Source organism: Paraburkholderia sp. J63 (genome assembly GCF_905220245.1).
Taxonomy (GTDB): domain Bacteria; phylum Pseudomonadota; class Gammaproteobacteria; order Burkholderiales; family Burkholderiaceae; genus Paraburkholderia.
On sequence record NZ_CAJMZF010000043.1, the window covers coordinates 1 to 57,671 of the forward strand.

The following is a 57,671-nucleotide window of genomic DNA, read 5'->3' on the forward strand; positions in this document are numbered from 1 at the left end:
AATGTAATGTTTATGCACAAAAATGCTTGTAGGTATTTACCCCGAAATTACTGGTGGCGCGACGAATGACGGTCCTTGCCTAGCGGCTGGATTTCAGTGCAACGGAGCGGGCCATTTGCGGGTTCATCGTGGGCGTGAGAGAGGTCACGCTGGATGCGGACGAGTACATCAAGTTTGGGCCCGCGGTCGCACACATCCTTGGTCCGGCAAATCACGACGAGATGTCCGGCACGTTTTACGCGCGTTTCCTCGTGAAAGACACCGATGCCAGCGTCCTGTCTGCGCCAGGCTTACCGGCAGTTTGCCCTCGACACTGACGGCACCTTCGTCGATGACGCCACCGACTGGCTGCTCATGATGAAGTTTGCCGAAGTGAATGGGTCGGGCGGCGAATCCCGTCTGATGCATATTGACGACCGGGCAGAGCGGGACCAGTTCGTTGCAGATCCGCTTGGCGCCAAGCCGTTCGTCTACAAGGCTCCGGCTTCGGAAAACGTCGAACAGCGTATCGAGCGACCTGCCTTTTTCACTGCGAGTATCCGGGTATAACGTGGCAGACCTTGCAGGCATCGCATCGTTCTCTGGATTCTGGAAGATGCTGCGCAAAAATGGGCGATCCGGTCTGACCGAGGCGAAGAATTCGCTCTGGCGCGCGGAGTATCTTGAGTTGTGCTGAAAGTACTGTCCGGAGTTGAAACTCTCCACCCTTGAGCCTTATCCCGCGGGGCGTGCGTAGGCTGTGATGAAAGACGGCACGATGGTTCATGACTTCCTGATCCGTCGATCGACGCCAAATACGCACAAACGGGGAGGGCGTGGCAGCCTGACAACGGCGCAACGGCAAGCGTAGAGCTGTAGTGAAGGAACCCAAAAGGGCACGCGAGGCGTGCCTTCAGGCTAAGGGCCACCCCGGGCCTGTGGCATATCGCACGCTGTGCGCCGTTTGTTGATGCACAACTCATACCGGCACGGTGCATGCGAGCGGGGTGGCAGTCCTGTCCGCGCAATGCTGACAAGGCGTTTGCTGAAAGTCTCCGGAAAACTTATCGCAAGCCGTCTTCGCCCTTGATGTCGGCAGCAGCAAGCCCGCCAAGCCGCGCATGAATGCGGCCGCCGGTGGCCATTGCCAGTGCGAACGCGATTTCGTTTCGCTTCGGGCCATCCCATACCGTCAACTCGCAGGTACTGTAGTGGCTGCGAACGTACGATGCCTGGATGTGCCCGAGGGGGATCATCAGACGGGTGCCAAGGCCACCGACGGTTTTGGCGGCCGGTACCATCGCCTTCGGATTGCCGAGGGCTTCGCGCATCGCCCATCCGCCGGCCTCGTGCCACACCGCACCGTGTTCGATCTCACCGTCCTCGCCGACGATTGCCCCCTTACCGTAGGCCTCCACATTCTCGCGGCCGAGTTCGGCAACCAATCGCTCGGACAGCTCGCGACCCAGCTGGCGCAACTCCGCCATGAACGGAAGCAGATCCGCTTCAAATTTTCCGGCGAAGGGGTTGGCAACGATCGCGGTGGCCACGGCGATACGAAGCGGCTTATCGGCACGCGGGCCGCCTTCGTGCCAGGTCTCTTCCACATCCAGCTTGATCTTCCGCACGCTCACCAGGGACATCGCATTTCTCCAGGAAAAGGGGTTCGGGGTTCCCGACGCGGGACCGCACGAATGTCGTGCCGTCCCGCACTCAAAAATGACTTCTCAACATTATGCCTAAAAATTAGTTTTGTGCGTAAAATAAGTTCGAGCGAAATGACACTCCGCGCGAGGTGGCGAGTCCGAAGCTTCTGCGACGCAGCAGAACAGGCGGTCCGGCGTCGTTGCCTACGTTCAGGCGGGTAACCAAGAGGAAGAGACTGAATGAAACGCAATCTGATCGGTGGTGAGTGGGTAGAAGGCGCGTCGGTTCGCCTGAACATCAATCCTTCTGACATTGATGAGGTCGTGGGCGAGTATGCACAGGCGGATGCCAGTCAAACGCTCGATGCAATCGGGGCCGCGCGACACGCTCAGCGTTCGTGGGCGACTTCCGGTATTCAGGCGCGCGCGAACGCGCTTGAACAGATTGGGAGCGAGCTTCTTGCCAGGCAGCAGGACCTTGGTGCTCTTCTTTCCCGGGAAGAAGGCAAAACGCTCGCCGAGGGCGTGGCTGAGGTCGCCCGAGCCGGCCAGATTTTTCGCTTCTTCGCCGGCGAGGCCCTGAGGAGCGGTGGGGAAAAGCTGCCCTCGGTACGGGCTCAGGTTGACGTCGAAATCACGCGGGAACCCGTTGGGGTGGTGGGAATCATCACGCCGTGGAATTTCCCGATGGCAATTCCCGCCTGGAAAATCGCTCCTGCGCTTGCTTACGGAAACAGTGTTGTTTTCAAGCCCGCGGATCTCGTCCCGGGATCTGCGTGGGCGTTAGCGGACATCATCAGCCGTAGCGGAATTCCTGCCGGGGTCTTCAACCTTGTCATGGGCCGGGGAAGCATCGTCGGCAACGAGATTGTGAACTCTGCGGATATCCGGGCGTTGTCCTTTACAGGTTCGGTCGGAACGGGGCGGCACCTTGCCCAGATGGCAGCCATGAACTTCAAGAAGATCCAGCTTGAGATGGGGGGCAAGAATCCGCTTGTCATACTTGACGACGCTGATCTCGACATTGCGGTTGACTGCGCCATTCAAGGCGCGTTCTATTCGACGGGGCAACGCTGTACAGCGTCCTCGCGCTTCATCGTACAAAAGGGAATCTATGAGCGCTTCGTGGAACGCGTCGCCGAGGGTGTCCGCTCCCTGAGTGTGGGCCACGCGCTTGAGTCGACGACACAGATCGGCCCCGTCGTCGACGGAGATCAGCTCGATGCGGACCTGCAGTACATCGAGATCGGCAAGCAGGAGGGTGCGAAGCTCGTGTGTGGAGGCGAGCTGCTCGAACGTCGTACGCGGGGGCATTTTTTGGCGCCGGCTTTCTTCGCTGACGCCTCTGGCGAGATGCGCATTGCCCGCGAAGAAATTTTCGGCCCGGTCGCCTGCGCCGTTCCCGTTGGAACATATGAAGAAGCGCTCGAAGTTGCGAACGATAGCGAATTTGGACTCTCGGCTGGCATCTGCACCACGTCGCTAAAGTATGCCACGCACTTCAAGCGCCACATGCAGTGCGGCATGGCCATGGTGAACGTGCCGACCGCCGGGGTGGATTACCACGTCCCGTTCGGGGGCACGAAAGGGTCGAGCTATGGTTCGCGGGAGCAGGGACGGTACGCAGTCGAGTTTTTTACTACGGTGAAAACGGCTTACACCCAGGCGTAAGACGGCCTGGACCGCGCGCAGGCCTCACACAGGCTCCAGGAATTTGCTATCGAAAAATAAGTGCCATATAAATGTAGTGGGTGGAGAAAGCCAGATGGAGGCGAATAGGTCAGAAACCCTGAAGTTGAGGCTCATCTTGCACGCACGATATTTTTACGCATAAAATGGCCCAAGACCCGCACGAGCACCCACGATCATGGATTCGAACAAGACCACCAATGCAACAAGCGTGCCTCTGATTGATGTTGCCCTGTCACAAATGAAAACGGCCATCATTCGCTGCGAACTTGCGCCTGGATCACGTTTGAAGGTGGAGAGTCTCTCCAAAGCATACGGTCTGAGCAGTTCGCCGATTCGCGAAGCATTAAACCGGCTGACTCAGGATGGCATCGTCCAGGCAGCGGAGAATCGTGGATTCTGGGTCGCACCGATCTCAGTAGATGACTTCAGGGACATCAGCAGAATTCGTGTACTGCTTGAAACCGAGGCACTCGCTGACTCGATCGCCTATGGCGACGAAGAATGGGAGACTGGCGTACTCACTGCTTTCCACAGGCTAAGCATCGTCGAGAAAAAGATGGGAAGCGGTCCGGTGGCGCTCGACGATAACTGGTCAGATCGACATCGTGCTTTTCATATGGCCCTTCTGTCCGCCACGCCAAGTGGCCTGCTTGGCGGGATGGTGGGGTCACTCTTTGACCGCGCTGAACGATACCGTCGCTACTCGGCTTTGCATCGCTTAACCGGGCGAAATAAAAGCAATGAGCACGAGGTGTTAATGAAGGCCGCTATAGATCGCGACAAGGAAAAGGCAACGAGACTATTGCGCAGTCATATTGAAGGTACGCTTACTCGCGTTGTCGAAGCGCTTGAACGTCAGTCCGCATCGGTGCAATAGCTCGTTCCCGTAGTACTCCTCCGCCACAAGCAGGCTGGGATGCGATGCCAGCCAATCCTTTTCGTGACTTGTCCGTGTCCCGCAACATGTCGCGAGCGGGCATCTATTCGTCGCCACTTGACCCTTCGGTGTTGTGCATATCCAGTCCGGCCGTCGAAAAATAAGTAAGTCATCCAAACTAAAAGCGGTTTCCCCGGTGCTTGTTCACCGGGCTTTGTGCGCGATAATTGTCCTCATGCATATTTATTCGATCATTCACGTGATACGCAATTTGAACGCGAGCGGAGCGCAACGAACATGACAAGCAGACGAGTGGCAGTGATATCGGAGTTCGGAGATCCGTCCGTTCTCCGGATCGTGCAGGAAGACATTCCCGATCCAGCGGGTGACGAAGTGCAGATTCGCCAGTTAGCGATCGGCTTTAACTTCATCGACATCTATCAACGCAAGGGGGACTATCCGCTTCCCCTTCCCACGGGGCTTGGCTTCGAGGCGGTGGGTATTGTGGAGAAGATGGGAGGGAGCTTCGACGGCTTTAACCTGGGTGATCGGGTCGCCTACATGAATGCTGGCGTCGGTGCTTACGCAGACAGGCGCAATGTCGCAGCCGACAGACTGGTGCGGGTGCCGGACGCAATCGACAATGAGACAGCGGCCACAGTCTTCTTCAAGGGAATGACCGCGCAATATCTTCTTCGTCGCACTCATGCAGTTCAGCCTGGCGAACTCATCTTAGTGCATTCGGCGGCTGGGGGCGTGGGACAGGTTCTGTCGCGGTGGGCTACCGCCCTGGGTGCGCGCGTGGTGGGAGCGACAGGCTCGCCGCGCAAACGGCAGGCCGCGCTCGATGCAGGGTGCGTGGCAGTGGTGGACACAAGCCAAGAGGATTGGCCGGACGCGTTTCTCAAGGCGACAGATGGCGAAAAGGCACGTGTGGTTTACGATGCGGTTGGCAAGGACACGCTGGTTCGCTCGCTCGACTGTGCCGCGCCGTTCGGTCTCGTCGTGCTTTATGGGGCGTCCTCCGGCAAGGCGCCGGCCATTGATCCCGAATTGCTTAACAAAAAGGGCTGCCTCTTCCTGACCCGGCCGTCGGTCTTCCCGCACAATGTGGATCTCGCGCGATTCCGATCCAACGCGGCCGATCTTTTCGACGCTGTGACAAGAGGCCACGTCTCCGTTGAGGTAGGACAGCGATTCTCGTTAGATGATATCGCAGAGGCCCATCGTGCGGCGGAAGAGCGGCGAGCGAGCGGCGCGATCGTGATCCTCCCTTAGCATCCGGCAGTTTGCCCGTGCGAAGGCCAACCGGCGTGGAGTCCCGCTTCAGGACGTTGGGCGCCACGCCGACCGGACCGCCTCGCTAGTGAAGTTTGCTGCCGTGAGAATTCCCGTGTTCACCTATCCATTCTCTCCTTCCGCTAGCACCGGGGCCATCATTCCATTAGTTCGTATTCCTGATGTCATCCTTTGCGATAGTTTTTGGTCGGATTCACGAGAAGCGGGGATCGGAACTGGCCGGACTGCGGGAAACGCACATGATGCTGGACGCGTCTGGCTGAGTGATTGGCAGACTGGCCTTCGGTGATGATCCGCTCGACGCCTTCCAGGTCGGTCGCGGAACGGTCCATGCCTGCGACGACCGTGCCGCGCCGCATGACCACGATCCTGTCACAGACTTCGAAGACGTGATGCCGGCTATGCGTGATATAGACACAGGAATGCCCCTTTCGCCTGGCTTCACGGATGGAGCGCCGGACAGCGTAGGTTCAGGTCGCGAAGCGCACGGATATTGCCGAAGGACTTGAGGTGTTGCACCTGGCAACGGGAAGACTACAATTTATTACTGTCGCGCCCCGCGGCGACAAGTCGGTGTTCGCGTGCCTTCAATGGAGGTTCGTATGAGCTATCACCTGGAAGGTCGTCTGCTCGAAGTTTGCAACTGCAACGTGCTTTGCCCCTGCTGGATCGGCGAGGACCCGGACAACGGGACCTGCGACACCATTGTCGCCTGGCATATAGACAAGGGAACGGTCGACGGCGTCGATGTGAGCGGCAATACCATCGTAGCTGTCGCCCATGTACCCGGCAACATCCTGCAAGGCAACTGGACTGCCGCGATCTATGTCGGCGATCAAGCCTCAAAGGCGCAGGAAGAGGCGCTACTGAAGGTCTACACCGGCCAGGCCGGCGGACCGGTCGCCGACCTGGCCAAGCTCATTGGCCAGGTCGTATCCGTCGAGCGAGCACCGATTCGCTTCACTGTGGTCGCAGGCAAGGGCGAACTCGAGATCGGCACGAACTACTACGCCGAACTCGAGCCCTACCTCGGCGCGACCGGTGGCCAGACCATCCTGTCCGATACCGTGTTTTCGACAGTGCCTGGCGCCCCGGTGTTTGTCGGGAAGGCGCCGACCTATCGATCAAAGAACCCCGCTCTGGGCATCGATCTCGACATCAAGAACCACAACGCCCTGCAGAGCACGTTCGTCTTCGACGCATGAGCCCGATGGCTGGCCCAACGCCGTCCCGCGCCTCGTGCCATGTTCGCGTGTTCCTGCCGCTGTTGACTGCGCTGATTGCGCTCGCGTGGGTGGCGTTGTGGGCGTGGGCGCGCAGTCCGTATGGGCGCTATATCGAACACGGTGACTGGACAGCGTCGGGACCGGCGGCATTTCTGTGCCGGGCAGTTCCCGCAGCCGACGTGGTCGTGCCGGTGGTGCTCTACGCTGTCGCATGGATCCTCATGACAGCGGCCATGATGCTGCCCACCACCTTGCCGTTGTTCAATTCCTTCGACCGGTTGACGGCGGGGCGCCCTGACCATGGGTGCCTTCTTATGCTGCTTGGTCTGGGCTACATGACGGTGTGGGGCGCCTTCGGGCTTCTGGCGCATGCGCTTCACAGATCAGCGCTGTCCCTGCTCGCCAGCGTACCCGCCCTGGCCTGGCATGGCTGGCTGATCGGCGTCGCAGTCGTTGCGCTGGCGGGCGCCTTTCAGTTCAGCAAGCTCAAGTACCGGTGCCTTGAAAAGTGCCGCACACCCTTGAGCTTCGTCATCGAGCACTGGCATGGGCACGCGCAGGCCCGTAACGCTTTCGTGCTCGGCGCGCGGCACGGCCTGTTCTGCGTCGGCTGCTGCTGGGCGTTGATGCTATTGATGTTCGCGCTTGGTGCCGGCAGTCTCGGCTGGATGCTCCTGCTTGCTGCCGTGATGGCGATCGAAAAGAACGTTCCCTGGGGCAAGCGTCTCAGCGCGCCGCTTGGTGTGGCGCTTTTGTCGTGGGCAGTCATTCTGGTATGGACCCATGCATGAAGCGCGCGGTAGCCTGTTCACCTTGCGGACGACCCTCCTCACTGCCGTGGCGATGCTCGCCTTCGCGGCGAATTCGCTGCTGTGCCGGCTTGCGCTACAGCGCGAGGAAATTGATCCGTTCAGCTTCGCCGGCACCAGGCTGGTTTCGGGAGCGATCATGCTCGCCGTCATCGTGCGGTTCAGGTCAGAACGCCCCGCGCCCGGGCATGCCGACTGGCTCGCCGCTGCCATGCTGTTTGCTTACGTCGCCTTCTTCTCCTGCGCGTATCTCACCTTGTCCGCAGGCACAGGCGCATTGATTCTTTTCGGCGCTGTTCAACTGACAATGTTCAGCGTAGGTTTGCGCTCCGGCGAGAAGTTCGGATCGCTCGCGTGGCTCGGTCTTGCGCTGGCAGTCGCAGGGCTTGTCTACCTGGTGTCGCCAGGTATCACGGCACCACCGCTCGTCGGCGCGACGTTGATGGCGACCGCGGGCGTCGCATGGGGCGTGTACTCGTTGCGCGGCCGCGGAGTGGCCGATCCGCTTGCAGCAACGGCGGGAAACTTCGCGCGGGCGGCCCCGCTTGCCGTCCTGCTTGGCGTGCTGTGCATCACCAACGGCCGCGCCCACGCGAATGTGGCCGGGGTCGCCCTGGCGATTGCGTCCGGCGCGCTCACGTCCGGCATCGGGTATGTCATCTGGTATGCGGCGCTGGGCAGGCTTACGGCCATGCGAGCGGCCACGGTACAGTTGTCGGTGCCGATGATCGCTGCATTTGGCGGGGTGGGATTCCTGTCGGAGTCGATTACACCGCGCCTGGCTGCGGCTACCGCTGCGATCCTTGGCGGTATCGCAATGGTGCTTACCAGTAAGTCGCGTACGTAGCTTTACCCATGCCGGCGAACCGTGTTTTCGATCGCGCATGACTGGCCGCCGACATATGAGTTGCATCACAACGTTTTGCTGCGAACGGAAACAGTCGTTTTGACCCTTTATGTGCGCCGCGTCATGGGTTTCGTGTCAACCACGAATGTCTTGATAGCGCCCAAATGAGTGCCATATAGTACGTAATACTAATTGTAGAAAATGATGTCATAAAGGGCGCGAGCGGCAGGCTAGTGAAAGAACTCTTTGAGCTGTGAGAGCTTGTCAGGTATACGGTTTCGCAGGATGCTGACCACCAGATTCTGGGAGGACTGCAGGTGTATGCCATTGCTCCGTTCCAGGCGACCAGACGCGAGGCGGCCGCGCAACGGCTGAAACTCATCCAGATAAGGCTCATTTCAGAAGCGATCCACGTTGTGGCCGCACTGGGAATTGCCGATTTACTCGCCGATGGGCCAAAAAGCGTCGAGCAACTCGCCCGCGCGGCGGGCGCCAGCGCGCAGTCTCTTGCGCGTACGATGCGGGCACTGACGAGCTTGGGTGTCTTCTCAGAAGAGATGCCGGATTGCTTTACGGTGGGACCGCTGGGCGAATTTTTCCAGCGTGGTGCGGAGGGATCGTTGCACGCCGCGGCTCTATTCTTCGATGGAGAAGACGCGGCGGGCGTCGTCGAGCTTTTCGAGCACTGTGTCAAAACAGGTGAAAGCGCGACTCAAAACTATCCGGGACGTCCAGCTGTTTCGATTGGCTGCAGCAGAACCCTCGGCGGACGAAAGTGTTCAACGCCACGATGACAGCATTTTCGGCTCTTCATATGACCGGGGTGCTGGATGCGTATGACTTTTCCCCAGCGACCGAAATTGTCGACGTGGGTGGCGGACATGGAAGGATCATAGCTGGCATCCTGAAGCGCAACCCGGACATGCACGGCAAACTGTTCGATCTGCCTCACGCCTTCGCGGGCGGTCAAAGCACCCTTGCACAAGCTGGACCCAGATGCGCACGTGATTTCTTGCGACTCTCGAACGCGCAAACGTCGCGACACGCATGGGGTTGAGGTTGCGCGCGGCGTACGCCGCCGCAGGTTTGCCGGATCCCGAGCTGCGGCTGGAAAGTGCAGTTGGGGGTGAAGAAATCGCGTGGGCGTGGGCCAATGTGATCTGCGGGGTTCTCCCGCTGATGGAGCAGTTCGGTATCGCGACGGCCGCTGCGCGTACGCCGATGGCCAGCTCGTGCCTGCGCTGCGTGAGACAGGCCGTTTCGTAGACCAGGAACTATTTACGCCGTAGGACAACGCTCACCATCGTCGCCAAATCCATCAGGTGCTTGTTCAGTGATCTTGCGCTGCCGCTCAAGAATGTCGGGTGATCGTGGGCGCCTCTGCTGGTTCGACCCTGTTGCTCCGAACCTGGTCGGATGAGTTCACGCGACAGGACGGTGTTCGGCGAGTCACCTTTTGCGGGAGCCGGCGGGATACCGTGCGGGCGACTCTTACGCGCTCGACGAGCGCTACAGGCAACTGGAGGCGATGTGGCCGCGTGCGCATCATGTCCAGTCATGCAGGGGCAAATCCTGAACTTTGGGGGTCCTTTGTTGCCGAAATGCGACGCTAATGTCAAAGGGTCGTGATGGAATTCGGCGTAGGTTTTGGCGTAGCTTTTGTAAGCGAATCGTCACGCTTTCTGGCATGGACCAGTTCACCTGCCGGTCTTGGTGTTTTCCGCACAGGATCTCGCTTCCGAAAGAACAGAATTGTCGATGCCATTTCGGCATCAGTCACTCGCACGTTTGCACGAGTCAATTACTCAACGATATACGCCTGGTCAAGCGGCAAGAGCGCGCTTGGTAAAGGTAGGAATGCTTATCGAAAAAGCTGTTGGATTGCACGCTCAATTCGGATCCGCATGCGATTAGCCGACGCAAGCCACGCAGGCGTGACGCCAGCAAGCACGACCCAGGGTTTTCGCGAATGCGCTTTTAATTGACACCCGTATCAAATATGCTACATTTCCATCAAATTTGATAGGGTATCAAATATCCGGCCGCGCTACCGGGACAGAAGACGGCCGGTCGTTTTGTCGCGTGGGCGAGTTACCGGGTTCGTGCCGCGTGGAAGATGAGCCCACGTTGCGTTCTCGTTAGCTTTGGATTCCTACATAAATAAAAACTCAAACGGAAGCAGGTCGAGACATGGAGATCGGGATGAACCGTTGTGTGCGATGGCAAGTGGGCTTGGCGCTATCGACAGCCGCACTGGCGGCATGGTCGACGAACGCCTTGGCGACGGATGGCGCGTATTTCACGGGAAATGGCGCTTATTCGTCCGGTATGGGCGGCGCGGCGATTGCGTTTGTCCAGGATGTGGCCTCGGCCGTGGACAACCCGGCCGGGCTGGCGGAATTGGGCTCGCGAGTCGATCTCTATGGTATCGCCTTGCCGGTGTCCGCCAATGCCACGTTCGGCTCACCGGACAATCATCTGTATTCGCGCAAGGTCGTTGTCTCGCCGGGATTCGGCTTCAACTACCAGATCGCGCCGCAATGGACCTTCGGTGTGGCGATGACGGGCGCAGGAGCCGCATCGAATTACGGGCGTCCCGTCCTGCCGGTTCCCGGCGCCGGCGACGCCAAGGCCAGTCTCATCGTCGTCAACACGAGTCCCACGATCACGTACAAGCCGTTGCCCTATCTGTCGATCGGTGCGTCGCTCGTGATCGGCGTCGAGCAATTGCGTCTGAATGGTGTGCTCGCCCCGGGGGCGGACGGCGCGCTGGAACCGGTGCCCAGTCACGGCAATTCGGAAGCGATGGGCATCGGCGCGGGAATGGGCGTGCTCTGGACGCCCATTCCGATGGTCTCGCTCGGCGCGTCCTGGTTCAGCAAGACCTGGTTCACGCCGCTTTCAGGCTACAGGGACGACGTGCTCGCACCGAGCAATGGCCACATCGACAGCCCGTCCAGATACGGCGCGGGCGTTGCCATACGGCCGCTGCCGGGGTTGACGGTGGCGCTCGACTATCTGCGTATCGAATGGGCCAGTGCCGCGGGGTACAACACTGCGAGTACATGGGGCTATCGCAGCCAGAACGTGGGCCGTGTTGGCGTCTCGTACGATATCAACCAGAAATGGACGGTCCGTGCCGGTTATAGCTTTGCCAACAACAACGTAGATTCCAGCCATACCCTGGCAAACCTGTATGGACCCGGCATCAGTCCCCGCGCGGTAACGGTCGGCGCAACCTACGCCTTCGATAAAAACAATCTCTTGACCGCGGCCTTTGAGTACGACATTCCGACGACGATCATCGGCACTGGCCCAAGTACCGGTGTGAACATTCACGCCAGCTATCAGGGCTACACGATCGGGTACACGCACAAGTTCTAGCGCGCACAGATTCCGGCGATCGCGGGACGTGGCGCGCGACGTCGGAGCCATAAAAAATATGGCCGGTTCGCGCTCGCCGAAGCCGGTCGGAAGACACCGGAGGCCGCCGTGCGTGATTTCCGGTGTCGCGTCATGAGCGACGCGTTTTACGCGGAGGAGGCGCGTCGGAGGGCGAGTTCGCCAGCCACGTCTCGAATCCGTCCAGCATCAGTTGCAGGCCGGCCTCGAGTCTTCTTTCACTGTCGATCTTCGCAAACGGCCCCACCAGAAACGCCGCTCCAGGCACATCCTTGCGATCGAACCTGGAGACGTATCCGGTGATGAAGTCCTTGTGCTCGCCGGGAGCCTGCCGATTGGCCAGTTCGACGCTGATGCTCGTTACGAACATCATGGTCAGGTCGTAGGCGAGTGCGGCTTGCGTGGGGGTAAAGCCAGCGTGCTCGAGAATCCGGCCGAGATGGTCGAAGTAGGCAAGCCCGTAGTCGGTCTCTCCCGGCTGGACGCGCTGGAACAGCCGGAACCGGTTTTGCGTCGCGATATAGTTGGCAACGCCCGGCCAGCGCGCGAGCGTTTTCAGCGTCGAGCGGCACACCCCTTCGAGGTCGGCGCGCCAGTCGCCGGTGACCGGCGGCAGCGCCATCACGCGTTCCTGGAAAGCGGCGTTCAGCACCGCGCTGAGCAAATCGTCCTTGCTGCCGACGTAGTAGTGAACCAGTCCTGGCGCCACCCCCATTTCCCGGGCGACGCGAACCATCGACACTTCGGAGATCGACTCCTTTTGCGCGAGCTCGATCGCGCGCCGGATCACGGCGTCGCGCGAAAGGTCGGCCCCCGGCGCGTCGCTTTTTGGCCGCCTGCCGGCGCGGCGCGGTGCTGGCGGGCTCGTTTCTTCCGGGGCAATTTTGGCTGGCTTCATAGAACAGGGTAAACGATAGGGCTCGTTCCACACGTTTAATTTGACAGGGTCTCAACTCTAGCACTATTCTCTGCTCATGGAAATTTGAGACGGCATCAATTCCTGTTAATTGAGATAGTCTCAAATATAAGCGGATGAGCCTGCAACGGGATGGAAACACGGAGTGCCCATGAAACAACAGAGTTCGAACGGAAAGGTCGCGGTAACGGCCGGGCTGCGGGGAGCGTCGTGGACGCCCGCCCGCATGCAGGCGCCTTATACGACCACGCCGTTCCCTTTGACCACGCAGGACGGCCAGGCGACGCTTGGGGTGCTCTTTTCCCGCGCACCCGGACGAAAGGTCGTATTCGTCATGCATCCGCGCGAGTTCGTGATGACGCACTACCTCGTGCCCGAAGTGCTGGATGCGGGATGGGCATGCTGGGTTCAGGCGCCGCGCTCGATCGGCAGCGACCTGCGGCTCGAACACGAGATCGCGCTGCACGACGTGGCCGCCGGCATGCGGCAGCTTCGCGAACTCGGGTTCGAGACGATCGTGCTGCTCGGGAACTCCGGTGGTGCGGGGCTGTTTGCTTTCTACAACCAGCAATCGTTGCTGCCCGCGGATCAGCGCATTCGCCGCACGCCGGGCGGTCGTCCCACGGGCCTCGATACCGCGGTCATGCCGACGGCGGACGGCATCGCCTTCGTCTCTCCGCATCCGGGGCAGGGCGTATTGCTGATGAATGCGCTGGACCCGGCCGTGACCGACGAGTCGGATCCTGACTCGTGCGATGCCGAACTCGATCCATTCAGTAGTTCGAACGGTTTTCGCCGGCCGCCCGAGTCGTCGAGCTATGCCCCCGGATTCGTCGAACGCTACCGGCATGCGCAGCGCGAGCGCGTTGCACGACTCGACCAGCGTGCTCGCGAATTGATCGATCGGCGGCAGTCGGCGCGCGCCCGATTGAAGGAGGCGCCCACACGGGTCGACAAGCAACTCGCGAGTCACGGTCCGATACTGACGGTATGGCGTACCGATGCGGATCTCCGATGCTGGGACACGTCGCTCGACCCATCCGATCGTCTCGTCGGCTCGCTCTGGGGCGCGGACCCGTTGGTTTCGAACCTCGGCAGCGTCGGCTTTGGCCGGATCGTGACGCCGGAGTCGTGGCTGTCGACCTGGTCCGGGCTGTCGTCGAATGCCTCCATGGAAAAGTGTGCGAAGTCGATCGTACAGCCGACGCTGCTGATCGAATACACGGGCGACAACTGCGTGTTCCCCGGCGACGTCGACGCCATGTTCGCGTCGTTCGTGACAGCGGACAAGGAGCGCCACCGCGTGCGGGGCAACCACCACGGATTGCCGATCGACGAAGGCGAGACGCCAGGCCAGGTGCTCGCGGGCCGGCATCTTCAGGCCTGGCTCAACGCGAAATTTCGGTAAGTCATCAAAGAAACCATTGGAGACGGTAAAGATGGACTCGGTAGGTAACGATCAAGGAAAGCGTAGCGCCGACGCACTCGCTTCATCTGGCAAGGCTGCTGCTGCGTCGATATCGTCCGGTCGTCCGGCGCGCGTGCTCGATCCGATTCCGGGTGTCGTTTATCCGGCTCAGGCGGATCTGGACCGCTATGTTGCCGAAGGCGCGCTCGGATTCGAAACGCTTGCGGACGGCTTTCGCAAGATTGCCGCGCGCTATCCCGGCAATGTCGCTTTGCTGGGTCCTGGGCTGCGCATGACCTATGCCGAACTCGATTCGAAATCGACACGGCTCGGCGCCGCATTGCTGGCGCAAGGGCTCGAACCGCTCGATCGGGTCGTGTTCCAGCTGGGCAACAGCGCCCAGCTCGTCATCATGTTTCTCGCCTGCTTGAAGGCCGGGCTCATTCCGATCTGTACGCTGGCCGCGCATCGCGAACACGAGATCGGTTATCTGGCGAATCTGGCCGACGCGAAGCTTCATTTCGTCCAGGGCGACGATCCGAAGTTCGATGACATCGCGTTCGCGAGAGAGATGCAGCAGCGCGCGCCGACCTTGAAGCTGATCTTGCAGGCGCGCGGCGAGCCGCGAGAGGGCGTGCTTCACCTCGACCATCTGGTCGAATCGATCGGCGACGAAGCGGCTGCGGCGCGGCTCGCCGAAGTCACGCTGGACCCGTTCCAGGTGGCGGTATTCCAGCTCTCCGGCGGTACGACCGGCGTGCCGAAGATCATCCCGCGATTCAACAACGAGTATCTGTACAACATGCGCGCCTGTGCGCAATGGCTCGACTATCGACCGAGCGACGTGCTGTTCATGCCGCAGCCGATGGTGCACAACCTGAACATGGGCTGTTGCTTCGGGCCGTTCCTGATGACGGGCGGAACGGTCACGGTCGCGCCCGATCTCTCGCCCGAGACGCTGATTTCGCTGATCGAGACGACGCGCCCGACGTGGCTGATGCTCGGTGGTCCGATCATCGCGCGTATCGAGACGGCGATCCAGTCGGGGCGTATCGACTTTTCGAATGCGCGAGGCATCATCGCCGCGAACAGCGCGCCGAAGCTGCGTGCATTGCTGGGCGTGCCCGTTTATCACATCTTCGGCATTACCGAGGGCGTGATCATGTTCACGCATCCGGACGATTCGCAAGAAGCGCTCGATACGACCAACGGCCGGCCCGTCAGTCCGTGGGACAGCATCCGCATTCTCGGACCGGGTACTGAGGAGTCCGTCAAGTTCGGCGAGATCGGCGAGCCGGCATTCAAGGGGCCGTACACGATTCATGGCTATTTCAAGGCAGAAGAGCGCAACAGGGAAACCTTCACGAGCGATGGCTTCTATCGATCAGGTGACCTGATGGAGGAGCGCCTGATCGACGGCAAGCGCTATTTCGTGTTCCGCGGCCGCTTCAAGGACCTCGTGAGCCGGGGCGGCGAAAAGATCAATTGCGAAGAGGTCGAAATGGCCGTCGCCGGACATCCGTCGGTCGCGCAGGTGGTTGCCGTGCCGTATCCCGATCCAGTGTTCGACGAACGTCTGTGCGCCGTGCTGATCTTGCGCGAAGGGCACGCCGAGCCGTCCCTCGCCGAGCTGCGCGCTTACCTGAAGGACTACGGCCTCGCGAAATTCAAGTGGCCTGAACGCATCGAAGTGGTCGACACGTTCCCCCTGACCGCATCAGGCAAGCTCAGCCGGCAGTCGCTGCGCGAAATGGTGGCGCAGCACGTGCTCGGCGCATCGAACGCTTCGTGAACCTGATTGATCCATTACTGGAGAACACTGTGACATCGACTCAACCGGTTCTGAAGGGCGTCCATCATACGGCGCGTCCCACCTGGAAACTGCGGGAAACCGTCGAGTTCTATCGCGACAAGCTCGGCCTGCCACTTGTCCATGCGATTTCGGCGCGCGGCTGGGGGCCGGCGAACCATCCCGACTTTCTTCACTTCTTCTTCGAAAGCGGGAAGGGCAGCACCATCGCATTCTTCTACTACATCGATACGGAGCAGCCCGATTACACGCGCCCCGTCGACGATTATCGCTTCGAGGCGACGCATACCGCATGGTCCGTCGATACGTATGACGAACTGATCGAATGGCGCGACCGGCTCGAAGCCCACAATATTCCGCTGATCTACCAGATCCGCCACGAGCTGATCGAGTCGATCTATTTCAGCGATCCTAACGGTTACTACCTGGAAATCACGCTTCAGCAACGTCCGATGAATCGCCTCGACGCCGACGATGCAACGCGAACTCTCGACGCCGCGATGAAGGCCGAAGACGCGATGCTCGCGGGCACGGGCGAATTCAAGTCGATCGACCAGGTGTGGCGTGACAAGGCACGCGGGATTGGCGAAGCGAACGGCGAGAACGAAGGCACGGAAGCGGTGCTCTACGTGCTCGACGTGCCCGAGTTCGAGCCGCTCGTCGCGGCCAGCAAGGACAACTCGCGGTATCACGTCGACGGACCGATCAACGGCTACTGGAAGATCTGCTCGCCGGACGCGATCGTCTTCGAACGCAAGGCGCTCGGCTTCGTGCCAGCGCTCTGGAACGCGTCTCTCACGGGCGGCTTCGACGGCGACGTCAGGACGTTCGATCGCTACAAGCTGGAAATCACGCCTCGGGGGCAGCAATGAAGGTCGCAATCGTAGGCGGTGGACCGTCGGGGCTGTATCTCGGGCTCTTGCTGAAACGCAGCCAGCCTGGCTGGCAAGTCGACGTGATCGAACAGAACCAGGCCGACGCGACGTTTGGATTCGGCGTCGTGCTGGCCGACACCGGGATGCTGCAATTGCGCGATGCGGATGAGCATTCGTATAACGCGCTTTGCGACGCGATGCACTATAACGACCGCCAGATCATCGTCCAGCGGGAAAAGCCGATCGAAGTCAAGCTGAACGTGAAGGGCGGCGCAATTCCGCGTCTCGCGTTGCTGCGCATCTTGCAGCAGGAAGCGGAAGTGGCCGGCGTCCGGATTCATTTCGGATACCGTATCGAAACGACGCTGGACCTCGCTTCGTTCGGTCTCGACGATGCGGACGTCGTGGTCGGCGCCGACGGCATCAATTCCGTTGTGCGCCGCCAGTATCCCGACGCCTTCGGCACGACGCACCGGTCGCTGAGCAATCATTTCGCATGGTACGGCACGAAGCGTGTCTTCGACGCACCGGCGCTCGTCTTCAGGAAGTTCAACGGCGGCCATTTCGTTGCGCACTACTACGCATATTGCGATGACATGAGTACGTTCGTTGCGGAATGCGATGACGCAACGTGGGACCGGCTCGATCTGGGCTCGATGACCGACGACGATCGCCAGCATCTGTTCGAGAAGATTTTCGAGCCCGAGCTGGGCGGCCTGCCCCTCATCTCGAACAAGTCGAGCTGGCGGCAGTTTCCGGTCATTCGCAATGCGCGCTGGACGTCCGGGCGCCACGTGCTGATTGGCGATGCGCTTGCCAGTGCGCACTTCTCGATTGGCTCGGGCACGCGTATCGCGATGGCCGATGCGATTGCGCTCGCCCGTGCGCTGCTCTCGTGCGACGGCGACGCGGCGCGCGGCCTCGCGGCATTCGAAGCGGACCACAAGCCGCAGAAGAACAAGCTGATCGATGCATCCGAGCGCTCGTACCTCTGGTACGAAGACATCGCCGAGTGGATGGACAACTACACGCCGGAAGAATTCGTCTACCAGTTCATGACGCGCACGGGCCGTATCGACGATGCGCGTCTGCGCAGCGAGTTTCCCGAGCTGGTGCAGCGGCTCGCCGGAAACGTGGGGGCGCTATGAACGAAAGCTCGGAAATCGTCGTGTCCGACCTGCCGTTCACGGTGCGACGCACCGCGCGCTGGTCCGACTGCGATCCGGCCGGCGTCGTGTTTGCCGGTCGTTACACCGACTACCTGCTTGAGGCCGTCATGTACTTCATGCGACGGATCGGATACGGGGGCAACGGGCAAGCGGGGCGCGAGAGCGAGGTCGGCCTGCCGTGCAAGCACCTGAGCCTGACGTTTCACGCTTCGCTATACCCCGAGGACGTCGTCGATATCCGCGTCGAAGTGGGCGAGATCCGTACGCATACCTTCGATCTGATTGCGCGTGCGTATCTGCCGGACGGCCGGTTGGCGTTCGAAGGGCAGTTCACGCCTATCGCCATTCGCGGCGACGCGCGCACAAGCACCGATATCCCGACCGCGCTGCGCGAAGCGCTCCAACCTTATCTGCTTGCCAGGGAAGAGGCATGACTGAAAAAACCTATCGAATCGGCCAGATCGTCCCGAGCTCGAACACGACGATGGAAACCGAAATTCCGGCGATGCTTCGCGCCCGCGAAAGCATCCGCCCCGAGCGCTTCACGTTCCATAGCAGCCGGATGCGCATGCACAAGGTGACGCGCGAGGAGCTCGAGGCGATGAATCGCGAAGGCCTGCGCTGCGCGGCCGAACTGGCGGATGCGCGCGTCGACGTGATGAGCACTGCCTGCCTCGTTGCGATCATGGCGATGGGCAAGGGCTATCACCGCGAGGTCGAGCGCGATCTGGGCGCCGTGGCCCGCGAGAACCATTGCCACGCGCCGGTCATGACCTCGGCCGGTGCGCTCGTGGAAGGGCTCAAGATCATGGGCGCGAAGAAAGTGTCGCTGCTCGCGCCGTATATGCGTTCGCTTTGCGATCTCGTTGTCGAATACATCGAAAGCGAGGGTATCGAAGTCGTCGACTCGATGGCGTTTGAAATTCCGGACAACCTCGAAGTCGGACGCCGCGATTCAGCCCGGCTGGTCGAAGACGTGAAAAAGCTGAACACGGCGAATGCCGATGTGGTCGTTCTGTCTGCCTGCGTTCAGATGCAGTCGCTGCCATCGATTCAGATCGTCGAGGACCAACTGGGCATTCCCGTGACGTCCACGTCGGTTTGCACGACGCGGCGCATGCTCGACCACCTCGGTCTTGAACCGGTCGTGCCAAACGCCGGTGCGCTGCTCAGCGGCAGGTATCGCTAGCACACCGGCCGCCTTTCCAGCCATGAATGACACGCGAATGAATAGTAATCCTATGGATATGGAGATCGGGAAATGAGAGAGGCAGTCATCGTATCGACGGCCAGAACGCCCATCGGCAGGGCTTCTCGCGGCGCGTTCAATCATACGAAATCGCCGAGCCTGATGGGCCATGCGATCCGTCATGCCGTGAGCCGCTCGGGCATCGATCCCGGCCGCGTCGACGACGTCATCGTCGGGACCGTGCTTGCGGCCGGCACCGCGGGGTCCAACATCGCGCGCAACGCCGCTTTCGCGTCCGGTCTGCCGCACACGGTGGCCGCGCAATCGATCGATCGCCAATGCGCGTCGGGTCTCATGGCGATTGCGACGGGTGCCAAGCAGATCGTCGTCGATGGAATGGACGTGGTCGTGGCGGGCGGTCAGGAAAACATCTCGGCGGTGCAGGCGCGCTACTACGACTGGGTCTATGCGGAAAAGGACGCCGAGGTGCTGCGTTTCGCGCCGCATGCCTATATGCCGATGCTCGAAACGGCCGAATTCGTTTCCAGAAAATACGGCATCACGCGCGAGCAGCAGGACGCCTATGCGCTGATGTCCCAGCAGCGCACGGCATGCGCCCAGCGCGATGGTCTGTTCGACGCGGAAATCGCGCCGATCACCGTCACCACGCTGGTCACGGACAAGCTGACCGGCGCGAGAGAAGAGCGGGTGCTCACCGTGTCCCGTGACGAAGGCAATCGTCCGGAGACCACGCTCGCAGGCCTTGCGTCCTTGCGCCCCGTCGCCGATGGCGGCGTCGTGACCGCAGGCAACGCGAGCCAGCTTTCGGACGGCGCAAGCGCGTGCGTGCTCATGGATGCGCGTTCTGCGGAGCGTGCCGGGCTCGCGCCATTGGGCGTCTATCGCGGGATGGCGGTGGCGGGCACGGCGCCCGAGGAGATGGGCATCGGGCCGGTCTACGCGATTCCGAAGTTGCTCAAGCAGCACGGGCTTGCGATCGACGACGTCGGGCTCTGGGAGTTGAACGAGGCGTTCGCATGCCAGGTGCTCTATTGCCGCGACCAGCTCGGCATCGATCCCGACCGCTACAACGTGAACGGTGGCGCGATTTCCATTGGCCATCCGTACGGCATGACCGGATCGCGCCTCGTGGGGCACGCGCTGCTGGAGGGGCGTCGTCGCGGGGTGAAGCATGTCGTGGTCGCGATGTGCGTTGGGGGCGGGATGGGGGCCGCGGCGCTGTTCGACGTGTGCTGAGCCCGGACCTGTGGGCTGTGGTTGCGCATGAGGCGGTGACCGGCGCAATCGGTCCCGGCCAATTCCTGTATCAATGATGGAGACGGAGTCATGGAAAGCGATACGGCGATGAGCGACGCGCCAGTCGATTCATCGGCGCTCGATGTGGTTAGCGCAACGGTGGTCGTTCTCGGCTGCGCCGTTGGCATGCTGGTGGGGTTTTCCGCGTCGTATTTCAGCACGTTGTCGGTCTTTCTCAAGCCTGTTTCCGCGGCATTCGGTTGGGGCCGCGGCGAGGCGTCCGCGATCGCGAGCCTCGCGCAACTAGGTCTTGCTTTAGGCGCACCCGTCACCGGGCGCCTGATCGAACACTTCGGTGTGCGATGTGTCGCGTTGACCTCGACCGTGTTGTTCGGAGCCGGATTGTTCGCGTTGTCGATGTCGCCGGGCAGCATCGTGATGTTCGGCGGCTTGACGCTGCTGCTTGGATTCATGGCGGTGGGAACGACGCCCGCCGGTTATCTGAGCGCGCTGCCGAAATACTTCGACAAGCGGCTCGGCCTGGCGATGGGCGTCGCGATGATCGGCCTCGGTTGCGGAAACGCGTTGATGCCCTTGCTCGTGCAGCGCTGGATTGGCGAGGGCGGGTGGCAGTCGGCATACCGGCATGTGTCGCTCGCGGTGCTGGTCGGCGGCGTTGCGACTTTCCTGATGCTGTCGGGCGCTGGACGCGCGACGCGCCCAGTGACAGCGGACCGTCGCGCGGCGCGGGAGGCTTCGACGGTTCACGAACGTGCGTGGCCGATGATCCGCACGTGGCGATTCTGCACGCTGATCGTGGTGTTCTTCGTCGTGTCGTGCGCGGGATTGGCCGCGATTGTCCATATAGTGCCGCTGTTGACCGACCACGGTCTCGCTCCAGCACAAGCGTCGAAGATCGCGGCGCTGATCGGCATCGGCGTGATGATTGGCCGGGCCGTCACGGGCCTGTTGATCGACAACGTTCACGCACGCTACGTGGCCGCAATCCAGTTCCTGGTCGGCGGCGCAGGTCTCGCCTTGATCGCGTGGAGTCCGGGCACGCAACTGCCGGTCGTCGCCGCGGGGGCTTTTGCGTTCGCGTTCGTGATCGGCGCGGAAGGCGATTTCATGCCGTTCTTCATTCGGCGCTACTTCGGCACCGGGCATTTCAGTTTTCTGTACGGCGTACTGTTTTTCTTCTTCGCGCTCGGGGGCGTTGCCGGCCCGATTGCGTTTGGCTGGGTATTCGACCGTTTTCACACCTACTCGATGGCCTATGCGGGCGCCGGCATCGCATGCGTGATGTGTGCCGCTCTCGTTTGGGCGCTCGGCGAATACACCTATCCGGCCGACTGATAACCGTTCCGATGTCGCATTACCCCTGGCACTACCCATATCGATACGAATACCAAAATCACGGAGACTTTTTATGCAGACGAAATGGGCCGCACCGGCGATCGCTTCATTGGCGTTCATGCCTGCCGCGCACGCGCAAAGCACCATGACGCTTTATGGTCTGATCGACGAAGGCATTACGTACGTCAATTCGGCCCAGACCGGGAAAGCAGGCGGCCAGTTGACAGGTGGACCACAGTTCGCGCTCACTGACGGGCACGCGACGGGAGTGGCCGGAAGCCGTTGGGGGCTGCGCGGTGCCGAGGATCTCGGCGGCGGGCTCAAGGCGAATTTCGTGATCGAGAACGGATTCATGGCGAATACGGGCGCATTCGCGCAGGGCGGGGCGGAGTTCGGACGGCAATCGTATGTCGGGCTCTCGAACGATTCCGGTGCGGTGACGATCGGCCGTCAATACGATCCGCTCGTCAATTTCGTCCAGCCGTTCGCAGCATCGGGAACATGGGCCGGATACATGGGCTCGCATGCCGACGACGTCGACAATCTTTCGAACACCAACCGCATTAACAATGCGGTGAAATTCACGTCGGCGTCATACGGCGGATTCCGGATGGCCACGATGTACAGCTTCGGCGGAGTCGCCGGACACACGGCGCAGAATCAGATCTGGTCGGTGGCGGGCGGCTATACCGGTGCTGCGCTCGCGTTCGGAATCGGCTATCTGAACGCGCGCAATCCGAATGTTTCGTTCTACGGTAGCACTCCGAATAAAGGCAGCGCGGCGGTAAACAATATCGGATCGTTTGGCAGCGCCACGTCGCCACAAGCGTATCCGGTGTATGCAGGCTATGCGTCGGCGAATACGCTCGAGATCATTGGCGCAGGTATGTCCTATACGTTCGGCGGCACGATCGTGGCCCTCAGCGCGACCAACACGCGCTTTGACCATCTGGGCTCGTCGGCGGGGCCGAACCCGCTCGGCTATACGGGATCGGCGGCATTCACGAGCATCGACCTCAATGCGCGCTACCGGGCGACGCCGGCGCTCCAGCTCGCGATGGGCTTCGACTATACGGAGCGCGGCTCGGTCAAGGGCGACGACGGTGCGAAGTATCTGCAACTGAACGCCGGGATCGACTACAGCCTGTCGAAGCGAACCGATCTCTACGTGCTGGTGGCCGCGCAGCGCGCGTCGGGCACCGATTCGCTCGGGCAGCCCGCCGTGGCATCGATCGCCGGCTTCAATCCTTCGGCGACGGACAAGCAGATCGCGTTTCGCCTCGGCGCCATGCACCGCTTCTAGCCAACCAGTTAACGATCCTGGCGAAAAGAGGAACGCTGGCCGCCGGAATCGCCAATCGAGACGCAACATTTGAAGGAGACAGGAAATGGGATTCGTAGTGGGCGTGGATGTGGGAGGCACCTTCACGGATGGCGTGGCGGTCGACGATCAAGGCAATATCGTGTCGGCGAAAACGCCTTCAACGCCGCCCGATTATTCGGCGGGCGTGTTCAATGTCCTCGGCTTGCTGGCCGAGCAATTTTCGATGTCGCGCGAGCAGTTCCTGCGCAGTACCGATCACATCGCGCACGGCACGACGTCGTCGCTCAATGCGCTCGTGATGGGCAAGGTGCCGCCCGTCGGGTTCATCACGACGCGCGGGCACGGCGACTCGATCGCGATCATGAACGTGGAGGGGCGTTATCTCGGCCGTTCGTCGATGGAGCTGCAGAACGTGCTCGGCCATGCGAAGCCGGCGCCGCTCGTCGCGAAGCGTCTGATCAAGGAGGTCACGCAACGCATGGACCGTGACGGCAAGGTCCTCGTCGAACTGAACGAGGCCGAAGTGCGTGAAGCGGTACGCGACTGCCTCGCGCAAGGGGTATCCGCGATTGCCGTGTCGCTGCTCTGGTCGTTTCGCAATCCTGCGCATGAGCAGCGCGTGCGCGAGATCATCAACGAGGAAGCGCCCGGCATTTACGTTGCGCTGTCGTCCGACGTGAGTCCGCGCATCCGCGAATATGCGCGTCACGCCACGACGATCATGAGCACGCAGATCGGCCCCGGTCTGCGCGACTACCTGAAAAATCTGGAATCGGGGTTGCGCGAAGAAGGGCTTGTCGGTCCGCTGCTCGTGATGCAAAGCTCGGGCGGCGCGATCACGGCGGCCGAAGCCCCCGCCACGGCGATCACGACGGTCGGCTCGGTATTGACGGGCGGTGTCGTCGGCGCGCTGCAACTGGCGGGTCAGCTCGGTCATCGCAACGTGATGGCGACGGACGTCGGCGGCACGACATTCCTGGCAGGCCTGATCGTCGATGGCGAACCGGTGCGCGCCGCGCAGACGATCATCAACCAGTCGCCCGTCAATGTGCCCACGCTGCGCGTCGAGGCGATCGGCTCGGGCGGCGGGGCGATCGCATGGATCGATGCGGGCGGCAACCTGCGCGTCGGCCCGCTGAGCGCCCAGGCCGCGCCGGGACCCGCATGCTATGGCGCAGGCGGCATGGAGCCGACTATCACGGACGCCAATCTCGTGCTCGGCATCCTGCCGTCTCGTGGTTTGCTGGGCGGCAAGCGTCCGCTTTCGATGGAACTCGCGCGCGACGCCATCCGGCGCCGGATCGCAGAGCCGCTCGGGCTGAGCGTCGAGGAAGCCGCAGCCGCGATCTATGCGGTGCAGAACGCGCAGACCGGCGACCTGTTGCGCAAGATCGCGGTCGAGGCCGGGCACGATCCGCGCGACTTCGTCGTGTACGCATTCGGTGGCGCGGGCCCCGCGCACTGTGCGGCCTATACGTTCGCCGTGGGCGCGAGCGAGGTGCTGGTGCCGCTCGGGCCGGTCGCCTCGGCGTTCTCGGCGTTCGGTCTCGCGGCTTCGAAGGTCAACGTGATTCGCGAACTGTCGGACCCCGGTGTCGCGCCGCTCGATCCGCTGCGCGTCGCCGAAAACTTCGGGCGGCTCGAAGAGGAAGTCAGCACCGTGCTTGCGCGCCAGGGCATCAAGTTTGTCGAGACGCAGCTGTACCGGGAAATCGACATGCGCTACGGCATGCAGATGGGCGAGGTCGCGACGCCGCTCGCATCCGGTCCGATCACGGTCGAATCGCTTCAGGATGCCGTCGACAAATTCGAGCAGCTCTATGCGCAACTGTTCGGCGCCGGCTCCGGCTTCCGCGATGCCGGTATCCAGGCGCTGACTTACCGCGTTCGCGGCGAAGGCATCCTGCCGATCTCGCCCGAACTGCCCGAGATCGAAACCGCGAACGGTACGCCCGTCGAGCATGCACTGATCGAGCGTCGCCCGATCTGCCTCGACGCGCACGACGGCTACGTCGATACCCCGGCGTACGACTACACGCGCCTGCGCGCCGGCCACGTGGTGGAAGGTCCGGCCGTGATCCAGGTGCCGACCACGACGGTCGTGGTCCCGAACGGGATGCGCGGCGTCATCGACCACCTGGGCAATCTGTCGATCAAGATGAACGCGGCCTGACCCGCGAAAAGGAGACACGTCATGCAATCCACGATTCCGGGTTCGGAAATTTTTGTTAGCCGGCCCGTCGCACCTGAAGTCCTGCTGCGTTCGCTGCCGCCCTCGCTCAAGGCGCACACCGTATCGGACGAGATCATCGACGCGCTGCATCCGCTCACCTACGAGGTGATCCGTCACCGGCTCTGGTCGATCACCGACGAGATGGGCGAGACGCTCAAGCGGATGTCGGGCAGCCCGGTCGTGTCGGAGGCGAACGACTACGACTTCACGATCAACGACGAGACCGGCCAGGAAGTGCAGATCGGCCTCTACAACACCATGCTCGCCGGTGCGATCGATCTGGCGATCTACTGGACGCTGCAGAACCGCGCCGACAATCCCGGTATTCAGGATGGCGACATGTTCCTGTGCAACGACCCGTGGATCGGCGGCGGATTGCACCAGAGCGACGTCCTCGTTTTCTCGCCGATCTTCCACGACGGCAAGCTGTTCGGCTGGACGAGCGCGATTTGCCATGAGCCGGATCTTGGCGGCGTGTCCCCCGGCTCGATGCCGATCGTCGCGCCCGACGTCTTTTCCGAATCGCTGCCGACGCCGCCGATCAAGATCGTGCGCAATTTCGAACTGCAGCGCGACGTGGCCGACATGTGGGTGCGTCGCTCGCGCGTGCCTCAGTTGATCGGACTCGATCTGCGCGCCAAGATCGGAGCGAACCTCGTGGGGCGCAAGCGCATTCTCGCGCTGATCGAGCAGTACGGCCCCGATACGGTCAAGGCGGTCATGAAGCGCATGATGAACGACGCCGAGCGGCGCCTGCGCGACAAGCTGCGCGATGCGCCCGACGGCACGTGGCAGGCGTCGAGCTACATGGATCAGGCCGAGGCAGGCGACCGCCGTCCGCACAAGCTGATGCTGTCGATGACGAAGCGCGATGATCACCTGACGTTCGATTTCACGGGCACGGCGCCGCAGGCCGGCGTCATCAACTGCACGTATGCGGGCTCACGCGGTGGCGTGATGCTCGCGCTTCTGCCGACGCTCGCCGGAAATATACCGTGGGCGGCCGGCGGCCTGATGCGCTGCTTCGACATCGTCACACCCGAGGGCACGTTGAACAATGCGACGTTTCCATCGGCGATCAACAAGGCGCCGATCGCGACCGCATGGGCGATCGGCAATCTGGCCGCGCAATGTCTGTCGCAGATGCTCGACTGCACGGTCGATATGAAGGCGAACGTCCAGGCGACCTGCTGCGGCACCTGGAATACCGCCGTGCTCGCCGGCGTCGATCAGCGCGGCAAGCATCATGCGCCGTTCGTCGACGTCGTGATGGAGTCGATGGCGGGCGGCTATGGGGCGCGGCCGGCGGCGGACGGCATCGATACGGGCGGTCTGTTCTGCATCCCGATGGGCAAGCTGCCGGACGTCGAGATGACCGAGCTTCTCTATCCGCTGATCGTGCTCTGGCGTCGCGAGGAACCGGATTCGGGCGGACCCGGGCGGCATCGCGGCGGGCTCAGCGCATCGGTCGCAATCACGCCGTACGGATCGTCGTTGCCGATGGCGATGGTGCTTTCGAGCTCGGGCATGGCGACCGCGCAGAACCAGGGGCTCGCGGGCGGCCATCCGGGTAACACGGGGCACAACGTGGTCGTTCGCGACGCACCGCTAGACGCGATGTTTTCTCAGGGCAACGTGCCGACCGATCTGTTCGCGCTCGGTGGCGAACTGACGACCGCTCAGTGCATGACGGCGGGCGAGCTCAAGCAGGGTGACGTCCTCTATCTGCATTGCCAGGGCGGTGGCGGTTACGGCGATCCCGTGCGCCGCGATGCGCGCGCGGTCGCGGCCGATCTGCGCAACGGCAAGGTGAGTCCGGGTGCGGCCGAGCTCGTCTATGGCGTGGTCGTCGACGCCGCGGGCGAGGTCGACGTCGTGCGCACCGAGCACCGGCGCACGGCAGTGCTCGGCGAGCGCCGCGAATATGCCCAACCCGCGCCGAAGCAACTGACCGGCAAGTTCGATCCCGAGCAGGCACGCGCCATCGACGACAACCTCGGGCTCGCCGCGGCGCATGGTGGATCGGTGGTCGTCTGCCGCCACTGCGGGCATCAACTGAGCGAGCACGACAAGCGGCTGTCGCTCGCGTGCCGCGATTCCGATCCGGTTTCCGGCAGCTCGAACGTGCGTGTCGATCCTTCGTACTACGTCGATTCGGAGGTGGTGTTCCGCGAGCATTTCTGTCCCGGCTGCTGGACGACGGTTCATTCCGGCCTGGTGCCGAAGGACCACGTCGATGTGATCAGCGGGATGCAGAAGCTTGACGCTTCGGGCGCCATCCCGGCGTGAGTGAAGCACGGCGCCGCGGGTTGGGCGACGCGCCCCGAACCGGCAGCAGTCAGGCCGGTTTCCGGTGCGTTGCGATTGCGCGGCGCCTTTTTTAACGAGGTTGAGGTCAATGAAACTCAAGGACAAGGTTGCGATTATTACGGGGGCTGCCGCAGGCATCGGATTGGCGACGGCAAGAAAATTCGCGGGCGAGGGCGCGATCGTGGTGCTGTGCGATCGTGCCGGCGAAGCCGTGGAGCGCGAGGCGCTCAGTCTGCGCAAGAGCGGCTTTTCGGCGTCTGCCCATGCAGTGGATGTGACCGATCGCGCCGGTATCGATGCGCTGGTCGAGGACTTGATGCGCCGGTTCAACCGAATCGATATTCTCGTGAACAACGCGGGCATTACGCAGGATGCCCGGCTGACGAGCATGAGCGAAGAGCAATTCGACAAGGTTATCGACGTCAATCTGAAAGGCGTTTTCAATTGTACGCAGGCTGTTGTCGAGACGATGATTGGGCAGCAGTGTGGCGTGATACTCAATGCATCCAGTGTCGTCGGCATTTACGGAAACTTCGGCCAGACGAATTATGCGGCCAGCAAATTCGGCGTGATCGGCTTCACGAAGACTTGGGCAAGGGAGCTCGGCCCCAAGGGCATTCGGGTCAATGCGGTATGCCCGGGATTCATTGCAACGGACATTCTCGGCACCATGCCCGACAAAGTGCTCGAGGGCTTCAGGAACGCATGCTGGCAGCGGCGTCTCGGCTCGCCCGATGAGATCGCGAACGTCTATGCATTCCTTGCCTCCGACGACGCCAGTTTCGTGAATGGCACCGCAATCGAAGTGTCGGGAGGGTTGTCGGTTTAGCCATTCATCTGCTGCATATCGGAACTGCAAAACTTTCATCGCCGGAAGTCGCGGACCACCGGTATTTTGTCTCCTCGCATCAAGTAAATTGGCTCTTCAATTACGAGGCCGGAACGCCGCGCCTTGAGCCAGTCAATCCATCGGAGACAAAGCAATGATTGAAATCGCCGTTACGCGCGAGGGGACCGTGCGCGGCAAGCCAGGCAATGGATGCACCGCCTTCCTTGGCTTGCGCTACGCCGCTGCACCGACTGGAGACCTTCGCTGGCGGCCGCCGCATCCCGCCTCGACATGGAGCGGCACGCGATCGGCGGACCGGGTTGGCGCCGTGCCGATCCAACATCTTCCCTCGGCGAAGTCCCTCTATTATCCTGGCGAGCATCCGCAAAGCGAAGACTGTCTGACACTCAACCTCTGGAGCGCGGCGCAGCACCAGTCGGAGCGCAGGCCGGTGATGGTCTGGTTTCATCTCGGTGCATTTATGTTTGGTTCGTCCGCATGGAGCGGCAATGCCAATGGCAGTCCGCTTTTTGACGGCTCTGCGCTCGCGAGGCTCGGTGCTGTTGTGGTCACGGTCAACTACAGGCTGGGAAGGCTTGGCTTTCTTGCGCTGCCCGGACTCAGTGCCGAGAGCGGCCATAATGCTTCGGGTAACTACGGATTCCTCGACCAGGTCGCGGCGCTGCGCTGGGTGCGCGAGAACGTTGAGCAATTTGGCGGCGATCCGGAAAACGTCACGATCTTCGGTGTTTCCGCCGGTTCGGCGAGTTGCTCGCTCCATATGGCGTCGCCGCTATCCCGTGGATTGTTTCATCGGGCGATTGGCGGAAGCGGAGGGTTCATGGCCGAGCCGGGTCGCCACAGCGGCCTGTTCGATCGTCTCCTGACGCTCGGCGCTGCCGAGGAGCAGGGCGAAAAGGTCGCGCGTGCACTGGGTACAAGTTCGCTCGACGCGCTTAGAGCGCTCCCGCCGGAAGCGATCTTGAGCGCGCAGGTTCCGTCACAGCCCGGACCCTGGCATATGGAATCGATCGGCGCGTATATTGGCGAGGGCGTGTCCGATACGTGCTATCCGATCGTGGACGGGTACGCCGTGCCCGATGGCCCGGCTTCGGTCTTTCGACGACAGTTGCACAACGACGTGCCACTGCTAACCGGTTCGGCCTACGACGACAGTACCGGCCTGCCCGGCATCGAGTCCTTGCAGGACTATCGACGTTACGTCCTCGACGATATGGGGGCCGTTGCGCCACGGGCTTTGCAAACCTGGGCGGCCACTGATTCCCGTACCGCGTATCAGGCAAGCGGCGACCTGTTGGCGGATCGCGTTTTCGGGTGGCAGAACTGGACGTGGGCCCATCTCGCGCATTCCCACGGAACGCGCCCGGTCTATTACTACGATTGGCTGCACGCACCGCCGGTTCCGGAAGGCCGCTATCTGGAGCGCCGTAAGGGCGCTGCGCACGCGGCCGAGATGCCCTATGTGTTCGACAATCTCGCCGGCTATGACTGGGAGTGGCAACGGGACGATAAGGCGCTTGCATCCACGGTCTCCCGCTACTGGATAAATTTTGCAAGGAACGGGGATCCAAACGGAGAGGGCTTGCCGCATTGGCCAGCTTTCTCGGGAAAGAACGGCAAGTCCATGCATTTCTCAAGTCATGTAGAGGCCGGCACGCCGACACGACGCGAACGATTCGACGTGCTCGACGACTATTACGGAGTGGGCCATACCTGATCAGCCCGGCATCGGCGCATTACGGAAGACTTCTCCCCATTCAGTTCGAAAAGAAATGCATTTCCGTCGCGATGAATTTCGTGCAAATGGCTTATGCAAACAGTTCAGTTCATTCGATGCAACGAGTTCGATAAATTGATACTCCAGATATCGAGAACATAGACTTGGACTGAATCATGGAGGGGCGACTTGAATAGTGCATATTCCGAAACGGAGTCGGGCGTTTCACGATCCGCCCACGGCGATAATTCACAAACTGTCCGTAGCGCAGCCTTGCTCGTGGCCGCGTCCCTGGGACTGAGCAGCGGGTACACCGCGATATTCGCAGGCTCGGCGGGCGTTTTTCTCTTGCCGATTGCCGCTTCGCTCGGAACGGGGCGCGCGGTCGCATCGAGCTGCATGGCGCTTTCGTCGCTGGGGCTTGCAGTGAGCTCGCCGTTGGTTGGGCGGTTGATGGATCGATACGGGGCGCTGCGCGTTATCCGCGTTTCCATTGTTCTGTTCGTGCTGTGCCTGCTTTCGCTCTCGATCGGACCGATAGTTCCTCAGGCGCTCGCAGCGAAGATCTTCCTGTTGGGGCTGCTGGGCGTGGGAACGTCGCCGGTCGGCTATCTGCCGGTTCTGGCCCATTCGTTTGAACGCAGGCTTGGGCTCGCGTTTGGCGTCGCGTCGATCGGCGCCGGCGTGGGCGCGGCTGTGGCGCCGGTGATGGCGGGCCGGGCGATCAAGGCCTATGGATGGCAGTCGGCGTACCTGATTCTTGCCGTTGTGGCCGCCCTGCTGGGATGGGTGGCGTTTGAACTGCTGCGTCGCTCGGGGCTCGGCATCGAGCGGCGCAAGATCGAGCGCGCGGCCTTGTCCGATCGCATAGCGCCGAACGTGAGGCGCGACGCACATGGACGGCAAGCGTTGCTCTCGCTCCGGTTCTGGCTCATCGGTGTCAGCATTGCGCTCGTTGCCGCCGTTGGCCTGGGCAGCATGGTGCATATCCCGGCACTGCTGATCGACAAGGGCATGTCGGCACAAGCCGCCGCCGCGGGCAGCGCTTTTGCGGCGATAGGGCTAACGATCGGACGGTTCGCCGCCGGAATGCTGCTCGACTACCTGCCGGCCCGAATTCTTTCGGCATGCATTTTTGCGCTGGGCGCCTGTGGCGCATGGATTCTGGCGTTTGCGTCGCACGGCTCTCCACTCCCGCTGCTCGCCCTCGGCGCAGCACTCACAGGCGCGTTGATCGGGGCCGAAGGCGATCTCGTGCCATTCCTGGTGAAGCGCTATTTCGGAATCGAATCGTTCGGCCTCGTCTATGGCTTCATGATTTCGGTGTTCTGCCTGGGCACGCTCGGCGGTCCGATCGTCTACGGCATGGCTTTCGACAAATTCCACAGCTATCGGGCAGTCATGTCGGTAGCGGGCGGCGCCTGCCTGCTTGGAGCGCTGGGAATCCTCCTGATCGGACCGTACCGATACCCGGCCCGCTCGTTGCCCGAAGCCGGAATGGGATCAACCGACGGAACCTGAATGTGACGTATGCCAGTGCGCAGATGAACGCGCACGCCTTGGTGGGCCGGAGCTACTAACGCATTGATAAGGATAACTATGAAGATTGTAAATTTCGAATACGGCGATTACACCGGATGGGGGATGGTCGATGCTGGGGCGGTCTTGCCGGTCCCCAACGCCCGTAACGCCGCCGATGTCGTTGCGCTGGCGAACAGCGCAACGAAGGAACAAGGAATCGGCATGGATAAGGTCCGATGGCTCGCGCCGGTTACACCGGACGCCAAGATTCTGTGCGCCGGCTTCAATTATCGGTCGCACGTGAAGGAGATGGCACGCGACATGCCTGACCATCCTTCGATCTTCGTGCGATTTCCGGATTCATTCGTGGGACACGAGCAAGGCGTCGTGCGCCCGCGCGCGAGCACCAGCTTCGACTACGAAGCGGAGATCGCGGTGGTGATTGGCAAGGAAGCGTGGCGGGTCGACGCGTCGCAAGCGCTGGACCACGTGCTCGGCTATACCTGCATGGCCGAGAACTCCGCACGCGATTTCCAGCGGCATAACACGCAGGCAACGCCCGGCAAGAACTTCGAGCGCTCGGGCGCGATTGGCCCTTGGATCGCGACAGCAGACGAATTTCGTGATCCGAACCAAATGACGATTATCGGGCGGCTCAATGGCGACCAGGTGCAACGCGGGAGCAGCGCCGACCTGATCTGCTCCGTTGCGGGACTTGTTGCGTACATCAGTTCGTTCACCCGGTTACGCCCTGGGGACATCATCGCGACAGGCACGCCGGAAGGCGTGGGCATGACACGTACCCCCGCGGTCTGGCTTCGCGGCGGAGACACATTCGAAGTCGAGATTGAAGGATTGGGCACGCTTCGCAATCCGGTGATTGAGGAGGAAATCCGCTGATGAAACACGCTACTGCACCGGGCGATGTAACGGCGGCTTGTACGAGTGTCGTAGCCGGGTTTTTCGAGGCGCTCGATCTTCGCAATCACGAGAGCGCCGTCGCACTGTTTACGCCGGATGGCATCTGGGAGCGCAACGGAACGCATTTGAAGGGGCGGACAGCGATTGCTCAAGCGCTCGCGGAGCGTCCGGCCGGGCGCACGACCTTTCATCTTGTCGCCAATCCGCTGGTTTCGCTGCAAGACGCCTCACACGCAGAGGTACGTTTTTTCCTCGTGGCTTATGAGGCGAACAAGGGCCTCGTGGAGCCGATCGCACCATCGGCAATTCGCCGATGTGTCGATCGTCTGGAATTCGACGGCGAGCGCTGGCGCATCGCACACAAATCGAGTCAACCCCACATGCCGCCCGCATCCGTCTAACGGACTGCGCGCACGCCCAAAACCATGGCCATGCGCCGTCTGGAATCGGGCGGCACACAGATCGATCCACCCCATCGAGAGGTATTGAAATCAATGAACGCCACATCACTCTGGCTGACGGAGGACGCCGTGTCGCGTCTCGTTTCACTGGAAGACGCCATCGAAGCGCTGGAGCGCAGCCTGCTGGAGGCCGCCGACGGAACGGCATTCAACGTGCCCAAGGCGCTCGGCGACGTCGGTCGCGGCGGCGCGATGCATTGCCTCGGCTCGGCCTCGCCTCAAGCGGGGGTTTGCGGATTCAAGACGTGGGTCCATACGGACCAGGGGGCCAAGGCGGTCTTTTCGCTCTTCAGCACCGCTAACGGCCAACTGCTTGCCATGATGGAGGCCAATACGCTTGGGCAACTGCGTACCGCCGCCATGACGGCGGTCGGCACGCGCTGGCTCGTGACCGATCCGGGCGTGAACGAGATGGCGGTGATCGGCTCGGGCAAGCAAGCGCTCGGGCAGATTCTGGCGATTAACATCGTGCGCCCGCTTTCGCGAATCCATATCTGGAGCCCGAACGCCGAGCGCCGCCGACAGTTTGTCGACAAAGTACGGGCGAACCTCGGGCATGCCGAGGTGATCGATGCGCCCTCGATGGAGGCCGCGACAGAGGGCGCGCGCCTCGTCACCGTCGTCACGCGCGCAACCCAGCCATTCTTCCCGGCCACATTGCTTGCGCCGGGCGCTCATCTCAATGCGGTCGGCGCCATTTTGCCGGGCAATGCCGAAATTTTCCCGGACGTGTTCGAACGCGCGAAATCCATCGTCGTCGACGACATCACCAATACCCGCAAGGCGTCGCGTGAATTCATCGACTACTTCGGAGCGGACGACGAGAACTGGACGCGCGTTCAGCCGCTTTCCGACGTGATCCGGCAACGCGGGGCGCGAGCGGGCGCCGGCGACATCACGTTATTCAAGGCAATGGGAATGGGCCTTTCCGACCTCGCGATCGCCAGGATGGCTCATGAACGCGCCATGGCGGATACCGACGCGGCAATCCGGTTGCCCTTGACTGCGCCGGCGCCTGTTCGGCTCAGAGCGGCATGACGAAACGGCACCGTTTCGCGAGCCGACTTGCGAATCGGAGTGTCTGGAAGTGTTTCTGCCTGTTTTAGAAAGATGGATTTGGAGGAAAGTATGACCGCTGATGTCTTTAATTTCGTGGATGGTAGCCATGCCGCACCGGCGCCTATCCAGCCCTGGAGCCCCATTCTCGTGCCTTGCGAGGCCATCGAGCGCGAGATCGAACGGCTCGCGGACGCGCCTCGTCCCGAGGATGGGCGACGCTCCACCCTGATCGTGCACCCGCTCTGCACGGACGGCTCGCTTGGATTCGGACCAGGCGTCGATGTCACAATCAATGTGCTGAAACCGGGCGAGCAGACGCGGGCGTTGCGCCGCAATTCGAATCAGATCGAATTCTGCATTCGTGGATCGGGCACGATGTACGTGGGCCACAACGCGCAGCCGTTCAATCGCTGGGATGTGGCATCGATCCCGTCGATGCAGCCTTACTATCACAAGAATACGGGCAACGAGCTTTGGGTCCGCCTGACCTATTCCAATGCGCCTTTGCTGCGCAAGCTCGCGGTTCACTGGGTCGATTATGTGGACCCCGTCCAGATACGTTCCGCCGCTGCGGCCGGCGAGGACATCAATGAAAATATCAATCGAAGCACGGCGCCGGATATCCAGATCTCGGCAGACGGGGCGCGTTTGCGTGGCTACGAATTCCTGACCGATATTCAGGTGGTCGAGAACAAGCCCCTCGTGTGGCCCTGGGAAACGGTCTCGCAAGCGCTGTCGTTTGAAAAGGGCGATGAGAAGCGCAACATCATGCTGCTCTATAACCCGGCAACCGGGCGCCGCAACGGCACGACGCATTCCTTCTTCGCAACCTTGTTTTCGCGGCAAAAGGGTAATCCGTCAGGGCCGATAGGGCGCGGTCACAAGCACAGTTCCGTGGCGATCAACTATCACTTCAGCGGACGGGGCAAGAGCGTCGTGGATAACGTCGTCGTGCCGTGGAAGGCCGGCGATCTGCTGCTTTCGGGGCCCTCGTGGTCCGAGCATGCGCACTACTACGACCACGAAGGCGCGCTGGTGCTCACGGTTCAGGACCATCCGCTCCATATCGGCATGGAGTCGCTGATCTGGCAGGAGCGGATGGACGGCCCGATCCTCAATCTCGGCTCGGAAGACGGGCAGAAAGGCTATATCGGGCCTCGTCAGGCCGGCTAGGGACCGACGCGCCTGCGGGACAGGGTCCTGCAGGCGTGTGCGGCGCAATGCAATTCACTTTGAAGACGACCCGTACCGAGCATGCTTCCAGAGAACACCATCAAGTCGCTGGCTTGCCAGCTTTTCGAGGCGCGCAAGACGCGCACTCAATTGCGCCACTTCTCGCGGCAGTTTCCCGAGATGACGATCGCTGACGGCTACGCAATCCAGCGCGAGTGGGTCAAGCTCGAGCTCGCCGAAGGCCGCAAGATCAAGGGACGCAAGATCGGACTCACATCGCGCGCCATGCAGCAGGCCAGCAAGATCACCGAACCGGACTATGCGCCCTTGATGGACGATATGTTCTTCGAAACCGGTAGCGACATTCCGATCGACCGGTTCATCGCGCCGCGTGTCGAGGTCGAGCTTGCGTTTATTCTTTCGAAGCCGCTCGTCGGCCCCAACGTCACGCTATACGAGGTGCTCGCGGCGACCGAGTATGTCGTGCCGGCCGTGGAAATCATCGATTCGCGCATCGAGCAGTTCGACCGCGATACCAACGAGATGCGCACGGTGTTCGATACGATCAGCGATCTCGCAGCCAATGCGGGCATTGTGCCCGGTGGGCGTCCGGTCAGGCCGATGGATCTCGATTTGCGCTGGGTGGGCGCCATCCTCCACAAGAACGCGGTTATCGAGGAGACCGGCCTTGCAGCGGCCGTTCTCAACCATCCGGCGACAGGCGTTGCGTGGCTCGCCAACAAGATCGCACCGTTCGGCGACCAGCTCAATGCCGGCGAAGTGGTGCTCTCCGGCTCGTTTACCCGTCCGGTCAGGGCCGTGGCGGGCGATACCTTTCATGTGGATTATGGGCCGCTGGGTTCGGTCTCTTTCCGCTTTTGCTGAGATCCCGGCCGCGGGGTAAGCACGGTTCCGTGGCAGGTCGGACTGACACGGACTGTGTAGCGCTTCTTCAGTCTTTCTTGTCGTTGAAGAGAAAGAGAAACATGTCGCGCAACCACGCGTGCGCGGGATCCGAGTCATGCCGGACATGCCAGAACATTCGGACATCGAAAAGCGGGGAGGGGAAAGGCAGTTCGGATATTTCCAGATCGAAATGGCGTTGAAAGAAACGCGCAATGCGTGATGGCACCGTGACCAGCAGATCGGACGATTCGATCACATCGGGAAGCGCGAAGTAATTCGGCATTCGCAGTGTGACATTGCGTTTAATGTTGCGGTCGGCGAACATTTCCTCGACCGGGTCGTCCGGCGGATTGATCACGGCATGCGAGGCCTGCTCGAACGCGTCCATCGTCAGATCGGTGCGAGGTCGATCCGCATTGCGTCTTCCGAGCACGACGCCGTGATCGCGAAACAGCGGCTGCTCGCGAAACGACTGGCGCGTCATGTTCAAATGACCGACCGCGATATCGACTTCCCGATCGCGCAGCATGCGCTCGTAGTTCGCTCTCGGCGCCTGCACGATCGCAAGCTTCACGCGCGGGGCGACGGTATTCAGGTGGCTCATCAACGATGGAACAAAAAGCATCTCGCCGACATCCGAAAGTAGCAAGCGGAATTCGCGCGTGCATTCCTCGGGTTTGAAATCGGCGGAGTCGATCAATGAGTCCCTGATCGTATCGAGTGCGTTGCGGATCGGCACAGCCAGCCTTTCGCATCGGGCTGTAGGCTCGAGTCCGTGCGGCGTTCGCGTAAATAGCGGGTCGTCGAGCGACGCCCGCAGGCGTGCCAGCGCATGGCTTACAGCGGGTTGACTCAGATGGACCTCTTGCGCCACTGCAGCGAGATTGCGCAGCCGATACACGGAATCGAATATCTTCAAGAGATTCAGATCGATTCGATTGATATCCATCGGCGTCTCCTTATCTCCTCTTTATCGTCGTCCCGCCAGTATCGGCAAGCCCCGGTTTTATACCACAGCACCTGAGCCCAGGTCATGCACGAAGTGAATAAGCCAGTTGTATGAATTTCAGTGGAGACGGCGTCGAGCCAACCCTACCATGTCCATGGCTGTCCAATCCTGCCGATCGACCCATGAGACGTTGGACCGCCGCCGGATTCGATATCCAGCACCCGCCTGACGACAAAAACCGGGTGATCCGTTAGACAACAGATTTTTCGAACAGGACGAAAGTCGAGAGAGAGAGGAAGACAGACATGGAATCAGCGGCTCGAAGTGCGCGCATCGTCGATTCATCGGATTTCAGGCAGTCCATGCGAGCCGTGGTCGCATCCGTCAACGTCATCACATGCCGTTACGAAGGTGCGCATTATGGCTTGACCGCCACGGCATTCTGCTCGGTCTGCGCCGAGCCACCCACGGTCCTGATTTGCGTGAATGGCAACGCGAGTGCATGCGAACGCCTCCGCCTGTCGGGGCAGTTCTGCGTCAATGTGCTGACTCCGGGCATGGAAGAGCTGGCGTCGGCGTTCGCGGGAAAGATCGCGCCCGAGCATCGCTTTGCATCGGGTCAGTGGCGCGAGCTCGAAAGCGGGAACCTGATGGTGGAGGGATGTGCGGCGGCATTCGATTGCGAGGTCAAGTCGGTGTTGCAGGAGGGCAGTCATTGGGTGATGGTGGGCACGGTGCGCCAATGCGAATACGCGACGACGCCTGCATTGGCCTATGCCAATGGTACCTATGGTCGTTTCGAGGCATCGCTTGCGGCGAGCTGAATCCAGATTATTTGAATTCGAAGGAGACACCCTGTGAATCGCAATCTTCAAACCGCATCGCGCGAATGGGAAGCCGTCGAAGACGCGCGCGCAGCGACGAATCCGCTATTCAATGACAACAAGCTCAAGCTCGGCTTGTTCGGTATGAACGCGGGATGGCATATCTATACGAGCGCCCCCGAGCGTTACGTGGCGGACTGGGACCGATGCGACGCGATTGCGGCGCAGGTGCAGCGCCTGGGTCTCGAAACCATGCTTTCGCTCGTCGGCTGGGGCGGCCGCCGCGAGCTGGAGCCGTTCACCTGGGCTGCCGGGCTCGCGGCGCGCCACTCGGAGCCTGCGCTCGTCTCGACGATGCACGTGCAACTGAACCACCCCGTGTTCGTTGCCAACGCGGCGGCCACGATCGATCGCATCTCGGGGGGACGGTTCGGCATCAATATCGTGGCGGGCGCGACACCCAGTACGTTCGGAACGTTTGGCATGCCGATCGAGGACCATGAAACGCGCTATGCGCATGCCGAAGAATTCATGCAGCTGCTTCGGCGGCTTTGGGTTGAAACCGAGCCCTTCGATTTCGAAGGGCGCTTCTACAAGGTCGAGCACGCGTGTAGCCAGCCAAAGGGCGTGCAAAGCTTCCCGGCGATACTCAATGCGGGCACTTCCGACCGGGGGCGGCGCTTTGCCTGTGAGTATGCCGATGCCATCTTCACGCATGTCCACGCAGATCCCGCACAGGCCGCGGCCCAGATTGCCGATTACAAGTCGTTTGCGTGGTCGGCGTTCAAGCGTCGCGTGCAGGTGTGGACGCATGGTTATGTCGTGATTCGGGACACCCGCAAGGAAGCCGAAGATTTTCTTGAGTACTATGCGTCGCAGTGTGCGGATCGGCCGGCTATCGCGGCTTGGGTCAAGGACCTTGGCATGGCCGCGCAATCGACCTCGGATGCGGACCGATGGAAGTTCGAGCGCACATGGGCCGCGGGTGGAGGCGTCAGCCTGGTCGGCACAGCACAGGACGTAGCCGACAAGCTGATCCAGCTTTCCAACGCGGGACTGGATGGCGTGCTGTTCGCGACGATCGAACCCGAGACCACGCTGAAATACCTCGGCACGGGGCTTTTGCCTCTGCTCGAACAAGCTGGGTTGCGCCGCGCGATTACCGCGTCACGATAGCCACTCCCGACGCTCGACTCATGGTCGTGTGCCGCCGCGCCAGCGCGGCGGCAGGGAAGCGCTTGCAAGTTTTCTTGCCACACAATAAATAAATTGGAGACAGACTGTGAAAAGAGTGGTAACGGCGACAATATTCGGATTCCTATGTATTACGGCGAACGCGCAAAGTAGCGTCACGTTGTATGGCCGGGTCGACAATGGTATTCAGTATCAGTCGGGTTTGCCCAATGGGCACCGGTTCGGCACGGAGTCCGGGTATGCCGAGGCGTCGCTATTCGGCCTGATCGGCGACGAGGATCTGGGAGGCGGAACTCGCGCGATATTCCAGCTCGAAGCGGCCGTGAATACCTTTACGGGTGGTTCGCTTGGCACGCTGTTCGGGCACGTGGCCGTGGTGGGATTGTCGAATGAACGCTTTGGCACGATCAGGCTCGGCGACCTCGGGACTCAGGAAGTTCAGTGGGACAGCTTTTATGTCGATCCCCAGTTGTTCCTCAACTATTCGCTGGCCACGCTGGTGCGCGGGCGCAACTGGTCCACGGCGGGAAACAGCTTGAAGTACAGTTCGCCGAATTTCGGTGGACTTTCATTCGCGGCGGAATATGACCTGACGAACAACACGTCGTGGAACAGCGGCAATCCCGGTAGCGGTCCGGGCACCTACGGTCAGGGCCAGGGGCGCTCGGACGGGATCAGGGTCCAGTACAGCGGGGCCCATATAGAGGCGATGGTGATTTACAACGAAGTGCGTGGCACCAGCGGAAAATTCGACAACGTGTATACCGCTTCGCGATCGATTCTGGCCGGGAGTCTCTTCTCGTTCGACCCAGTCAAAATCTATGCGGGCTACCAGCATTTAAGCGCACCCGACGCATCGGCTCAAGGCTATTTCGGTACGAACGCGGTGCCGGCTCTGCCGGCCGGCGTCTCGCTGCCAACAGCCGTCGATCACGAATGGATTGGCATTGCGTGGCAAGTCAACGCCGAAGCCGCGTTGCGCGCGGCGTGCTATCACGCCAATGCGAACCGGGGCAACGGCAACGCGACACTGTACACCGTTTCCGGATCGTACAATCTTTCGAAGCGTACGTATCTTTACGCCGAAGTCGGTTATGTGCATAACAGTTCAACGTCCAATATCGGCTTGAATGATGGCGCCGGAGATCCCTACGGCCCGAACGTCAATAATGATCCAGTTGTTGGCAGTGCAAACATCAGTCCGAACTACGGCGGCGGGCAGATCGGGACCTTTGCAGGGATTGTCACGCACTTCTAGGCATCTGCAGCTTGCTGCGCGCTGCACGAATTGAATCAGGCAACCATTGAGCAATGAAATCATGACTCGTTCGAATGATCCAGACCGACTCGGCATCGGTTATTTTTTCCCGGCCGGAAAGACCAACTTCGTCTATTCGGACGAAGCCGCGCGTCGCGTACCCGAAATGCGGCGAGGACCTCTGCTGGAACTCGCGCGGACCGCCGAGGAGGTCGGGTTCGACTCCCTGTTCATCGCGGACAACTGGTCGGGCCATCAGCGCGTGGCCGAGCAATTCGGGCACCAGTCGCCGGCGTTTCACGCGCCGCTTCTCGCGATGGCGCTGTTGACGGCGACTGAGCGCATCAGGGTGATCTCCACCTTCCATACGACTCACCACAAGCCTGCTCATGTCGCGCGCATGGGCGCGACGCTCGACGCATTCAGCGAGGGGCGCTGGGGATGGAATATCGTGACCGGATTCAGCGCGGATGAAGCAGCGCTATTCGGCGAGGAATTCGTCGACCACGACAAGCGATACGAGATGGCGTCGGAGTTCGTCGATATCGTCAAGCGCCTCTGGTCCGAAGCCGAGCCCATAGACGTCGAGGGCCAATACTATCGCGTCAAAGGGAGAATAAAGGTCCCGCGCCCTGTACAGAAGCCCCATCCGCGTCTTGTTTCCGCGGGTGCATCGGAGGCCGGCATGGCATTCGCCGCGCGTCATTGCGACGAGCTGGTGACGCTGGCGAGCAGCGTGGAGGGCCTCGACAAGGTGGGAGCCAAACTCTCGACGCTGACGCAGAACAATGGCCGCCGCGTGGGGCTCTGTCCATTCTCTCTGACCATTATTCGCGACGAGGATGGCCGCGCACAGGAGGAGTTCGACGGCTTGCTGAAGAGCCTCAACGTTGAGGCGACGAGAGAAATCGCGGCCGATGTGTTGGGATCGATCGAGTCGGCCCGTTCGATGTTCGACAAGATGGGGGCGGACGAGGCCGCAATTGCATTCGGAGGCGGCGGGTCAGTGCTCAAGCTGCTGGGAACGCCGCGGCAAGTCGCCGAGCAACTGATCGAGCTTAAGGCAAACGCCTCGATGTCGAGCATTCTGATCAATTTTCCGCTCTGGAGTCCTCAGGAGCTGAGAACTTTTACGAAGGTGCTGCCTTATCTGCGGGAAGCGGGGATCTGGAAACACCCTTCGGAATGCGACGCCGCATGATGAGCGGGAATAGCGGTTATCGCGCTACGCCGCGGAACATCAGAGACAGGGAATATCGATGAGCAGTGCGATGCACAATGAACCACAAACTGTCGTCTTGTCTACAGGCCAACGTCCGCGTATTGCGTTCGTCCAGGCTTGCTGGCACCGCGAGATCGTTGACCAATGCAGGACTTCGTTTTTGAAAACCATTCAGCAGCATGGTTACCGCCCCGAGGACATCGATGTATACGAAGTGCCCGGCGCATATGAACTTCCATTGCATGCCAGGCGGCTTGTGCAGGGCGGGCGTTACGACGCCGTGGTTGCAGCGGGCCTGGTCGTCGACGGCGGTATTTATCGCCATGACTTTGTTGCCCAGGCGGTGATCAATGGATTAATGCAGGTGCAACTCGAAACCGGGAAGCCGGTTTTCTCGGCGGTTCTCACGCCGCACCATTTTCATAGCTGTGAAGAGCACGTGGGTTTCTTTCGTGAACACTTTCTTTTGAAAGGGGCGGAGGTGGCAAATGCTTGCGCGGAGACGGTGAGTAAGCTGAGCGCGTTGCCGGGGGCGTGACGGCTTGTTCATGGCGTTCGATGCGGCAAGCGTCGCGCTCACCCTCCTGTTGCGAAGAAGGCTGGGCGGCTATCGCGTGAGGGAACTGACCTTGGGCGAATCCGATCGGACGTAGCGATCGTCGGTGTCGTACTTTTGCAACATTTCTGGCACGCAGCACGGCTCACAACATCGGGAGAATCCATGCCCCCCAGGCATAGCCGAATTTCGGCGGGTTAAACTTTGCGGAATAACGGGTTTCGCACGAGCGCAGGTAGACGACCTTCGCTCGTGCGGTTCTGCCACGTGCTCCGCATGGTTCATCAGACAAAAATGCATGGATGTCGCTTTTATCAGTCGTACCTGCGCATGGGTTCTCAAGGGTCGCAGCGCAACGGGCACGTAGATCTGCTAGCCCCGATGGTTGCGCGCAATGACTGATATCCGCGCCGACGGGCCCGATTTGTCCAGCCACTGGATGTGGGTCGGCAAGCTCGCACCGCCGCGCACGCAGCTCGAAGCCGTGCCCCGGCTCGCCTTGATCGAGCGTCTGCAGCGGCATGCCGACCGGCCGCTTACCTTGATCGTCGCGGCACCGGGCTTCGGCAAGACGACGCTGCTCGCCCAGTGGCGCGAGGCGCGGCGTGCGAGCGAAAGCGCGCATGCGCAGCCCGTTGCGTGGCTCTCGCTCGACGAGGCCGATGCCGATCCGAACCGCTTCCTCGTCTATCTGCTGCTGTCGCTCGAGGACGCCGGCCTCGATCTTGGCAGCCTTTCGGCGCTGGCCCATGCGCAGGCGCTCGATGCGCGCGAGCAGCGCACGATCGCCGCGCTGCTCCAGGCACTCGCGCGCGACGGACGCTGTTTTTCGCTGATGCTCGACGACTACCATCGCTCGGCGTCGCGCGCCGTCGACGAGATCGTGCTGATGCTGCTCGAACGCGCGACGCCGTGGCTGCATCTCGTGATCGCGAGCCGCACGCGGCCGGCCTGGCAGATCGCGACGCTCAAGGCGCGCGGGCTCGTTCACGAGATCGACGCGAGCGACCTTGTGCTTTCGCTGCCCGAGGCCACGCAGATTCTCGGCCGGGATCACGGGCCCTCGGTGCTCGCGACCGTGCATTCGAAGACGGAAGGGTGGGCCGTCGCGATTCAGCTTGCGCGCCTGTGGCTCGGGCGCGGCACGGCTTCGGCATTCGGCTTGCCGTCGTTCTCGGGGCACGTTGCCGAGATGGCGCAGTACATGGCCGAGCAGATTCTCGACAACTTGCCCGAGGACTGCCGCGACTTTCTCATCGAGACTTCGGTGCTCGAGCGCTTCAACGCCGACCTCGCCGATGTCGCGCGCGGACGCGAAGACAGTGCGGAACTGCTCGCACGGCTCACCTCGTTTCATGCGCTGCTGGTGCCGCTCGATGCGACCGGCACTTGGTTCCGCTACCACCTGCTGCTCTCCGATTTCCTGAGCCAGCGCCTGAATGCGCGGCGTGCCCGGCAGATTCACAGCGCCGCCGCGCAGTGGCTGGCGCAGCGCGGCGACTGGGTGCTGGCGGTATCGCACGCGCTGCGCGCGGAGGATACGGCGCTCGGTGTGCGGCTCGTTCTGGAGGCCGGCGGATGGGAGCTGGTGGTGCGTCACGGCATCCACTACACGCAGAGCCTGTTGCAGCAATTCGACGAGCGCGCGCGGCGCACCGACCCGGAGCTCGTGCTCATGCAGGCCTACCTCCAGGCCAAGCTCGGCGAGCCTGCACTGGCGATGGAACTGCTGCGCCTCGCGCAACCGGCTGTACAGGGCAACGCGCGCCTCGAACGCGATTTCATCGTGGTCGAGGCGCTGCTGCGCGGCTACTTCGATATCTTCGACGACGAATTGCGCCTGCCCGTCGACGATCAGGAGGCGAATCGGCGCCTGCCTGACGATCCGCTTGGACAGGCGACGCTGCTGTGCGTCGGCGCGGTAGCCGCGATGCGCCGCGCGCGCATGCAGGACGCGATCGAGGCGGCGCACGCCGCGCGCGTGCGCATGCGCGTGGTGACGAGCACGCTCGGCGAGAATTTTTGCCTGATGCACGAGGCGCTCGCGCTGTGCGCGACAGGCCGGATCGCGGCGGCGCGCGAACGGGTCGACGAAGCGCTCGCGCTGGCCGAAACGAACTTCGGCACCGACAGTTCGCTCAAGGCCGTGATGGGTTGCCTGAAGGCGCAGCATCTGTACCTCGAAGGCGCGTGGGCGAGCACCGAATCCTGGCTGTGCGAGGGGCAGGAAACGCTGGAGCACATAGACGGCTGGCTCGATCTGTTCGCCAATACCGCCGATGTCGCCTGGCGAGTCGGCCTGCGCCAGCACGGCATCGAGCATGCATGCGGCGTGCTCGATCACATCGAGCGCGTGGCGCAGCATCGCCAGTTGCCGCGCCTCGCGCAACTGGTGCGCATCTGGCGCGTGGATCTGTTCGCACAGTGCGGGCAGGGCGATCGTGCGCAGCAGGAAGCGCAGGCAATCGGCCTCGCGGCGGATGCGGACCCCGGCGCGCTGGACTGGCGGCTCTGCGAGGCCGCGGCGCTGGCCTTCGCGCGCCTGCGGCTCGCGACGGGCGCCGCCGTTGAAGCGTTCAGGCGGCTTACGCAGGATGCCGCGAAGCTGGAGCAAGCGGGTTTGCTGCTGCCGGCCTGGCGCTTGCGTCTGCTCGCGCTGATCGCGCAGCGCAAGAGCGCGAGCGGCCCGGCGCCCCGCGAGATCGAAGCGGCGCTCGAACCCGTGATCGTTCATCAGATTCCCGGGCTGTTGCTGGAGGCCGGTCCCGCCGTCCTGCCGTTCGTGCCGGCCGGCGACGCCGCGCCTGCGTTGCAGGCGGCCGTCTCGCAACTGCGCGGCTGGCGTGCCCACCCGGTGCGCCCGCGCGCGCAGTTCAGCGGCAAGGAAACCCAGATCCTCGGCCTGCTCGCGACCGGGCAGACCAACAAGTCGATTGCGCGTTCGCTCGATATCTCCGAAAACACGGTCAAGTTCCATCTCAAGCAGATCTTCCAGAAGCTCAGTGTCGACTCGCGGGCGGGCGCCATCGCGGCGGCCATGCAGCAGGGCCTGCTCCCCACGCAGCCGTGATTGACGGCGCATTCGCCGCTTCTTCATCCGCCCCTTCCTCCGAGACTACCCGCACAAAACTACCCATACGGGTAGGCGGGTAGGGCGGCGCGCCCCGGTCCTACTCGCCGCGCCGGTTGCCGCGCGCTTATTGGATTCATAAAGTCCGCCTCAGCAGCCGATCAACAGTCCGCGCCCGGCACATGCCGTGAGCGCGGTATCCGAACGCGGCCCATGCCGTTCGCAACGACATAGTTAGTCATGCTATCTATTAAAACAGGCAGCAATCAGTCAGCAACTTATCAGCCGGCGGCGTCTGAGCCGGCCATCGTGATGCAAGGAGAAATGCGATGACCCGTGGTGGAAAGACCATTCGTGTGGCGACCGATGTCGGCGGCACGTTTACCGATCTCGTCTACTTCGAGATCGATTCGGCGACCGGCTTGCAGACCGTTCGCACCGCAAAAACCGACACGACACCGCCGAATTTCGATCAGGGCGTGATCAATGTGCTCGAGAAGGCCCAGGTCAAGCTCGACGAAGTGAGCTTTCTGGCGCATGGGACGACCGTCGTCATCAACGCGTTGACGGAACGGCGCGGTGTGCGCACCGGGCTCATCACCACGGCGGGCTTTCGCGACGTGCTGGAGATCGCGCGCGCCAACCGTCCCGACTTTTTCAACCTCAAGTGGGTCAAGCCTACGCCGTTCGTGCCGCGGCATCTGCGCCGCGAGGTGGGCGGTCGCATCAATTACGACGGGCGCGAGCGCGAACCGCTCGACTTGCAGGCGCTCGCCGATATCGTGAAGGACTTTCGCCGGGCCGAGGTCGAGGCCGTGGCGATCTGCCTGTTGCACGCCTACGCGAATCCCGCGCACGAACGCGCCGTGCTAGAAGAAGTGCGCCGCCTGTGGCCCGAGGTGTCGGTCGTGGCTTCGCACCAGATCACGCGCGAATGGCGCGAGTATGAGCGCACGAGCACGGCGGTGCTTTCGGCCTACGTGCAGCCGCTTGCCTCGCGCTATCTGGATCAGCTCGAACAAGGCGTGCGCGCCAATGGCTATAGCGCGCCGCTCTACGTGATGCAGTCCAACTGCGGCGTCGATACGGTCGCCCATGCACGCGAAATTCCGATCACGATGGTCGAATCGGGTCCGGCAAGCGGCTTCTGGGGCGCGGCCGAACTGGGCCGCCTGATCGGCGAGCCGAACGTGCTCGCGCTCGACATCGGCGGCACCACGGCGAAGTGCTCGCTCATCGAGAACGGCCAGGTCGCCATCAAGACCGACTACTGGGTCGAGCGCGACCGCGTGAGCGCGGGCTATCCGATCATGGTGCCCGTGGTCGATCTCGTCGAAATCGGCAATGGCGGCGGCTCGATCGCGTGGATCGACGGCTTCGGCAAACTGCACGTCGGTCCCCAGTCGGCGGGCGCGTCGCCCGGTCCGGCAGCGTACGGCAATGGCGGCGAAAATGCCACCACCACCGACGCGAACCTCGTGCTCGGCCGCATCAACAAGGACTATTTCTGCGGCGGCGAAATGGTCGCCGACATGGCGGCCGTCGAGCGCGCGCTCGATCCGCTCACGGTGCAGCTCGGCATGACACGCGAAGAAATTTCCCGCGGTATCATTCGGATTGCGAACGATAACATGGTCAACGCGCTGAAGCTGGTGTCGCTCAATCGCGGCCGCGATCCGCGCGACTTCACGCTGGTCGCCTTCGGCGGCGGCGGTGCGATGCACGCGGTCGCGCTCGGCCAGGAGCTCGGTGTCAAGAAGGTGGTGATCCCGCGCGGCGCATCGGTGTTCTCGGCGTGGGGCATGACCATGTCCGACTTGCGCCGCGACCTGTTCGTGAACCGCTTCTTCCAGACCGCCGACGAAGGGGCGCTGGCCGCCGCGCAAGCCACGCTCGACGAGCTCGTCGAGGCCGCCGTGGCCCAGTTCGTCGACGAGGGCGTGGCGCGCGAGCAGTTGCGTCTCGCGATTCACTGCAAGCTGCGCTACCAGAATCAGGAGCACTCGGTGGAGGTGCCGCTCGGCACCGGTGAGCGCATCGCCGCGCAGTGGAGCGATATCGCGGCGCGCTTTCACACGATCTACGAAAAGCAGTACACGTACCGGCTCGATGCGCCGCTCGAGATCGTTGGCTTCCATATCGTCACGACGTCGGAGATCGGCAAGCTCGATCTTGCGGAACTGCCCACCACGGGCGCCGTGCTGGCGAGCGCCGTGAAGGGAACACGCCGCGTGGACTATGCGCTCGAAGGCGTGCACGAGGCCACCATTTACGACAACGCGAAGCTCGAACCGGGCATGACGTTCGCGGGCCCCGCAATCGTCGAGGACGCGGGCACGACCATCGTCGTGCATCCGGGCAACGCGGCGAGCGTCGATCGCCTCGGCAACCTTCACATCACGCTCTGAGAACGGAGAACGACGATGAGCAAAGTGGACATCTTTACGCTGGAGATCATCCAGAATTCGTTGCAGGCCATTGCCGATGAAATGTTCGCGGCGATGATCAAGACCGCGATGAGCCCGATCATCTATGAAGTGCTCGACATGGGCACCGGCATCACCGACGCGCAGGGCGAGATCGCGAGTTCGGGCTCGGGCGCGCCGGGCTTCATCGCGGTGCTCGACAAGGCGGTCAAGCGCATCCTCGCGCAGCACGCGCAACCGGGCGACATCGAACCGGGCGACGTGTTCATCACCAACGATCCGCACAGCGGCGGCGGCGTCACGCATCTGAACGACGTCGTGCTCGCCATGCCGGTGTTCGCCGGCAACCGACTGATCGCGTGGACCGCGAACATCGCGCATTGGAACGACGTGGGCGGCTCGGTGCCCGGCTCGCTCTCGACCAACGCGGGCGACATCTTCCAGGAGGGCCTGCGCCTTGCCTGCGTGAAGCTGATTTCCGGCGGCAAGCCGATCCGTCCGGTCATGCAGATCCTGCGCTCGAACACGCGCTTGCCCGATTTCATGGAAGGCGATCTGTGGGCTGGCATTGCCGCCGTGCGCGGCGGCTCGGCGCGCATCGTCGAGCTGGCCAGCAAGTATGGCGTCGATCTGTTCCTCGAGGCGGTGACGGATTTCATGAACCTCGGGGAGAAGGTCTCGCTCGGCGCGCTCAAGGACGCGCCGCGCGGCCGCTTCACGATGGACGAGTTGCAGGACGACGGACAGACGTTGCGCGTCACCGTGCAGATCGACGACGACGGCATGACCGTGGACTTGCGTGACAACCCGGCGCAATCGGCGGGCCCGCACAACCTGAGCCGCGACGGCACGGTCGTGGCCGCGCAGATGGCGTTCAAGGCCGTCACCGATCCGCGCGCCGCCACCAATGGCGGCACCTTCCGTCCGCTGACCGTGCTCACGCAGCCCGGCACGGTGTTTGAAGCGCAGAGCCCGGCCGCCGAGGGTTTCTACTTCGAGAACCTGATCCGCGCGCACGACCTGATCCTGCGCTGCCTCGCGGCGCATCTGCCCGAGCGTCTTCCCGCCGGCAACTTCGCATCGATCTGCGGCACCTTCATCAGCGGCGTGCATCCCGACACGGGACGCGCGTTTACGCTGGTCGAGCCCGAGATTGGCGGCTGGGGCGCCGAAGCGGGGCGCGACGGCAACAGCGCGGTCTATTCCGGCATGCATGGCGAAACCTATAACTGTCCCGCGGAGATCTGCGAAGCGCGCTACGGCCTGCACGTGGACTGCATGACGCTCAACGACGAACCAGGCGGCCATGGGCAGTTCCGCGGCGGCCGCGGCGTGCACGTGGAGTATCGGGTGCGCGCCGATCATACGCTGCTCACCTGCGGCTACACGCGCGCGAAGGTCCCGCCGTGGGGCCTCGCAGGCGGCGCGGACGGCTCGCTCAACTATGTCGAAGTGGTCCGCAAGGACGGCACGACCGAGCGGCATTCGATGGTGAGCGCGCTGTCACTCGACCGCGGCGACATCATCCGTATTCGCACCGCGTCGGGCGGCGGCTTTGGCGATCCGGCGGCGCGCTCGCACGCGGCGGTCATCGACGACGTCAAGAACGGCTACGTCAGCGCCGAAATCGCGCAGAGCGTATACGGCGTCTCGCTGTGAGCCGTGTGTTCTCTTCCCGCAGGTCATAGGGACTACTCATGTTTTTAGAAAGCTTGTATGTCGCGCGGCGCGAGGCGCTGCGCGAGAAGCTACGCAGCGGTCTCGTGCTGATGCTGGGCAACGTCGATGCGCCGATCAACTTCGCGCACAACGTTCATCCCTTCCGGCAGGACGCGACGTTCCGTTACTTCTTCGGCGTCAACCGCCCGGGCCTCGCGGCCATCGTCGATCTCGAGAGTGACGAAGATACGGTCTTCGGCGACGACGCCACACTCGACGACGAAATCTGGCTCGGCAAGACGCCGTCGCTCGCGAGCGAGTGCGAGCGCGCGGGCTGCCGTTCGGTGCGCGCTTACGCGGCGTTGGAGGACGCGATCGACCATGCGCTGCGCGATGGCCGCACGGTCCATTTCGTGCCGCCGTATCGCGCGGCGACCACACTGGAAATCGCGCGGTTGCTGGGCTGCGCGGCGCAGGATGTGGCGAGCCGCGCGTCGGCGGCGCTGATCGACGCCGTTGTCGCGCTACGCGAGATCAAGCGTGCCGAGGAAATCGCCGAGATCGAATCCGCCCTTGAAATAGCCGGAGAAATGCATCGAGCTGCGATGCGCGCCGCTCGCCCCGGTGCTCATGAACGCGACGGCGTCGCGCGGATGCACGAGGTGCTGACGCGCCACGGTGTTCTGGAGGCCTATCAATCGGTCTTCACGAAGCGCGGCGATATTCTGCACAACTTCAACTACGACGGCCAACTGGCGCGTGGCGATCTCGTCGTCAACGATTCGGGCGCGACGAGCGCGCTCGGCTACGCGAGCGACATCACTCGCACGCTGCCCGTGGGCGGACGCTTCGACACGCGCCAGCGCGAGCTCTACACGCTTTTGCTGGAGGCGCAGGACGTGGGCATTCGCGGCTCGCGCCCCGGCGTGCGTTACGCCGATGTGCACCGCGCCGCGGTCACGCATCTCGTCGAGGGCATGACGCAGATGGGCATCTTCAAGGGTCCCGTTGACGACGTGGTGTCGTCGGGCGCCTATGCGGTCTGCTTTCCGCACGGTCTCGGCCATCAACTCGGGCTCGACGTTCACGACATGGAATCGTATGGCGAAGACCGCGTAGGCTACGACGCCGAAACGGCGCGCAGCGCGCTGTTCGGCTTGCGCAGCCTGCGTATGGGCAAGCCGCTCAAGCGGGGCATGGTGCTCACGGTCGAGCCCGGCATCTACTTCATCGAGGCGCTGATCGAGCGCTGGGCGGCGGAGCAGCGCCACGCGAGCCTGATCGACTACGCCATATTGCGCCGCTACGTGGGAGTGGGCGGCATGCGTGTCGAGGACGAGATCGAAATCACGGCGGCCGGCGCACGCGTGATGGGCACGCCGATTCCCAAAACGGTGAGCGAGATCGAAGCGGTGATGGCCGACTGATCGCCTGCGAAACCCGCGCGCGTCGAAAAGGGCGCGCGCGGAGCTCCGGACGGTGCGCGAAGCACGCTGCTTAATAAGGATGACGAAATTTAAAATGGGCGGGAGAATGGCATGAAGGTTCAGCGTATGTTGGCGATCGGCGGAGCCGGTCTGATGCTTTTCGCAGGTGCCGCGCCGCTGGCGTGCGCCGACGAATTCATCGGTTACGGGCAGGCCGGCGCGCCGAATTCGTGGGCGCTCGAAGCGTTCCCGGTATATCAGCACACCAGTCCGAATTCCAACCAGATCTATTCGTCGTTCAATCCGGCGTATTTCACCGAGACCGGCTTTACCGGTACGCATCGCGATCAGTTCGAGTTCTGGATCAACGGTTCGGTCGGCTACGCGAACCCGCATGGGGTTCCCGGTGCGAGCGGCTTTGGAGGCGCGTATCCGAACCTTGGCATCGAGTACTACTACAACGTCGTGGTGCCCGACCAGCCCGTGGGCACGCCAGGCTACAAGACCTTCTGGACCAGTCCCACGCTCACGGTGAGCTTTCCGAACGGCAGTACGAAAGGCGCGGGCTTTGGCGCGGGCGCGAACCAGTATTCGTACAGCTTCAACGTCAACAACTACATCCAGATCGGGCGTGTAGGCGTGACCATCAATCCGGTCGAACTGACCTTTGCGTCGCGCAACCTGAACGCGACCGACATCGGCAACGGACAGATCGAGCATCTGCGCGGCGGCTTGAGTATGACGCTGCTCGACATCGCGGGCGGCTACCAGGTGCGCGACGACCTCTTCATCGGTCTGCACCATGCGTACAGCATCTACAGCGCGGCGGCATCCGATTTCGAGGAGATGCGCGAAGGCAAGATCGGTCCGGCGTTCAGCTATTACGGCCTTGCGAAATACGGCGTCTATATTTCCGGCAATCTCAACTTCGATTACTACACGTCGTCGAACCTGCGGCATTCGATTTCGTTCACGATGGCGCTCGTGAAATATCTGTAACGCGTTGGTAGATGCCTGGCATTCCAGACTAATCAGACTAACGGGTCTATCAAGGAGATCTGCAATGAGCAATCAATTCAAGGGTGAGCCGGCGGACGCGCCGGTTTCGGTACGCTGGCTCAATCCGGTGGGCATCGCGACCTGGAATCGCCCGATCGCTGAAATGCTGCACGCCATCAAGCAGCCGTCGACATCGGTGGAGGTGGTGTCGCTCGACATGACGCCGACGCCCACGCATCTGGAGTATCGCGCCTATGAGGCGCTGATCGACGAAAAGACCGTGGGTGTCGCGCGCGACGCCGGCGTGCAAGGCGTCGATGCGATGGTGATCGGCTGCTTCTACGACCCCGCACTCGAAGCGGCGCGCGAAATCTCGGCACAGACCGTCGTGGTGGGGCCGTGCCAGGCGAGCCTGCAGATCGTGGCGAATCTGGCCAATCGCTTTTCGGTGATCGTGGGCCGCGAGAAATGGGTCGAGCAGATGCGCGAGCGTGTGCGCGGCTATGGCATGCTCGATCGCCTTGCGTCCATGCGTTCGCTCGATATGGGCGTGAACGACTTCCAGGCCGATCCGGAGCGCACACGCGCTCGCATCATCGAACAGGCGCGCCGCGCCGTGGAGGAAGACCGTGCGGAAGCCGTGATTCTTGGCTGCACGATCGAATTCGGCTTCTTCGACGCCGTTCAGCAGGCGGTCGGTGTGCCCGTGATCGATCCGGTCGTGGCCGCCTTCAAGCTTGCGGAGTCGCTCGCGCAGTTCAAGCGCCGGTTCGGCTGGCAGCCGTCGCGTGTGTGGAGTTGCGAGCCGCCGCCCGAAAGCGAGCTGCACGACTTCGGCCTGTTTGCCGGGCCCGCGCCGCTCGGCGACGTCGTGACGTGCTGAACCGCGGTCACCATTCACATCGGCATATCGACAGGGAAAATCATGACGCATTCTTCGCAGAACGCCGGCGGGGCGCTACCGCCGGCACTCGCGGCGGGCCTCGCCGCGGGCGCGGCTGGCTTCGACGACGCCGCGCGCCATGGCGCGCAGCCGCATTCGACCACGGCGATTCAGGTCGGCAAGGTCTTCGAGACGCTGCCGCTCACGCGCGAGCATCTGAAAGGCTGTCTCGCGCTCTTCTTCGTATTCGTGATCGAAGCGTGGGAGATGATGATCATCGTCTACAGCTCGCCGCTGATCTCGCGCGATTTCAATCTCGGGCCGGTCGCGATCGGCAACCTGATCGGCGCGATCTTCGTGGGCATGGGGATTGGCTCGATCTTCTGGGGGCCGCTTTCGGAACGACTCGGCCGCAAGACGTCGGTGATCTGGAGTCTCGTGATGTACGGCGTGGTCTCCACGGCGAGCGCGTTTTCGCCCGACTATGCCGTGCTTTACGCGCTGCGGCTCGTCTCCGGCATCGTTGCGGCGGGTATGCTGGTGGTGACGTTCCCGTATTTCGAGGAGTTGCTGCCGGTCCACAAGCGCGGACCGTTCACGGTCTATCTCGCGGCAGGCTGGCCCATCGGCATGATGCTCGCCGTGGGCGCCACGATCTGGCTGATGCCGTTCGGCTGGCGCTGGGTGATCGGCGTGAGCTCGGTGGCGGCGTGCTGGGCGCTCGTGGTGGCGCGCTGGGTGCCGGAGTCGCCGTACTGGCTTGCCGCTGCGGGGCGGCAGGAGGAGGCTCGCGCGGCGATCGCGCGTTTGAGCCGTGGCGCGCTATCCATCTCGCCGCAACAAACGCTCACCGTGGAAGCGGTCGTGCGCAGCGTATGGCGCGATATCTTCGCGGGCCGAACTCTCGTCATGACGATGCTGCAGGTGTGCATCAACTTCACGTTCGCATGGGGATACTGGGGACTGCAAACATGGCTGCCCACCTTGCTCCAGCAACGCGGATTGAGCCTGCCGCAAAGCTATGGCTTTATCGCCATCTCGGCCTTGTGCATGATTCCCGGCTATATCAGCGCGTCGTTCCTCACCGGGCGCTTCGGCCGCAAGAAAGTGATGATCGCCTATGTGGCGCTTTCGGCGGTCGCGGGCTACGTGTTCGCCAATGCACAAACGCAAGGGACGCTCTACTTCAGCAATTTCGCGCTCGCGTTCTTCAGCCTCGGCGCGTGGGGCGTCTGGGATACCTGGGTCGGCGAAATGTACGCGACGCGGTTACGCACTATCGGCTATAGCTGGGCCATTTTTGCACAGCGCGTTGCCAACTTCGCCGCGCCCGCCTTTATCGGCTTTCTGGTCGCGCGCGGCTCGTCGTTCAACATGACGACCACCTTCATCAATCTGTTTCTCGTCGTCACGGTATTGCTCGCGCTGCTGTTGCCGGAAACCGAGGGCAAGGAGCTCGCATGACCCGCAACGAACACGATGCATGCCCGGCGCCAGCCGTTGGCACATGGCGAAACCAGTATGGCTCGCTGCTCGACATCACCGGGCATGACACCAGCGGATTCGTTTCCGGCACGTATCGCTCCGAAACGGGGGCGACCGGAACGTATCCGGCGGTGGGCTGGATCGGCGAGGCGCACGAGGGCAATTGTCCGTTCGCGATCTCGGTGTTCTGGCGCCCGCTCGACAGCGACGTAGTCGATCCGGGCTGGCACTGGGTCTCCGTGATGACGGGCGTGCTCTATACGGACACGCATTTGCAGGTGCAGCACGGCCTTGTGGCCTCCGGTTCCTTCGATGCGGTCGAATTGAGCGAGCCAGGCGTTTATTCGGAAACGCTGGTGTTCGATCGCGTGAGCGCGCCGCCTCGGGCGGTCGAGCAGGGCGCGCCGAAGGCGGCGGCAAGCCGCGCAGTGGGCTTGCGCGGCGAGCCGCATGGCTGGATCGAATCCATCGACTACGTGTACGACGAAGCGGGCCGCGTGAGCGGTACGCTCACGACGCGCGACGGCGTGGCGCTGCCTGTGGCTGGCTTCATTGACCCGGCACCTCAGGGCGCCTTGCAAAGCGTCTCGCTCACCATGCTGAAGCCCGGCAACGACGGGCGCGCGAAGGCTATCGGCGTAGGCGGTTTTGTCGATCGACTCGCGAAACGTGCCGCGCTCGAACGCTTCACGGCGCGCGCCGTCGCGCACGGCAATCGCTATGCCGGTGTCTCGATTGCTCACGACGCGCTCGCGGTCGCGTTCATCGACAGCCCATCTAAAGGGAGTCACGGGTCTTCGCATGAGGCCAGCGGGCCATGACAGCAATCTTTGTACGACGACGGAACCACGAGGAGAACAACACCATGAACCGGATGCGAACCCAGATCATTGCCGTTGCGCTGGCGCTTGTAACGGGCGCGGCTTGCGCGCAAGGCGGCTCGCCGCTCACGCCGGAATCGGCTTCGGAGATTGTCGCGGCAACCGCACGCAACAAGCAGATGGTCGCGGACGTGCGCCAGTTGCTTGCGGCCACTGGAATCGACGCAAGCAAGGTCAAGGTACGCGCGCGCGACGGCGTCGTGACATTGAGCGGGAAGGTTGCCGATACGGCCGCGGCCGACGCCTGTGCGTCTGCGGCAGCCTCGGTTAGCGGCGTGACAAGCGTGCGGAACAAACTACATACGATGAAATGAAACGGCCCACGGTAATCTGCTTCAATGGGTGCATGGCAATAATCTTGTTGGAGGCCTTCTCATGCCTATTATCAGAATAGAACTCTCCCCGGGCAGAACGCCCGAGCAAAAGGCGACTTTCCTTTCCGAACTCACCAGTCTGGCTGCGAGAGTTCTGAAATGCCCTGTTGAATCGATCGATGTGCTGTTTGTCGAGATCGAGCCTTCGAATTGGGCGCATGGCGGAAAGTTCTATGCGGCGCCGATGTAGTTGTCGGATCTGGATGCGCCGTCGGCGGCGCTAATAGCGTGGCCGGATGCGGGGCAAGCACGACTCAACCCACGCCCCCCATCAAGCCCGTCTCCCCACTCCCCGCAACCGGATCGCCCGACACGACACGATTTCTACCTCCTTCCTTGGCGGCATAAAGCCGTTGATCAGCTATCCGAATCAATGCGTCGAGGTCGGCGCGCCGGTCCGCCATGCGCTCGGCCACACCAATCGAGACAGTGAAACGGATTTTCGGATTGCGCGGGGCGCCCTTCGGGGTCGGCTTGAGATCTTCGATCAGCGTCGGCTCGTCGCGATGCAGAGGGGGAATCGTCGCGAGCTCCCGGGCGCCGATGCCCCGGATGGGCGCGTCGGGATCGGGAACGCTCACGCTCCAGAGCGCATGTTGCTGGGCATCGAGCCCCGCCTGCAGCGGGGCGTCCGTTACGGGATCGAGATGCGGCGACTGCTCCGCAATCAGTCGTTCGGCGGTTCCCCGCAGGAAGGCCTGCTGCCGCATGACCCCGCGAATGCCGGTGTCCAGCGCGAACGCCTGCAATTCGAGCCGATGGGCGCGCTCGCGCGCCGCCAGAGCCTGTGCTCCGGCTTGCCCGATGGCGTGGCTGGGTCCATGTGTGCTCCACGGGTTTGCGCCCTGATTTTTCGCCGAATGATTCGCCAAACCGCCGCTTCGAGATGCTGTGTAATGCCGGACGGCTTTTATGAATCTTCCAGCTGCCGTTACCCGTCGCTCTGCACCCCAAATCGACGATAAAGCCGCCGCGCCGCATAGTCGAGCAGAAACCCCAACGCGCCAATCACGAGCACGACCGCCATTAGCTCCGAATACGCGAGCCGGTCGCGCGTATCGAGAATCAGATAGCCGAGCCCCGAACTCACGCCGAGCATTTCGGCGGGCACGAGCACGATCCACAGGATGCCGATGGCGAGCCGCACGCCCGTGAGCACGTGCGCGGCGATGCCCGGCACGTAGATGTGCCAGAGCATTTCGGTGCGCGTCGCGGCGAGGCTCTCGCCAAGCTGGACCCAGCGCACGTCGATGTGCTGGACGCCGGCCGCCGTGCTCATGACGATGGGCCACACCGCCGCGAACGCCAGCAGGAAGTACACCGGCGGATCGCCCACGCCGAGCGACATCACGGCAATCGGCATCCACGAAAGTGGCGAGATCATGCGCAGGAATTGCAGCGCGGGCGAGAGCGCCGTTTCGAGCGCCTTCACGCGGCCGATCAGAAAGCCGAGCGGCACGCCAATCGCCATCGCCAGCGCGAGACCGACGCCGATGCGCCGCAGGCTCGCGCCGATATGCGCGAACAGCCGATCTTCGCTGACGAGCGAAGGGAAGGTCTGCAGCGCCGCGAGCGGGCCGAATTGCGCGGCGAGCGGGTTGTGACGCGCGAGCGCCGTCACGCCGATCCACCAGAGCGCGAGAATCGCCGCGAGGCCGAGCATGCCGAGCGCCGCGCGGGCGAGCCGGCCGCGCGCGCGTTGGCGGCGCACGCCGCCGGCTGGTGCGGCGGCGCGATGCGCGGGGCCGGAGCGGGCAGGCAGGCTAGACAACGATCGTCTCCGTGCGTGCATAGGTGGTTGGCAGTCCAAACGTCTTCATGCCGCCCACGGCTTCGATGCTCTTCTTCACGAAGCGGTCGTCGACGAGATCGCGCGCGACGAACGCCGGGTCGAGCGTCTTGAGGAACTGCCCGTTGCCTTCGACCTGAGTTGTCTTGAGGCGCCGCACGAGTTCCTCGGTGTACGCGGGGTAGGGATAGGGCTGGAAGTCGATGCGCTTCTCGTGCCAGTCGCCGTGAACGATGGCGCGGTCGGCGAGATAGCGCGCTTCGTCGGCGGGCGTGGGCGCGAGCACGCTTTGCAGCAGGCCGGCCGCGTGCGGCGTGTAGTGGTTGGCGCCGCTCTTGGAGAGCAGTTGCGCGGCCTCCTGCGGATGCGCGCGCGTCCACACTTGCGCCTGCACGATCGCATCGACGACTTTCTGCGACCACGCGGGACGCTCGCTGAGGTCG

53 protein-coding genes (1 of these 53 running past the window's edge) are annotated in these 57,671 nt (G+C 62.4%); 45 read left to right on the forward strand and 8 right to left on the reverse strand.

All coding sequences use genetic code 11. The features are described from left to right. Window positions 1-134 precede the first annotated feature (134 nt). The gene (locus U5775_RS31420) at window positions 135-317 is read left to right on the forward strand and encodes a carbon starvation induced protein CsiD (protein ID WP_322062023.1); all 183 of its coding nucleotides are present in this window, start codon (window positions 135-137) and stop codon (window positions 315-317) included. Next, window positions 265-549 (forward strand): carbon starvation induced protein CsiD, encoded by a 285-nt coding sequence (locus U5775_RS31425; RefSeq protein ID WP_322062024.1) that lies wholly within the window; start codon window positions 265-267, stop codon window positions 547-549. The genes U5775_RS31420 and U5775_RS31425 overlap by 53 nt, the downstream gene beginning before the upstream one ends. Window positions 550-1,043: 494 nt before the next feature. Here the strand turns inward: U5775_RS31425 and U5775_RS31430 are convergent, their stop codons facing one another. Further along, complete coding sequence (locus tag U5775_RS31430) at window positions 1,044-1,622, reverse strand: amino acid synthesis family protein (protein WP_322062025.1); 579 nt, start codon at window positions 1,620-1,622, stop codon at window positions 1,044-1,046. A gap of 243 nt (window positions 1,623-1,865) precedes the next feature. Between U5775_RS31430 and U5775_RS31435 the strand changes: the two genes are divergently transcribed. The 3 genes from U5775_RS31435 to U5775_RS31445 all read left to right on the forward strand — a co-directional run bounded on the left by U5775_RS31435 (window position 1,866) and on the right by U5775_RS31445 (window position 5,472). Further along, window positions 1,866-3,296, forward strand: coding sequence for an aldehyde dehydrogenase family protein (locus tag U5775_RS31435; RefSeq protein WP_322062026.1), 1,431 nt, complete (start codon window positions 1,866-1,868; stop codon window positions 3,294-3,296). Between the two features lie 196 nt (window positions 3,297-3,492). Next, window positions 3,493-4,194 carry a GntR family transcriptional regulator gene (locus U5775_RS31440; protein WP_322062027.1) on the forward strand — a complete coding sequence of 234 codons (702 nt, stop codon included), beginning with the start codon at window positions 3,493-3,495 and terminating at the stop codon, window positions 4,192-4,194. Between the two features lie 297 nt (window positions 4,195-4,491). Further along, window positions 4,492-5,472: a quinone oxidoreductase gene (locus U5775_RS31445; RefSeq protein WP_322062028.1), complete on the forward strand. Its 981-nt coding sequence runs from the start codon at window positions 4,492-4,494 to the stop codon at window positions 5,470-5,472. Between the two features lie 185 nt (window positions 5,473-5,657). On the opposite strand, the gene U5775_RS31450 is transcribed toward U5775_RS31445, so the two are convergent. Beyond that, on the reverse strand, window positions 5,658-5,852 hold the full coding sequence (locus tag U5775_RS31450; protein WP_322062029.1) for a hypothetical protein: 195 nt from the start codon (window positions 5,850-5,852) through the stop codon (window positions 5,658-5,660). 243 nt (window positions 5,853-6,095) lie between these two features. Here U5775_RS31450 and U5775_RS31455 point away from each other — a divergent pair, with 243 nt between their 5' ends. The 6 genes from U5775_RS31455 to U5775_RS31475 all read left to right on the forward strand — a co-directional run bounded on the left by U5775_RS31455 (window position 6,096) and on the right by U5775_RS31475 (window position 11,759). Continuing rightward, a complete protein-coding gene (locus U5775_RS31455) occupies window positions 6,096-6,698 on the forward strand; it encodes a DUF1326 domain-containing protein (RefSeq protein ID WP_322062030.1) in 603 nt (200 codons plus the stop codon). Continuing rightward, window positions 6,695-7,510 carry a DUF2182 domain-containing protein gene (locus tag U5775_RS31460; RefSeq protein WP_322062031.1) on the forward strand — a complete coding sequence of 272 codons (816 nt, stop codon included), beginning with the start codon at window positions 6,695-6,697 and terminating at the stop codon, window positions 7,508-7,510. Before U5775_RS31455 ends, U5775_RS31460 begins: the two co-directional genes overlap by 4 nt. Beyond that, a complete protein-coding gene (locus U5775_RS31465; RefSeq protein WP_322062032.1) occupies window positions 7,503-8,375 on the forward strand; it encodes a DMT family transporter in 873 nt (290 codons plus the stop codon). The genes U5775_RS31460 and U5775_RS31465 overlap by 8 nt, the downstream gene beginning before the upstream one ends. Window positions 8,376-8,692: 317 nt before the next feature. After that, entirely contained in the window at window positions 8,693-9,169 is a 477-nt protein-coding gene (locus tag U5775_RS31470) for a methyltransferase dimerization domain-containing protein (protein ID WP_322062033.1), read from the forward strand. Continuing rightward, a complete protein-coding gene (locus U5775_RS39585) occupies window positions 9,151-9,432 on the forward strand; it encodes a methyltransferase (protein ID WP_415913696.1) in 282 nt (93 codons plus the stop codon). Before U5775_RS31470 ends, U5775_RS39585 begins: the two co-directional genes overlap by 19 nt. A 1,133-nt stretch (window positions 9,433-10,565) precedes the next feature. Beyond that, window positions 10,566-11,759 (forward strand): OmpP1/FadL family transporter, encoded by a 1,194-nt coding sequence (locus tag U5775_RS31475; RefSeq protein ID WP_322062034.1) that lies wholly within the window; start codon window positions 10,566-10,568, stop codon window positions 11,757-11,759. Between the two features lie 130 nt (window positions 11,760-11,889). Here the strand turns inward: U5775_RS31475 and U5775_RS31480 are convergent, their stop codons facing one another. Next, the gene (locus U5775_RS31480) at window positions 11,890-12,675 is read right to left on the reverse strand and encodes a TetR/AcrR family transcriptional regulator (RefSeq protein WP_322062035.1); all 786 of its coding nucleotides are present in this window, start codon (window positions 12,673-12,675) and stop codon (window positions 11,890-11,892) included. A 169-nt stretch (window positions 12,676-12,844) separates the two neighbouring features. Here U5775_RS31480 and U5775_RS31485 point away from each other — a divergent pair, with 169 nt between their 5' ends. The 13 genes from U5775_RS31485 to U5775_RS31545 all read left to right on the forward strand — a co-directional run bounded on the left by U5775_RS31485 (window position 12,845) and on the right by U5775_RS31545 (window position 30,191). After that, window positions 12,845-14,101 carry an alpha/beta hydrolase gene (locus tag U5775_RS31485; protein ID WP_322062036.1) on the forward strand — a complete coding sequence of 419 codons (1,257 nt, stop codon included), beginning with the start codon at window positions 12,845-12,847 and terminating at the stop codon, window positions 14,099-14,101. A 31-nt stretch (window positions 14,102-14,132) separates the two neighbouring features. After that, window positions 14,133-15,893, forward strand: coding sequence for an AMP-binding protein (locus U5775_RS31490; protein ID WP_322062037.1), 1,761 nt, complete (start codon window positions 14,133-14,135; stop codon window positions 15,891-15,893). Between the two features lie 29 nt (window positions 15,894-15,922). Further along, window positions 15,923-16,783, forward strand: a complete 861-nt coding sequence (locus U5775_RS31495; protein ID WP_322062038.1) for a VOC family protein — start codon at window positions 15,923-15,925, stop codon at window positions 16,781-16,783. Continuing rightward, on the forward strand, window positions 16,780-17,934 hold the full coding sequence (locus U5775_RS31500; RefSeq protein WP_322062039.1) for an FAD-dependent monooxygenase: 1,155 nt from the start codon (window positions 16,780-16,782) through the stop codon (window positions 17,932-17,934). Before U5775_RS31495 ends, U5775_RS31500 begins: the two co-directional genes overlap by 4 nt. Continuing rightward, window positions 17,931-18,389: an acyl-CoA thioesterase gene (locus U5775_RS31505; RefSeq protein ID WP_322062040.1), complete on the forward strand. Its 459-nt coding sequence runs from the start codon at window positions 17,931-17,933 to the stop codon at window positions 18,387-18,389. The genes U5775_RS31500 and U5775_RS31505 overlap by 4 nt, the downstream gene beginning before the upstream one ends. Next, window positions 18,386-19,144 (forward strand): Asp/Glu racemase, encoded by a 759-nt coding sequence (locus U5775_RS31510; protein ID WP_322062041.1) that lies wholly within the window; start codon window positions 18,386-18,388, stop codon window positions 19,142-19,144. The genes U5775_RS31505 and U5775_RS31510 overlap by 4 nt, the downstream gene beginning before the upstream one ends. A 72-nt stretch (window positions 19,145-19,216) precedes the next feature. After that, window positions 19,217-20,401 carry an acetyl-CoA C-acyltransferase gene (locus U5775_RS31515; protein ID WP_322062042.1) on the forward strand — a complete coding sequence of 395 codons (1,185 nt, stop codon included), beginning with the start codon at window positions 19,217-19,219 and terminating at the stop codon, window positions 20,399-20,401. Window positions 20,402-20,491: 90 nt separating this feature from the next. Beyond that, window positions 20,492-21,757 (forward strand): MFS transporter, encoded by a 1,266-nt coding sequence (locus U5775_RS31520; RefSeq protein WP_322062043.1) that lies wholly within the window; start codon window positions 20,492-20,494, stop codon window positions 21,755-21,757. A gap of 73 nt (window positions 21,758-21,830) precedes the next feature. Next, window positions 21,831-23,060, forward strand: a complete 1,230-nt coding sequence (locus U5775_RS31525; protein ID WP_322062044.1) for a porin — start codon at window positions 21,831-21,833, stop codon at window positions 23,058-23,060. A gap of 85 nt (window positions 23,061-23,145) precedes the next feature. Continuing rightward, window positions 23,146-25,254, forward strand: coding sequence for a hydantoinase/oxoprolinase family protein (locus U5775_RS31530; protein ID WP_322062045.1), 2,109 nt, complete (start codon window positions 23,146-23,148; stop codon window positions 25,252-25,254). Window positions 25,255-25,275: 21 nt separating this feature from the next. Beyond that, window positions 25,276-27,603 carry a hydantoinase B/oxoprolinase family protein gene (locus U5775_RS31535; protein ID WP_322062046.1) on the forward strand — a complete coding sequence of 776 codons (2,328 nt, stop codon included), beginning with the start codon at window positions 25,276-25,278 and terminating at the stop codon, window positions 27,601-27,603. Between the two features lie 109 nt (window positions 27,604-27,712). After that, the gene (locus U5775_RS31540) at window positions 27,713-28,453 is read left to right on the forward strand and encodes a beta-ketoacyl-ACP reductase (protein WP_322062047.1); all 741 of its coding nucleotides are present in this window, start codon (window positions 27,713-27,715) and stop codon (window positions 28,451-28,453) included. A gap of 154 nt (window positions 28,454-28,607) precedes the next feature. Further along, complete coding sequence (locus tag U5775_RS31545; RefSeq protein WP_322062048.1) at window positions 28,608-30,191, forward strand: carboxylesterase/lipase family protein; 1,584 nt, start codon at window positions 28,608-28,610, stop codon at window positions 30,189-30,191. Between the two features lie 104 nt (window positions 30,192-30,295). Here U5775_RS31545 and U5775_RS31550 read toward each other — a convergent pair whose 3' ends face one another. Next, on the reverse strand, window positions 30,296-30,592 hold the full coding sequence (locus tag U5775_RS31550) for a hypothetical protein (RefSeq protein ID WP_322062091.1): 297 nt from the start codon (window positions 30,590-30,592) through the stop codon (window positions 30,296-30,298). Between U5775_RS31550 and U5775_RS31555 the strand changes: the two genes are divergently transcribed. The 6 genes from U5775_RS31555 (at window position 30,540) to hpaH (ending at window position 36,211) form a co-directional block, all read left to right on the forward strand. Then, window positions 30,540-31,712 carry an MFS transporter gene (locus U5775_RS31555; protein ID WP_322062088.1) on the forward strand — a complete coding sequence of 391 codons (1,173 nt, stop codon included), beginning with the start codon at window positions 30,540-30,542 and terminating at the stop codon, window positions 31,710-31,712. The genes U5775_RS31550 and U5775_RS31555 overlap by 53 nt on opposite strands. A 78-nt stretch (window positions 31,713-31,790) precedes the next feature. Next, the gene (locus tag U5775_RS31560) at window positions 31,791-32,612 is read left to right on the forward strand and encodes a fumarylacetoacetate hydrolase family protein (RefSeq protein ID WP_322062049.1); all 822 of its coding nucleotides are present in this window, start codon (window positions 31,791-31,793) and stop codon (window positions 32,610-32,612) included. Further along, the gene (locus tag U5775_RS31565; protein WP_322062050.1) at window positions 32,612-33,034 is read left to right on the forward strand and encodes a nuclear transport factor 2 family protein; all 423 of its coding nucleotides are present in this window, start codon (window positions 32,612-32,614) and stop codon (window positions 33,032-33,034) included. The genes U5775_RS31560 and U5775_RS31565 overlap by 1 nt, the downstream gene beginning before the upstream one ends. A gap of 24 nt (window positions 33,035-33,058) precedes the next feature. After that, window positions 33,059-34,132 carry an ornithine cyclodeaminase family protein gene (locus U5775_RS31570; protein ID WP_322062051.1) on the forward strand — a complete coding sequence of 358 codons (1,074 nt, stop codon included), beginning with the start codon at window positions 33,059-33,061 and terminating at the stop codon, window positions 34,130-34,132. A gap of 90 nt (window positions 34,133-34,222) precedes the next feature. Beyond that, on the forward strand, window positions 34,223-35,326 hold the full coding sequence (locus U5775_RS31575; protein ID WP_322062052.1) for a hypothetical protein: 1,104 nt from the start codon (window positions 34,223-34,225) through the stop codon (window positions 35,324-35,326). 81 nt (window positions 35,327-35,407) lie between these two features. After that, on the forward strand, window positions 35,408-36,211 hold the full coding sequence (gene hpaH / locus U5775_RS31580; protein WP_322062053.1) for a 2-oxo-hept-4-ene-1,7-dioate hydratase: 804 nt from the start codon (window positions 35,408-35,410) through the stop codon (window positions 36,209-36,211). Between the two features lie 67 nt (window positions 36,212-36,278). Here hpaH and U5775_RS31585 read toward each other — a convergent pair whose 3' ends face one another. After that, window positions 36,279-37,181, reverse strand: coding sequence for a LysR family transcriptional regulator (locus tag U5775_RS31585; RefSeq protein WP_322062054.1), 903 nt, complete (start codon window positions 37,179-37,181; stop codon window positions 36,279-36,281). A 305-nt stretch (window positions 37,182-37,486) separates the two neighbouring features. Here U5775_RS31585 and U5775_RS31590 point away from each other — a divergent pair, with 305 nt between their 5' ends. The 15 genes from U5775_RS31590 (at window position 37,487) to U5775_RS31660 (ending at window position 55,629) form a co-directional block, all read left to right on the forward strand. After that, window positions 37,487-38,005: a flavin reductase family protein gene (locus U5775_RS31590; protein ID WP_322062055.1), complete on the forward strand. Its 519-nt coding sequence runs from the start codon at window positions 37,487-37,489 to the stop codon at window positions 38,003-38,005. Window positions 38,006-38,038: 33 nt separating this feature from the next. Beyond that, entirely contained in the window at window positions 38,039-39,181 is a 1,143-nt protein-coding gene (locus U5775_RS31595; protein ID WP_322062056.1) for an LLM class flavin-dependent oxidoreductase, read from the forward strand. A 106-nt stretch (window positions 39,182-39,287) separates the two neighbouring features. Beyond that, entirely contained in the window at window positions 39,288-40,457 is a 1,170-nt protein-coding gene (locus tag U5775_RS31600; protein ID WP_322062057.1) for a porin, read from the forward strand. Between the two features lie 61 nt (window positions 40,458-40,518). Next, the gene (locus U5775_RS31605) at window positions 40,519-41,658 is read left to right on the forward strand and encodes an LLM class flavin-dependent oxidoreductase (RefSeq protein WP_322062058.1); all 1,140 of its coding nucleotides are present in this window, start codon (window positions 40,519-40,521) and stop codon (window positions 41,656-41,658) included. Between the two features lie 58 nt (window positions 41,659-41,716). Then, the gene (locus U5775_RS31610; protein WP_322062059.1) at window positions 41,717-42,217 is read left to right on the forward strand and encodes a 6,7-dimethyl-8-ribityllumazine synthase; all 501 of its coding nucleotides are present in this window, start codon (window positions 41,717-41,719) and stop codon (window positions 42,215-42,217) included. 412 nt (window positions 42,218-42,629) lie between these two features. Next, entirely contained in the window at window positions 42,630-45,305 is a 2,676-nt protein-coding gene (locus U5775_RS31615) for a LuxR C-terminal-related transcriptional regulator (RefSeq protein ID WP_322062060.1), read from the forward strand. Between the two features lie 329 nt (window positions 45,306-45,634). After that, the gene (locus U5775_RS31620) at window positions 45,635-47,713 is read left to right on the forward strand and encodes a hydantoinase/oxoprolinase family protein (RefSeq protein WP_322062061.1); all 2,079 of its coding nucleotides are present in this window, start codon (window positions 45,635-45,637) and stop codon (window positions 47,711-47,713) included. 15 nt (window positions 47,714-47,728) lie between these two features. After that, on the forward strand, window positions 47,729-49,390 hold the full coding sequence (locus U5775_RS31625; RefSeq protein WP_322062062.1) for a hydantoinase B/oxoprolinase family protein: 1,662 nt from the start codon (window positions 47,729-47,731) through the stop codon (window positions 49,388-49,390). Window positions 49,391-49,428: 38 nt separating this feature from the next. Further along, complete coding sequence (locus tag U5775_RS31630; RefSeq protein ID WP_322062063.1) at window positions 49,429-50,817, forward strand: Xaa-Pro aminopeptidase; 1,389 nt, start codon at window positions 49,429-49,431, stop codon at window positions 50,815-50,817. Between the two features lie 153 nt (window positions 50,818-50,970). After that, on the forward strand, window positions 50,971-51,816 hold the full coding sequence (locus tag U5775_RS31635) for a hypothetical protein (RefSeq protein ID WP_322062064.1): 846 nt from the start codon (window positions 50,971-50,973) through the stop codon (window positions 51,814-51,816). A 64-nt stretch (window positions 51,817-51,880) separates the two neighbouring features. Further along, window positions 51,881-52,699: an aspartate/glutamate racemase family protein gene (locus tag U5775_RS31640; protein WP_322062065.1), complete on the forward strand. Its 819-nt coding sequence runs from the start codon at window positions 51,881-51,883 to the stop codon at window positions 52,697-52,699. Window positions 52,700-52,741: 42 nt separating this feature from the next. Beyond that, window positions 52,742-54,163: an MFS transporter gene (locus U5775_RS31645; protein WP_322062066.1), complete on the forward strand. Its 1,422-nt coding sequence runs from the start codon at window positions 52,742-52,744 to the stop codon at window positions 54,161-54,163. Next, complete coding sequence (locus tag U5775_RS31650) at window positions 54,160-55,005, forward strand: avidin/streptavidin family protein (RefSeq protein ID WP_322062067.1); 846 nt, start codon at window positions 54,160-54,162, stop codon at window positions 55,003-55,005. Before U5775_RS31645 ends, U5775_RS31650 begins: the two co-directional genes overlap by 4 nt. Window positions 55,006-55,049: 44 nt before the next feature. Beyond that, window positions 55,050-55,379, forward strand: coding sequence for a BON domain-containing protein (locus U5775_RS31655; RefSeq protein ID WP_322062068.1), 330 nt, complete (start codon window positions 55,050-55,052; stop codon window positions 55,377-55,379). Between the two features lie 61 nt (window positions 55,380-55,440). Then, on the forward strand, window positions 55,441-55,629 hold the full coding sequence (locus tag U5775_RS31660) for a 4-oxalocrotonate tautomerase (RefSeq protein ID WP_322062069.1): 189 nt from the start codon (window positions 55,441-55,443) through the stop codon (window positions 55,627-55,629). A gap of 64 nt (window positions 55,630-55,693) precedes the next feature. On the opposite strand, the gene U5775_RS31665 is transcribed toward U5775_RS31660, so the two are convergent. The 3 genes in view from U5775_RS31665 to U5775_RS31675 are tightly spaced (at most 59 nt apart) and all read right to left on the reverse strand, a layout consistent with a single transcriptional unit that may run on beyond the window. Further along, entirely contained in the window at window positions 55,694-56,311 is a 618-nt protein-coding gene (locus U5775_RS31665) for a diguanylate cyclase domain-containing protein (protein WP_322062070.1), read from the reverse strand. Between the two features lie 59 nt (window positions 56,312-56,370). Beyond that, the gene (locus U5775_RS31670) at window positions 56,371-57,210 is read right to left on the reverse strand and encodes an ABC transporter permease (RefSeq protein WP_415913697.1); all 840 of its coding nucleotides are present in this window, start codon (window positions 57,208-57,210) and stop codon (window positions 56,371-56,373) included. Continuing rightward, on the reverse strand, window positions 57,203-57,671 hold the 3' end of the coding sequence (locus tag U5775_RS31675) for an ABC transporter substrate-binding protein (RefSeq protein WP_322062071.1). 722 nt of this gene lie beyond the right edge of the window; the window shows 469 of its 1,191 coding nt (coding positions 723-1,191); its start codon lies off the right edge, out of view; it ends in the stop codon at window positions 57,203-57,205. The genes U5775_RS31670 and U5775_RS31675 overlap by 8 nt, the downstream gene beginning before the upstream one ends.

Coding starts and splice junctions, on each gene's coding strand:
- U5775_RS31425 (WP_322062024.1), top strand. CDS start 265: ATGCCAGCGTCCTGTCTGCGCCAGGCTTACCGGCAGTTTGCCCTCGAC.
- U5775_RS31480 (WP_322062035.1), bottom strand. CDS start 12,675: ATGAAGCCAGCCAAAATTGCCCCGGAAGAAACGAGCCCGCCAGCACCG.
- U5775_RS31510 (WP_322062041.1), top strand. CDS start 18,386: ATGACTGAAAAAACCTATCGAATCGGCCAGATCGTCCCGAGCTCGAAC.
- U5775_RS31585 (WP_322062054.1), bottom strand. CDS start 37,181: ATGGATATCAATCGAATCGATCTGAATCTCTTGAAGATATTCGATTCC.
- U5775_RS31505 (WP_322062040.1), top strand. CDS start 17,931: ATGAACGAAAGCTCGGAAATCGTCGTGTCCGACCTGCCGTTCACGGTG.
- U5775_RS31620 (WP_322062061.1), top strand. CDS start 45,635: ATGACCCGTGGTGGAAAGACCATTCGTGTGGCGACCGATGTCGGCGGC.
- U5775_RS31635 (WP_322062064.1), top strand. CDS start 50,971: ATGCTTTTCGCAGGTGCCGCGCCGCTGGCGTGCGCCGACGAATTCATC.
- U5775_RS31475 (WP_322062034.1), top strand. CDS start 10,566: ATGGAGATCGGGATGAACCGTTGTGTGCGATGGCAAGTGGGCTTGGCG.
- U5775_RS31550 (WP_322062091.1), bottom strand. CDS start 30,592: ATGCAGCTCGATGCGACCGCGCGCCCCGTTCCGAGCGAAGCGGCAATC.
- U5775_RS31430 (WP_322062025.1), bottom strand. CDS start 1,622: ATGTCCCTGGTGAGCGTGCGGAAGATCAAGCTGGATGTGGAAGAGACC.
- U5775_RS31485 (WP_322062036.1), top strand. CDS start 12,845: ATGAAACAACAGAGTTCGAACGGAAAGGTCGCGGTAACGGCCGGGCTG.
- hpaH (WP_322062053.1), top strand. CDS start 35,408: ATGCTTCCAGAGAACACCATCAAGTCGCTGGCTTGCCAGCTTTTCGAG.
- U5775_RS31515 (WP_322062042.1), top strand. CDS start 19,217: ATGAGAGAGGCAGTCATCGTATCGACGGCCAGAACGCCCATCGGCAGG.
- U5775_RS31445 (WP_322062028.1), top strand. CDS start 4,492: ATGACAAGCAGACGAGTGGCAGTGATATCGGAGTTCGGAGATCCGTCC.
- U5775_RS31615 (WP_322062060.1), top strand. CDS start 42,630: ATGACTGATATCCGCGCCGACGGGCCCGATTTGTCCAGCCACTGGATG.
- U5775_RS31525 (WP_322062044.1), top strand. CDS start 21,831: ATGCAGACGAAATGGGCCGCACCGGCGATCGCTTCATTGGCGTTCATG.
- U5775_RS31490 (WP_322062037.1), top strand. CDS start 14,133: ATGGACTCGGTAGGTAACGATCAAGGAAAGCGTAGCGCCGACGCACTC.
- U5775_RS31630 (WP_322062063.1), top strand. CDS start 49,429: ATGTTTTTAGAAAGCTTGTATGTCGCGCGGCGCGAGGCGCTGCGCGAG.
- U5775_RS31660 (WP_322062069.1), top strand. CDS start 55,441: ATGCCTATTATCAGAATAGAACTCTCCCCGGGCAGAACGCCCGAGCAA.
- U5775_RS31560 (WP_322062049.1), top strand. CDS start 31,791: ATGAAGATTGTAAATTTCGAATACGGCGATTACACCGGATGGGGGATG.
- U5775_RS31605 (WP_322062058.1), top strand. CDS start 40,519: ATGACTCGTTCGAATGATCCAGACCGACTCGGCATCGGTTATTTTTTC.
- U5775_RS31640 (WP_322062065.1), top strand. CDS start 51,881: ATGAGCAATCAATTCAAGGGTGAGCCGGCGGACGCGCCGGTTTCGGTA.
- U5775_RS31435 (WP_322062026.1), top strand. CDS start 1,866: ATGAAACGCAATCTGATCGGTGGTGAGTGGGTAGAAGGCGCGTCGGTT.
- U5775_RS31540 (WP_322062047.1), top strand. CDS start 27,713: ATGAAACTCAAGGACAAGGTTGCGATTATTACGGGGGCTGCCGCAGGC.
- U5775_RS31440 (WP_322062027.1), top strand. CDS start 3,493: ATGGATTCGAACAAGACCACCAATGCAACAAGCGTGCCTCTGATTGAT.
- U5775_RS31645 (WP_322062066.1), top strand. CDS start 52,742: ATGACGCATTCTTCGCAGAACGCCGGCGGGGCGCTACCGCCGGCACTC.
- U5775_RS31520 (WP_322062043.1), top strand. CDS start 20,492: ATGGAAAGCGATACGGCGATGAGCGACGCGCCAGTCGATTCATCGGCG.
- U5775_RS31500 (WP_322062039.1), top strand. CDS start 16,780: ATGAAGGTCGCAATCGTAGGCGGTGGACCGTCGGGGCTGTATCTCGGG.
- U5775_RS31455 (WP_322062030.1), top strand. CDS start 6,096: ATGAGCTATCACCTGGAAGGTCGTCTGCTCGAAGTTTGCAACTGCAAC.
- U5775_RS31570 (WP_322062051.1), top strand. CDS start 33,059: ATGGCCATGCGCCGTCTGGAATCGGGCGGCACACAGATCGATCCACCC.
- U5775_RS31655 (WP_322062068.1), top strand. CDS start 55,050: ATGAACCGGATGCGAACCCAGATCATTGCCGTTGCGCTGGCGCTTGTA.
- U5775_RS31575 (WP_322062052.1), top strand. CDS start 34,223: ATGACCGCTGATGTCTTTAATTTCGTGGATGGTAGCCATGCCGCACCG.
- U5775_RS31610 (WP_322062059.1), top strand. CDS start 41,717: ATGAGCAGTGCGATGCACAATGAACCACAAACTGTCGTCTTGTCTACA.
- U5775_RS31460 (WP_322062031.1), top strand. CDS start 6,695: ATGAGCCCGATGGCTGGCCCAACGCCGTCCCGCGCCTCGTGCCATGTT.
- U5775_RS31450 (WP_322062029.1), bottom strand. CDS start 5,852: ATGCGGCGCGGCACGGTCGTCGCAGGCATGGACCGTTCCGCGACCGAC.
- U5775_RS31465 (WP_322062032.1), top strand. CDS start 7,503: ATGCATGAAGCGCGCGGTAGCCTGTTCACCTTGCGGACGACCCTCCTC.
- U5775_RS31545 (WP_322062048.1), top strand. CDS start 28,608: ATGATTGAAATCGCCGTTACGCGCGAGGGGACCGTGCGCGGCAAGCCA.
- U5775_RS31535 (WP_322062046.1), top strand. CDS start 25,276: ATGCAATCCACGATTCCGGGTTCGGAAATTTTTGTTAGCCGGCCCGTC.
- U5775_RS31650 (WP_322062067.1), top strand. CDS start 54,160: ATGACCCGCAACGAACACGATGCATGCCCGGCGCCAGCCGTTGGCACA.
- U5775_RS31590 (WP_322062055.1), top strand. CDS start 37,487: ATGGAATCAGCGGCTCGAAGTGCGCGCATCGTCGATTCATCGGATTTC.
- U5775_RS31625 (WP_322062062.1), top strand. CDS start 47,729: ATGAGCAAAGTGGACATCTTTACGCTGGAGATCATCCAGAATTCGTTG.
- U5775_RS31530 (WP_322062045.1), top strand. CDS start 23,146: ATGGGATTCGTAGTGGGCGTGGATGTGGGAGGCACCTTCACGGATGGC.
- U5775_RS31565 (WP_322062050.1), top strand. CDS start 32,612: ATGAAACACGCTACTGCACCGGGCGATGTAACGGCGGCTTGTACGAGT.